Origin of the sequence: Ruegeria sp. HKCCA5763, from assembly GCF_013034545.1 — a bacterium.
Lineage (GTDB): Bacteria > Pseudomonadota > Alphaproteobacteria > Rhodobacterales > Rhodobacteraceae > Ruegeria.
The window spans coordinates 112,660-169,919 of sequence record NZ_WQGF01000009.1 but is presented as its reverse complement, the minus strand read 5'-3'; the positions used below and the strand labels follow the sequence as shown (position 1 = coordinate 169,919).

The window sequence follows — 57,260 nt, the reverse complement described above, 5'->3', positions numbered from 1 at the left end:
TTGCTTTCTCCTTTTCGTCGTAAGTCTCAAGCAATCTCGAAAGCAACTCTTCTTCATCACTCGGTGCTTCAGTCTTGTTTTCGGTTTCGCTGGGAAGTTCACCGGCCCAGATGCGGTAGTACGAGGCGACCCGGTGAGTGGCGTAAGGCTCGGCCACTTCTAGCTTGAAGCTCTCGCCGTCGATCACCTCCCACATTAAGTCAATTACATACGGCGCTGGATATTGGTTTCCGGGCTCGGTTAGCCAGTGGGTCATAATTGGCCGCACGATCATGTCCGACTGCACCCACATACCGGGTTTGATGTCGTTGGGTATGGCGTCGGCGGGACGGTCCTGACCCCAAGTGATCGGTTCGCTCCAGCCGAGCGCTTTATTCAAGTCTGTCATAGTTGATTTCCTTTTCATCGATTGATGCGCATCCCGTCAGATCGATTGATCTACCGGCGACCACCCGTGGAGGCGGGTTGGTGGTCAGGCGGGTTGCCTGACGCTCAGGATGCATTGGGTTGGCAAGACCGGACTTCCTAACAGGGTCTCCGAAATAGGGCAAACGGATCGTTCTAGGCTCTGGACCTACAAACAGGTCACAGCGTCAACGGCTGCTTTGACCCAGGAGCAGACACTTGCAGAAAACACGACTATGACCGGGTCGCGGACAAAGCCGACATTACGAAAATCATTCAAATGCCTCTCAGTGGTCCAAAGTGGATCACCAAACCACAGTCTAGAAATCTCCGCTTAAAGTGTTTGTTTAAGCCAAGTAGCAAGTAAGCTTCGCAACTATTGAACTTCTAAATGTCCGGGCGGATGTAGTTCAAGATTGAGTTCATCCGAATGATGACCTTACGAATAACATGTGTGGCGGACGCGCTTTCTGTGTAAATCGCCGCGATTCCGGCGGCACCAGGCGGGATCTCATCTAGGATGTTTGGATCGTCGAGAACTATCCTTACAATGAACGGTTCGCTCGCGATCTGACCTGCCTGATACACCGTACCGGTCACCTGCGCTTGCCCTTGCGAGGCAATGTCGAGCACGGTTTCGACGGTACCTGTTATCAACACACCTGGCATTGTTTTGAAAGCCACTTCGACAGGCTGACCCACTTCGATGTGGCGGAGATAAATCTGATGGACTTCGGCGATCACAACTTTTTCGGCTGTGTCGACAAACACTCCCGCTGGAGCAAAGGGAAACGTAACCACGCGCTGACCTTCAGTAATCGCGAGATTGGTCAGGTATCCCTCTGATGGCGCACGGATAATCGTCTGTTCAAGATTCCATTCAGCCTGGTTAAGGGACGCTCTGGCCTCAGCCAGTTTCGCGACTTCACCGTCATCTGTGAGGGCACTGATTTCCACCTCGGCACGTGACACGGCAGATCGAGCTTGATCTACAGCGCCTTCCGCAGCTTCCAGGCTGGCTTCTGTTGATTCGAGTCGGCTTTGAGAGATCGTACCGCTGACGGCCAACCTGCTGTCATCTTCAAAACGTAGTTTTGCGAGGTCCCGTTGCGCAAGAGCCTGACGTAATTGGGCTTGTGCTGAGGCAAGCGCATCTTGGTCCTGACGAACCTGTGCCTCAACCCGCGCCAGGGTGGCTTCCGCCTGTCGAGCGGCTATCTCGAAGGGCTCCGGATCGAGGCGAAAAAGTACTTCACCTTCTTCCAGCGGAACGTTTGGTTTCGCTGCAACTTCGATCACCTGTCCCGCAACATTCGGAACAATCTGGGTGGCGCGTGTTAGGACCTTTATCGGTCCTGAAGGAGCGCCCCACTGCATTGGAATGAAAAGAAAGATCAACAGCACGACCATCCACACAATCGTTGAAAGCCATGTGGCCTTGGTGTTGGGTAGAACCTTCATCTTTACGAGAACGAACAAAACCGCGACATAAGCTAGGGTTAGAAAGACAATCATGCGGTCTCTCCTGAATCCGCACGTCTGCCCCCGCTCGATTCAATCTGTTTTGACAATGGCGACCTTGTGAAAGCCCATATCAAAGCGAGCGGCCAGAAAACCCCAAAAGTCAGAGCTCCGACCCAACCTGCGACATTGATCGCGTCCCGTTGTGGATGACTGCGCTCTGTGGCGATTTTGCCTGGCAACATGGCCAGGTAAATGAACCCGACCAGAAATGTGAGGATCAACACAATCAGCACGATCCACGCAAAAATATCCAATCCACTCATTTCGATTTTCTCCAGCAGCCCCAACCTCTTGTGTCGACCACCGGACCTTCAGCAAAGTATGGCGGACAGTTCGAGCGGTTACAGATTTTATGCGGATCAGTGTGGCCGATCCGCACGATCGACGGTCAATTAGCCTATGGCTAGGCTTGCGTACTCAATGCGGCGCGCAGCTCTTTTTCATCACTGACCGATAAGGATGTTTCGATCACTTCGCCCTTGAGGCCCTCGAGTTCGTTGAGCAGCTTTGTCGGACGGCTGGTCCAGCCGATCATTGCAAGCGCAGAGGTATCTGGCTTCAGTTTGGAACCGAGCATAGCCGCCAGACGGTCTTCGTCATCGGCCTGATCGAGGGCTCCGGCCAGTGTTCCCATCCCGGTTCCAGCAGCCGCCCCAAGTAGCAGGCCAGCCGCCGGATTGCCTGCCAGCGCACCAATCATTACGCCTGTCAGGCTACCCATCGCACCTCCGCCGAGCATACCAGTCGCGGTGAGCGTGTCAGAGTTCTTGATCCGGATGTCGCCAGCTTCATTCCGCGTAATCACTATGAACTCATTAATGTCGGCCTCCCATTCCTTCGACATTTTCGCGACGCGAAGTAGCGCCTCGTCCGCGGCATGACGGCCTTCAAAAAGTATGATGACAAGGTTGGACATTGGTTCTCTCCCTTTGAAATTTTGAAGCCAGTGAACGCGACGTCTTTGATAAACTTACCGTTTGCGTTGTGATCGGGAGTAAATCGAACGCCCCAATCGTATCCAAGCCGGGTTCATTTCACGGAGACATCGACGGTCTCGACACGGTGAATACTCGGCAACCGATAGGATCCATCATTGAACTCAGCATGCGCCCCTTAGGCTCGGACTTAAAGAAAACAGCTGCGACTTTGAGTGACGGCATGGTTGATTGACTAACATCAGAGTTGACCTTGCATGTTAAAAGAGCAGCAGGGGCGCAGGACGCCGCCCCCGCCTGACGGCGATCAGTCGCCGCTTACCAGCTCGAACTCACCGGGCCGCCAGGACTTGTCGAAGAACGCCTTCTCGGGGAAGTAGAGGCGCAAGAAGGTGAACCAGCCCTTTTTCGGATCGGTCTCGATCCAGTTGCCCCGCTCCACACCTTCCGGCTGTTCCGGCGCGAACCAAATGGTTGTCGAACCGTCCTCGTTTTCCACGGCTGCCGGGCTCGGGTAGGTCTGACTGCCCGCACGCGGATAGCGCTGCGATGTCTGCAGCATCCCGCGTGATTGGTTGTCGTAGACCGTCATCGACCAGAAGCGCGCCGCGGGAATGTCCGGCGGTAGATCCAGCTTGTAGGTCTTGGCGCCGTCGAACGGGTTACCATCGGAATCGACATTGGCAATCAGGTACTGCGAGCCGATGTTTTCGAGCCGCATGATCATCGCCGGTGTCACGCCAGTAGCGGTGTAGAACCACGACGTCCGCGAATGATACTTGCGCGCGCCTTTGTCCTCCAACGGCTTGATCTCTCCGTCTTCGACCACACCCGGCGGGTTCATGAAGTCATAGCCACCTGCCCAAAGACTTGCCCACCAGGCCGAGTCCTCATCGTAGTATCGGAAATGGTCCCTGGGATGTGCGCCCATGCCAAGGGTACGGGCCCCGGCGTTGCCGACCGCGACTGCCTCATCAAGGATCCGTCTCATCCGCTCATCCGGATTGAACTCTTCACCCTTCACGATGCCAATTGCAGCTGCTTGCCCTGCAAGCTCGACATCAAACGAAGAGGCAGGTTCCATCTGGATCACTTCGTGAAGCCACTCGTAATGGGTGAAATCGTTCGGTGGGATGGTGTTGAACGACACGCCAGTGCCGTTGACGAACCGAGGAGAAGGATGTTCCGTGGTTACACCGGCGATTGGCGCTTCGCCCAACAGAAATGACCCGATGCTCGTGCCCGTTCCACCCGGAACATAGGGGTAGATCTTGGTGTATTCTTTGACCGTGTCCATCGGTGGCTTTGGGTCATTGTCCTCAAGGAACGCACGCCCCAGCATGAAGACCCGGTTCGTGCGGGAATGGGCCACATAGTAGCCGCCTTCGGGCAGTACGCCGTCATATCCCGGGGGCACCAGCAAATACCGGCCGCCTTCACCGCGGTCAGGGCCGGGGAAGCCGAAATCGATGACCCAACGGAACCACATGTCATCGAAGATGCCCAGCACATTAGGCGGGGTCTCGACAACCATGGGGCCATCGTTCAGGTCGATGAATGACAGGAAATAGGGTGTGTCGGCATTCGCCGTGAGAAAGAGCGAATGCGCGTCCATCAGTTCTTCGAACAGCAGCACTTCGTTGTGCTGCACGCCGATGTCGAGAAAGCCTTTGTAGAAGCCGTGCATCGATACGACCTGGATCGTGTTCATGAAGGTCTCAATCCCGTGAAGGTAGTCGAGCTCATCCTGCACCTTCTGGGCTGTGTCTCCCGTCGGATAGCCGTCTTTGAACGTCAGAGTTCCGAGACGCGTCGATTCTACCTCGTCAGGCGTTGTGAGAAATTCTGGAATGGGTTCGTATTCGACCTCAGCGTAAGCCGGGCTCAATCCCGATACCGACAATGCCAGAATTATCGCGATGGATATGGTGGTTCTTCTTGTCATGAAGAGTGTTCTCCAGATTCGATTTGAGGGATAGCTGTTGATGTCTTCGTTGCGCAGACAGGGGCTGATGCCCCTGTCCACACCTGAACACCTCGGTTACCGCAACTTGACCTCGACCTTCTCCAGCGTGCCGGGGAAGTCGAAGGGCACGTGGTAGCTTTCGCTCACGGGTTCGCCCGCGTCGGAGCCGATGTCGAATGTCTCATCGAGCGAGATTCGGAAGCCCATGGTGCGCTCGACCCGACCCTCGCCAACGAGTTCATCGTTAACGAAAAGCTTGCCCATGCCGCCCTTGCCGACGCCGCCGCCATCATACTCGAACTCGTAGCGGATCGTGTGCTTGCCAGCCGACAGAGGGTCGCCCTCAATGTTGTAACGTTCAAGATTGGCAACATTGTAGGTGTAGACCGGCTTGCCATCGAGCACGTAGAGCGCCCAGCCGCCGAACCGGCCGCCCTGGGTGACGAGCATCCCGTCATTGTCCCCGTCAGCGATCTCGATATGCGCCGTGATGGTGTGCGACTTGTTTTTGAAGTCGGGCGCGGTGCCTTCGGGAATGCGTGTCATGTTGTCGTAGTAGGTGAACTCTGTACGACCCGCCGTCAGGCTGGGGCGCAGCGAGACATCCATGCGCTCCACCTTGCTGCTGACAATCGGCAGCACGTCATATTTTGCTGCCTCGCCGTAGAACAGAAGCTGCAACTCTGCCAGTTTCTCGGGGTTCTCCGCGGCAAGGTTGTTGGCCTGGGTGAAGTCCTCGGCAACGTTATAGAGTTCCCAATCCCACTCGGTGATTACATCGGTCGGCTTTACCACGCTGACCCAGGGGGCTTCCGGCGGTGTGGTGGTCGCCATCCAGCCGTCACTGTAGATCGCGCGGTTGCCCAGCATTTCGAAATACTGGGTCCGGCGGGTTGAGGGTGCCTCCGCGTTATCGAAGGCATACATCATGCTGGTGCCCTCGATCTCGGACTGGGCCACCCCGTTGATCGAGGTCGGTGCTGGCAGGCCAGCCGCTTCGAGGATTGTCGGCATGATATCGATAACGTGGTGGAACTGATCACGGACCTCCCCCCGCGCTTCAATGCCAGCGGGCCAGCGGATGATCATGCCGTTGCGGGTCCCGCCAAAATGGCTGGCCACCTGCTTTGTCCATTGGAACGGCGTGTTCATCGCGTGCGCCCAGGCCGAGGGAAAGTGGCCGAACGTATTCGGTCCGCCCAGCTCATCGATGCGCGCATACGTGTCCTCGAAGGGCACGGGGATGTTGTTGAAGAACGTCATCTCGTTTAGCAATCCATCCGGGCTGCCCTCAGCCGACGCGCCGTTGTCACCCATCAGGTAGATAATCAACGTGTTGTCGAGTTCGCCGGTTTCCTCGACCGCGTCGATGATGCGGTTGATCTGGTAGTCCATGTGCGACAGCGCCCCGGCATAGACCTCCATCATGCGGGCATAGAGCTCTTTCTGCTGATCATTCAGCGAATCCCAGGCACGAAGCTGTTCCGGACGCGGCGTAAGCACAGCATCCTGTGGAATGATGCCGCGCTCTTTCTGACGCGCGAAGGACTCTTCGCGTACGGCGTCCCAGCCCTGATCAAACTGGCCTTTGAACCTGTCGATCCACTCTTGCGGGGCGTGGTGCGGCGCGTGACTTGTGCCCGGCGCGTAGTAGACGAAGAAGGGCTTTTCCGGTGCGAGCGCGTGCTGTTCCCGGATGTAGTTGATGGCCCGGTCGGCCATGTCCTCATCCAGGTGGTAATCATCGGTGTTCGGCGGCTCAATCGGCTTGGTGCCGTCAAAGATCGCGGGCGTGAACTGGCTTGTGTCGCCACCGATGAAGCCAAAGAACTGCTCGAAACCAAGCCCCGTCGGCCACAGGTCGAACGGCCCGGCCTGGCTCGACTGCCAGTCCGGCACGTTGTGGTTCTTGCCATACCAAGCGGTGTTGTACCCGTTGCCTTTCAGGATCTCGGCAATGGTGCCGTTCTCTTTTGGCATCAGCGAGTTGTAGCCCGGGAAACCAGTGCCCAGCTCCATAATGACGCCGGTTGAGTTGGAATGGTGATTGCGCCCGGAAATCAGCGCCGATCGGGTCGGAGAGCAAAGTGCCGTCGTGTGCATCCGGGTGAACAGGAGGCCATCCTCGGCAAGCCGATCATAGGCTTCGGTTGGCACGGGACCACCAAAGGCAGTCGGCGCGCCAAAGCCCACATCGTCCGGCATGATCAAGAGAACATTGGGCGCACCCTCGGGTGCGGACACCTGCCGCGGAAAATCGAGACTCGAGTCCGAGGTGCGGAGCGCGATATGGCCACCAAACTCAGTCATTGGGACCGGCAAGACCGAGCGATCCCAGTCATCTTGGGCCACAGCTGGCGCGGCAGTCAGGGCGAGCGTTCCTGCCAAGAGCGCCATGGGCAACCTGGTCAGTTCAAAAAGTTTCACGGCTGTCTCCTCCTTTTGATTTGAACTGCGCGACGCACCTCGTTTTGTCAGACTGCTTCCATGTCGCGCGGCATGAAGCGCGAGCCAGAATGAAACCGCTACCTTTTGGCAGCGCTCTTCGTAGGACATGTCCGGGAGGCGCCGCGTCGAGTTCTTTTTGCTGCAGTGTTGTAGGCACAAATCGCTTAGTCTAAGAATCAACACTAGCGCCCAAGGAACCAGCTATTGTCTTCAAACACACGGGAAGATCGATCGTTTTGCCGTCCCGACGACTCGAGACAGGTCCGTGCGGGCCTGTTGCTGGGTTTGTTTAAGTGCCTGTCTGATCCCATGTTTGGTCTGGGGAAAGGTCTCTCCGCAGAGGTAGCGGGGCTCGATGTTCCGAATCAGGCGGAGCGTTGGATGCCCGACGGCACCTACCTAGAGGGCCTCGCCCGCATCGACCACCTCGATGATCTTGGCGGGATCATGCTGAGGGCAGGTATGGACCAAGAGTTCGCGGATATGGGGCTTTTCGGCAAAGCCGTCATTCATTCTGAGACTATCTGGGCCGCCCTCTGCATTCTGCGCGACACGGTTCCCTATATCGTTCCCGGGGTCAGTGTTGGCCTCCGAGTGCGAAGGGATCGTTGTCGGTTCACGTACGTTCACCCCTTCGGCGTGGGCCCGGAAGCCTCGCTCGATGTGCAATACACAATCGGACTGATCTGCAACCTTCTCGCCCAGCGCACGGGCACACGCAGCGCGCATATCCGGGTGAGCTATCCCGGAGCGCGCGCTCACCACACAACATTTCTCAGTGGCGTGAGCCAGGTTTCGGAGGGTGATATCGGAACAGTTGAGTTCGATGATCACCTCTTGCGGACGCCGCTCAAACACTCCAGGCCCGACCTGTCCGATCTCCTTCTTTTGGCCATGGCAGAGGCGCCCGAAGTGCCCAATGCGTCCTGTGAGATGTCCGACCTCGTAACTCATTTGCAATACGCGTCATTGCGCACCAACCAGCGCCCTCTTGCGCAAACCGAAGTCGCTAACCTTCTCGACAAACCGCTCAGAACCCTCCAGGATGCCCTAAAAAAAGAGGGCAGCCGTTTTGATCGCCTCCGCGATGGCCCGCGCCATGCCATCGCGCGAGAGGCTTTACGGCAAGGCCGCGAAATTGACGAGGTCGCTCAAAGCATTGGTTTTTCGCACCGGCAGAACTTTTCTACGGCCTTCTCAAAGTGGGAGGGGTGCTCTCCATCAGAGTTCCGGTCGCGCGGAGGCACCTGACCCTCTTCTCTGGCTAGCAAAAGGCATTGAGCAGTGGAGTTTATAGCCACGAGACAACCGACCAGAAGCATTCAACGTGTACGCGAAAGGCTTACTTTGAGACACCATTACTGCTAGATAGCAGTGGAGCGATTTCCGTTTCGCGCTTAGTTCTGCCTGTTGCCGCGTCGAGTTCGAAGGTCCGCTTTGGGCTCTGAGCAGTCGGTCAGCCAGGATTGCCCCAACGACAGCTTCCGAAATCCGAACGGCGGCTTTACTGCCCCGCCACGCCCAACAAAAGTTCGTCTGACAAGACCAGACGGAGGGCCCAAAAGTTGTTACGAATGGGAAACTCACATAGCTTTGGCCCGAGGGTAACTCAGTCAGGCTTTCCCCTGTCTATGGAATGGGCGATGAAATGCTCGGCACGGTTTTGATTATTGCACTCATCGCGTCAGAGGTCATTGCGATTGTTTTCGCGTGGCGCGCTATCCAGACGGCGCGTACTCCTCAAGGCGCGATCGGTTGGGCAATCTTTCTTGTAACAGCACCTTACCTTGGTGTGCCGCTTTATCTGTTTCTTGGACACCACAAATATCGTGGCTATGAAATAAGTCGTGCCTCAAGCGAACAGGTTCTTGAAGGTGTGGCGACTTATCGCGAACAACATAGGCCTAAGTCCAAACCCAAGAACGACACAACACTTTTTGAAAAGATCGCAGAACTACCCGGAGTAGACGGAAATGGTTTTCAGCTTCTCATAGATGGTGAGGAGACGTTCTCAGCGATTTTCAAGGCGATTGATACTGCAAAATCATACGTGCTTGTCCAATCCTATATCGTCAACGATGATGGCGTTGGCCGAGCCCTTTGCGATCACATGATCAATGCCGCTGAACGAGGGGTGTCGGTCCGCTTCATGGTCGATGCTGTAGGAAGCAAAAAGCTTCCTCCCACCTATTTTCAGCGCTTAAAGTCAGCAGGGGTAGAGTTCGTCGATCCGAAGTCGACAAGGGGGCCGAAGTACCGTTTTCAGCTCAATTTTCGCAATCACCGCAAAACAGTAGTTGTCGACGGTCATGTGGGCTTCACGGGTGGTTTGAATTTCGGAGACGAGTACAAAGGACTCGATCCACGTTTTGGTAATTGGCGCGACACACATGTTCAGATGACTGGCCCAGTAGTTTCCCAGCTTCAGTTGATTTTCGTGGAAGACTGGCACTGGGCAACAGACGAAATACTGATCGATGACCTGAATTGGAATGCCGATCGAGATAAAGCTGACATGACATCACTTTTGGTCGCTACTGGTCCGGGTGACGAACTGGAAACAGGGGCCATGTTCTTCGTATCCTGCATCGCGGAAGCTAAGAAACGAGTGTGGATTGCATCTCCTTATTTTGTGCCAGATATCGATATTCTGACCGCGCTTAAACTAGCGGCGCTACGCGGCCTAGATGTGCGTATATTGGTCCCGGAGGTCATAGACCATACCGTTCCTTGGTTGGCTGCCTTCGCATACTTTGACGAGATCCGCGACGTAGGAGTCAAAGTGATGCGCTATGATGCGGGTTTCATGCATCAAAAGGTCGTACTTGTTGACGATACGCTTGCAGTTGTCGGAACCATGAACATGGATAACCGGTCGTTTCGATTGAACTTTGAAGCCATGGCGGTTTACTTTGATGATAGTGCTGCATCACAACTAGAAGCGATGTTTGAAGCTGATTTCGAACGTTCCTTCGAACTTTCGAAAAGGCTGTCGCAGCAACCAAAACGTATCAGAATTGGTGCTCCCTTGTCCCGACTAGTTTCGCCTTTGTTGTGATTGGTAGTTTGCACCTTCTTGTAGAGAGACTTCGCCGTCGTTGAAAAAAGCGGGCCAAGCAGAGTCGATTCCACAGCGCCAAACGGATAGGAGGCAATACGCCGCACATTTTCTTCCAGATGCTTTGCCTCACCCAGCCATTCCGACTATGCCGCCTTGATATCGTCCATTGCGAGATCGCGAAATTCAATGACAGGTTCCGGTTCTCGTTCAGCGCTCATTCGAGGCGCGACAAGCACCGGGACGACAGCAAGATCCAGGCTCAAACAGCAAGGATTCCGCCGCCCAGCGCTTTCCCGTAGTTATCGCCCAGACAGAAGAACAGGCAACGTTCCCAAAAAATAGGCCAATCACTGCAACAAGCATAGCAAAACCACTAAGCCAGATTGATAGCGTGCCACCGCAAGACGACGGCGCGCGATCTGATCGCCTGTCCCTTGCGGTTAAGAAATGAACAATCGTCGAGATGGCAATTTTGCAAGGACACTACGCGATTGAGACTATCTCGCTCAGAACACCTCAATTAAAATGACGTAGCCACGCCATACGTTTGAGTTTTTCAAAACTTTTCGCGTTTAGTGATCCTCGCTTGTTTCCGCAGACTAAACTGCTTTCTTCATACGTTCGTAGGCGGCCTTCATCTTCAGACCCAGCTCGCGGGCCGCTTCTCCGACTTCATCTTCGGACTTTTCGAACTGAGACTTACTCAAGAACGAGTCCCAGTCACGCATAAGGCTTTCCCATTCATCCTCTGCTTCTTTCGCACCAAGATGAAGTTGCAAACGAAGCTCGTCACGTGTTTGCTTGAGATCATCCATCCATTTCGCAATATCAGCCATGTCAATCTCTCCTATCGCTGCGGGCCAGAACTTATTTAATGATGTAAGTATTAGTTTAAATTCAAAGTTCTGTATACTCTCGCAGCGCTACAGTTTTGCTAATTTGGGATTGGAATTGAGATCCGAACCAAAAGCCAAACGCTTGACTGCGATACCCTCCAAACACTTTGCATGCACGGTTCAACCACTGTTTGCTGATCCATTACTCGCCGTCATCGCTGCAGCCACGTTCAATCGATTACAGGGGCAAATAATGGTGGCTTAAAAAATTTGACAACCTGGCCGCCGTTTTGACACTGGTAGAGAACTTCATCGATATAGTCGCGCCCCTGTTAAGCGTAGACTATTTATCTCTACTGTCGAAGTCTGCGCGAAGTTGCTCAATTTCCTCTTCAAACTCTTGGCGTTTTTTGGATTGGCCTATATGCGACAACACCGATTGATTATTCTTTTTTGAAGCAACAGTCTGCTCTTCCAGTAATTGACCATCCGCTGACAGAACTATTGCGATCCACCGTGTTGCGGGGATTTCTGCACAAAAAACCATAACGATTACCGTCATCGGTATCGCTAAAAACGCGCCGATCCCGCCCCAGACAGTGGCCCAGAAAGTAAGAGCGACCATTACCATGAACGTGCTGAGGTTCAGAGAGCGACCTTGCATTTTCGGCTGTATGACATTGGCGATGAACTGATCCGCAAGGCCATAGCCAATCAACACGATTAAAAACGGCCTCATAGTATCGAATTGGATCAGAGCAACGAGAGAGGGCAGCGCAATTGCGATGAACGCCCCAATGTTTGGAATGAAGCCGGCTACAAACACGGTCAGTGCAAGTAGTGGCGCAAAGTCCAAGCCAACCCACGAAAAAATGGCGAATGCAACAACGCCGCTCATGGCACTTGTTACTGCATTCACCCACATATACTGCTTCACGCCATTGGAAATTCTCGAAAGCACTTTCTTGGCGCGATGTGCCTCTTCCTCCCCAGAAGCCAAAAGTGGCAATTTAGTAGCCCAAGCTAGTCGTTCAGCAGTCAAGAAGATCAAATAGAGCGTTATAAGGCCAAGCATTGAAAGTGCTCCGCCCACTCCGCTCATTGCTGCAGTAAACCAACGCCCTACATCGGCTTGCTCCATGGCTTGTTGGATTGCGATCACGATCTTGGGTCCGAGAAAACCTTCCAGTTGTTCCGACAAAATTGAGAAGCGCTCCCGGTATCTTGGCAACGCGTCTTGAACATCATCCGCTGATGAAGCGGCAACAAGACCCAGAAGAACGACCGCTCCGACTATCAAAACCGTGCTCAGAAGTTGAGCTAACCAGCCGGGTGGCGACCAGCCAATCAAACTGGTGTGCTGAATCTTATCAACAAGCGCAGAGGTGAGAATATAAAGAAGACCCGTTACCGCAAGAGGAATGAGAAACCCGCGCCCGAACCACAGAGCGCAAATCACGAGAGCGATAGTGACCATCGTGAGGAACCAAATCGGCACTTTTGTATTGTCTTCGCGAGTTGGGTCCAAACAATTGAGTCCTATTGGTAAACTTGTCTCAAATTGAACACGTTATGCATACAAAATACAACATCGCTTAATCGGCTGGGGCACTTCGCGCAGTTTGGGGGCCACTGTCCGACCAGTCTGGCAACTCCGACGTCCAGACGCCAACAAATTCGGACGCGGATGAAATGACTGAAATAAGCACCCGTGCATTTTTGGAGGATGAGGTAGCGAAAGAACTAAATGAACCAAAGAGCGCAGAGACGAAGGTGTTCTGCAAAATGAAAATGGCTCGTTAGCCACCAGTTCGTTTGGCTTCAGCTTTTTCCTGCGTGCTCTGCCATATGTATCGTTTGGGTGGGGTAGGCTAGCGCGGTGCCTGCCCTTGCGACAGTCTCTAAAACTTCTAGGGCAAGGCGTTCACTTGTTTCCAGATAGTCTGAATAAGTACCAGACTTCGTCCAGGCATAGAACTGAATGTCGATGGAACTGTTGCTGATACCCGATACGTTAACGTACTTGGGAGCATCATCATCGAGTGAGAAGGCCCCACTGTTCTTCAAGAACTCACTCAAATCACGTCTAACTTTTTCAATTTGGTCACGGGACGACGAAAGAACAAGTGGAATTGAAATCAGGATACGCCTGTGCTGCATTCTTGAGTAATTTTTAACAACAGAATTTGACAGATCAGCATTCGGAACATGGCGGGGCACTTGGTCGAAGCCAACCACGAGTGTGGAACGCAGATCGATCTTTTTAACCGTCCCCAGAAACTTGCCATCAACTTCTATGGCGTCTCCGGTGACAAATCGAGCCTCGCTTTGGTTGGTCATTCCCGCGATCAAATTCCGTACTAAGTCCTGTGCAGCGATCGCAAGCCCTGCGCCCAAAACACCGACGCCAGTAAGAGCTCCACTAATGTCGACGTTCCAGACCTTCAATATCGCAGTAAGTCCAAAGATAAAAATGGCGAAGCGAGTAACTCTAGTGGTCCAGTCGGCCTCAAGGGTTACATCCTGAAACTCACCTGTTTTTAAGATTGAAACAAAGTTACCCGCTAGTTCATACCAAGTTGCAAACACAGCCACTATGGCAGCGGTCGCTAGAACGCTCCTAAAGAGGCCACCTGTAAACTCGGGAAGTTCCAGAGCTTCAGAGACAAGGAAAATCGATAGGGCTACAAGAAGTACTTGAGTAGCCGAAACGAGGCGTTCACGCGTCGCTTCACCAATCTCGGAAGATAAGTTTGACAGCAATGCATTGAGCGCTGAAACCACCACCATGGCCAGTGCACGACGAAAAACCAAAACCGCCGCACAAAACACGATCGCGGCAAGGGCCGCGGGATGATCTACTGAGCTCCACCACCGTGACAGAGCATCACCGTAAGTGGAAAGTGGCTCTCGAAAACTGTTTTCTTCCATAAATTCGATTTGTAACTCCAGCAAACGGCTGTGTCGAACCCGCTTTAGAATTTGGCGGGTTCGTTGGCCCGTTAGCCGAGTGCCTCACCTGCCAGCTTGGCTGCTTTGCTCAAAAGAGCTTTTCTGTGAGAGTATTCCTCTTGTATCTCTGCTTTTCTCTTTTGGAACCGAGCTTTCGAATTTTCTGTCGCCGAGTCGATTTGCTGGTCAATTGCATCCAACCTAGCATCGAACTCCGCGTCGATCTCCTCTAGCCGAGCGTCAATGCGGTCTATTTGCTTCTTTGACCTTTGATTTGGTCTTGTCGATACTTTCTTGGATGTCTGTCGCCATTTCTTCAGCGGCTTCGTCCAGTTCGTCTTCCATGGCAGTCAGCTCTTTGTCCAATGCAACCATTTCCGCCATCCTCAACTACATCCGTCCCGGCTTATAGCGATTGAAATGGCGCTGGACCGGAAGCTGAAGAGCCCTCCGTAACCTATTCGGCAGTCCTGTCAGAGACTTGAGCCGAAAACGTACTGGCAAGAGCTTTTTCCTGCAGCCGTGGTGTCGTTGTATGATGGCTAAACGATCATCGTTTTGATGAACACACCTGCGGATTATACTGACTTAAGAGCATCGTTGATCTGTTGCACGACATCGTCAGAGAAATCCGATATCAGCACCTCACCCTCAAAAGCAGACAGCTTTTCAAGAACCATTTCTGGGTTCTCGGTTCCACCCAATAGGAAAAGTATGGCACGACCATCTTCCAATGATCGTGCTGTTTTCTTCATAAAATCATCCGGAATGCCACGATCAGCGACCGATCCTCCAACGGCACCTGTGAGTGACCCAAACACACCGCTTGCAGCCAATAGCGCTGGATTCCCGCTCATCAGACCAATAGCGCCACCGATAACCACACCGACCCAAAGACCGCCCAGAGCCCCGAATTTCGTCATGTTGACGGTCTGATCAAGTTTGATTTCGCCATCTTCAGTGTAGACGACAACCGCGTCTTCTAACTGAACAAGCGCCATTCTGGTTAATCCCGCAATTTTGCCACGCGCGGAGCGCGCCGCTTCAACATCTTTCATGAGAATTGCGACCAGGTTCATCGTTCGGTCTCCTTTGGTTCGGCCGCGGATCCTTCTGCGAGACCCATCGCATTATTGTTGGGCCCAAAGTTATGAAACTTCTGGCGGGCTGGCAGCCGGGTTTGAGGCCGCACTGAATCACCCAATAGCCTGCTTGATCAGGTTGCCTTTTTCATCTTGTCATACGCGGCCTTCATTTTGAGGCCGAGATCGCGTGCCGCTTCTCCAACTTCCTCAGCGGACTTTTCGAACTCGGCTTTTGTAAGAAACTTGTCCCATTCGGCCTGAAGCTCTGTCCATTCATCCTCAGCTTCTTTCGACGCAAGGTGCAGTTGCAGTTTCAACTCGTCGCGTCGTTGCTGCAGGTCTTTCATGAGTACAGTCAAGTCCATATGAATTGCCTTTATTTTGATTGAGAGCAGACGAATGTTGCCAGTGTCCGTCGTCAGGGGTTTTGGTACAGAAGGCGGCCATAGCTAAGAGAGGATCTGGCCCATCTGGTTTTTCCGATTATGCGGCGGATTTTCGGTGAAGCAAGCGCCTTGTTTCGATTGTCTTCCGTTTGATCCTTTCGCGTTGTTTCAGAATGGTCTGCCCGCGCCCGAAGTAGACATCAGCCGGCGTGAGGTTTTGTAGGCTTTCGTGGTAGCGACGGTGATTGTAATGCTCGACGAAGGCGTCGATCTGTTGTTGGAGGTCGCCGGGCAGATAATAGTTTTGCGATAAGATGCGGTTCTTGAGAGTTTGATGCCAGCGCTCGATCTTGCCTTGGGTCTGTGGGTGATATGGCGCACCTCGGATATGATCCATTTGTTGATCTTCCAGCCAGTCTGCAAGCTCACCAGAGATGTAACTGGACCCGTTGTCGCTGAGCAGACGCGGCTTGTGCAGCCCGGTTGCCTGATCACAACCTGAGGCCTGCAAAGCGAGGGCCAACGTATCGGTCACATCCTCGGTTTTCATCGTCGCGCAAAGCTTCCAGGCGATGATGTAACGGCTGTAATCATCCAGGATCGTACTGAGATAGAACCATCCTCAGCTGATCACTTTCAGATAGGTAAAGTCGGTCTGCCAGAGCTGGTTCGGTCGCGTCGTCTTGTCCTGGAACTCATCCGCTGCGGACAAAACCACATAAGCCGGACTAGTGATCAGGTCGTACGACTTGAGGATGCGATAGACGGAAGCCCCTGGCACAAAATACTTTTCCGTGTCGGTGAAGCGTACCGCCAACTCACGCGGGGAAAGCTCACTTTCCTTGAGGGCCAGATCCCTGATCTTCTCGCGTACTGGCGTGGGAATGCGGTTCCAGACCCGCGATGGCCTGGGGCAGCGGTCTTCAAGCGCGTCGGGACCACCGGCACGATATCGGTCGTACCAGCGATAGAAGGTGGTCTTCGGGATGCCCAGCTATTCCAAAGTCGAATTGCGTCGCTTTCGCTGCTATGAACACACCGCGATCATTTCCTATGCCCGACCGTTCTCTGACGGGAAAAGCAAGGTACCACGTCTTTCACTCAAGCAAATCCGCGCCGACCTGACCCAGGATCAAAAACAGCTTCACAACCGTGTTCTGCGACTTCGAAACAAACTCGTCGCCCATTCGGATGCCGAGATGATGAACTTTACTGCGGAAGCGAGACCAATAGACGTAAACCATGATCAACCATTCTACGCTATTTTCGCTCAGCACGATGAAGGTTTACAGTTCTAAAGATGGCGCGATCAACCGGATTTTATTGAGCAAATTAGAAAGGTCAGCTTCTGTCTCTATGAGAAGATGACCGAGATCGTGCAGTCGGAACCCGAAGCCTTCAATTTGACTGTCCACTTTCCGGACAACTAGACGCTGGCCCAGAACAATTCCGCATGATCTCCGATGCAGGCTAGAGCAACTGCAGGAATTCCGCAGAAAGCCGTCGATCCAAACGCAGTGGGGGGAGGTACTCGAATGGTTAGAGAAGCATGGCGTAGAGCCTCCGGACCATGGATTGCCTATTGAGCCTGAACTGGGAGGTCCGGACGGCCATCGGTGACCACTCCCCAATAGTAGCCTTAGAAACCCCAAGGGCTTAGGTATGTTCACTTACCGTACTTCTGTGATCGGCTCAGGGGATAACCACCATTCGCCAGAGCAGCACTGGTATCTCTTAACTTCTTCAGACCAGAGGTGCCTTGAGCGGCTTTTCTGTTGGTAAGCTTAGCGCCCCGCTTCATCGATCCTTTCATTGGAAACAAAGGTAACTGGCCGTTGCGCCTGCGAAGCTCGTTGTGTTTGGACAGGTAATCAGTCTTTCTTGGCATCAGCTTCCTCCTTTGCCAATTGAGCCTTGGCCTCGGCAATCATGCGCGCAGTTTCGGCCTCACCGTAGGCTTTCACCAACAGGTGTCTGCCGCGCCGGTTCCCTCCTGCTATCGACCGCGCCATTGTGGCAGCGGCCTTCGGTAATACACGTTTCAACCGTGCCCGCACGTCATCCATTCCGACTACCTCCAAAGGCCAGTTCTTTGCTGAACTCGGAGGGAGGCCTCTTGCGTTTTCGGTTGTGAAAATCACCACTGTGGTTATGCCGTCCGTTCTTTCGGACATATCGCCAATATTGGTGAGACGCTGACCGGCAGGTGTTGCTGCAGAAGAAGTGAGCACGACGCACTGGTTCAAACTGCTGGTGGCAATGGCGACAAATTCGATACTCACCAACATCGTTATGATCCCGATGTCCCTCGCGCAGGGGCGGTTGGCCGAAGACACCACGTCATAGTGGCCCGCAGGCATGTTGGCCTGCATCCGAACCCACTTGGTCTCTGCCATTTCAGCCGCTTTGCGCGCCGTTGTGCCCCATGCAGTATCGCGTCGGCCCATCAATTCATCCGGCATCGGCAACGGCCACATGTACAGCGTGCCCGCGCGGGTCAGGCAGGGCACCAGTTTGACCAGCTTGGTTTCGCCGGGGATCGCAGGCCAGATGGATCGGGTTACAAGGTAGCTCTCCCGCTCCGCATCAAGCTTGATGATCCGAGCGTCCATCCGGAATTCCGGGTCGGGGTGGACCCGAAAAAAATCCTGCCGCCCCGGTTTATCGACCGGAATGTGCAGGATGGGCTTTTCGATCCCGAGGTCTTCGGCGGAGGTGCCCGACACGCTAATGTTGTCGAGGTCAAAAGGATCGTCACCCCCGCCCACCGGAGTTGACCCTCCCTCCACAGCATATCCGTTTCCGGCTTCGGGGGAGGTGCCCCCATTCATCTGAGTTGCAGCAACAGGGGGCTCAGTATTGCCACTCTCCACGGCATCACCTGTTTCCGACTTTTCCTTTGCCATTTACTGTCTCCTATGACTTTTCCGCGCGGAGTTGTTCCACGCTGAGTTTCTCCGGACTGGTGATCCCCATCACCGCTTACCCCTTGCGAGCCAATCCGCTGTCGCCTTCACTTCGATAAGGTCTCTTTCCAAACGCTCAAGGTCACCGACCAGCGATGCGATGTCTGACCGGCTCGCCAGCTTGGCGGCTTTGTCCTTTGCCGCTAGGATCGCCACACCAGCACCGTGAAGACTGCTGGCAACGTCCTTGCCAACTTGCTGCGATAAGGATGTTCGAGGGGTTGCGGCACCGGCTGTTGTGCGGGCCAAAGGCGAGCGTCTCATGCGCGCACCTCCCGATCCCCGGCCACCGCGTCCAGTTGCTTCTGACGACCGTGTGTAAGCAGAAGCGGCATGATCAAATCGTGAACGTGATCTTCTCGCTCCTCGGCATTCCCACAAATCGCGGCGACAAACATATCCACGATGCAGTCAGGGAGTTGCCGGGGGTTCGCGAGCGCGGCACGGAGAGCTTCTTCGACCGCTGGACCGTTGCTGTTTTCGGCGGTTTTGGGTAATGATATGACCATCTAGAGTTCTCCTACTTTGGTCGGTTGGGGACCTTTATTGGCAAAAAAGAACCCCGATCCCTGCAAAGGGGTCGGGGTTTGTCATTCCGCATTTTCCCGATTTTGACCGGCGACCCACTTCAACAGGTCTTCGTATTTGTACCGAACAACTGAACTAGCTAGCTTTGTCGTTGTCGGTCCTGCACCATTCGACCGCCACGCTTCCAGTGTCCGAACTGAGACACTCAGCAAAGCAGCTACCTGCTGCGTCGTGAGCATTTGATCCGGCGATGGGCGCTCTGGCATAAATGCCAATGCCTCGTCGATTTCGCCCTGCAAACGAGCTACTGCGGCCATGAGGTAATTGGGCTGGGCTGGTGCGTTCATAGTGCCGAAACTCCATAAAAGGTTCGGCTACCTATTAATCACACAGAAAGCTGACCCCCCAAATTTGCAAAGGGGTCAGGTTTGTTTCAGGTGTTGATCTTCCGCATACGCGTGGCCAATTCTTCCACGCTATTTCGCAGGTGGGCCTCTACGTTTTCAGGCTCCAAGCGATCAGTCTTTGCGCAAATATCCTCAACCATTTTGGACCGGGCGCGGTCACGGTCGGGTCGGTCAGGGATTTTCATCTGCTTCCCGCCCGCCATCCAATTCTTGATTGTGTGTTTGGACAGGCCTACCTTCCTACCGTTTACGGCTATGTCACCGCCCTTTGTCGCCCAGTCCGATACACGAAGCGCTGATTTCGCCAGAGACAACCCAGTGGCTTTGTGCAGCGCATCAGCGTTTGCCCCCAAGAACATCATCAGTGTTTCGGAGGAGGTTTTAGCGTCGTTCCCGCCGTGGACGTCAGTCGTATCAACATCCACAGCGTTGCCAAACCTCAGGAAGTAAGGGTCTAGCTCATGGCTCATATACAGATCAGGGAACAACCCCTTCAACAGAGGCATGACCTCGCTCGCAATCGCCAACCCTTTCTCCTCGGGAGAAAGGTTGCCCATACGCCTGACCTTATTGCGAAACTCTTCAAGCAAACGCGGATCGATCAGATTGCCGGGGCCGAATTTGTTCATCGGATCGCCTCCTGCCATGCCTGCTCCAGTTGGCGCTGCGCGTCACGGCGGAGGTCTTCCAACTCAGACTTGTCATACAAGGCGTCGAGCCCCTTGCGGGAATGGCCCAGTGCAAGATCACGAACATCTTGCGCTACACGCAATTCCGACAATGCTGTTTTGACACCGCGACGTAGACCGTGAAGGGCGATCTGCTCACCGTAGATCGTACTGAACTTGGCCACCCGCTGTGTCCAGCCTGACATGACAACGCCGCCACGACCTGCGAACACAAGGTCCCCCGTTCGAGGCAACTGCTCCAACACGCTGACCAACAAGTCGTCCATGTAGACGACACGAGCAGCAGCAGTTTTGGTGTTCCAAGCAGGGATGGTCCAAACACGATTGACTAGATCGACATCCGACCAAAGAGCCTGTGCCGCTTCGTTACGGCGCAGACCGGTCAATGCCAATGCTCGCAGGTACCCGGCGAATACCTCATCGCCAAGTTTACTCGCGGCTTCCCAGAAGCTAGCCCAGTCCTTTTGACGAAGGGTCCAGCGATTGCCTTTACGTGCTTCTGTTTCAATCATTTCCGCACGGGTCGGTTCGATCACGGGGATCAGCAGGAATTCCGAGTTGCGAACAAGGCCCGCACCATTGGCCCAGTTCATCATCGACCTACCGAACTTCCGAGCATCCACGGCAGCGCTGAGGCCATACTTGCGGTGGATGCGGTTCAACGCAGTATTCCATTGGTACTGGGTCACGTGCTGGGCAGGCGTTTGCAGCAGCCCTTGGGTCAGCCGAACAAGACAACGTTCCTGATTGTCGATACGCGAAATGCCACGCTCTCGCTGACGTTCCAGAAATCTCTCGACCAAGTCAGATACGGATATCTCTTTGCTCGCAGTCTGTCGGGGGTCGATCCCCAGACGGGCCTGAGCGAGTATTTCTTTCGCACGACCGCGCGCCTCCGCCAAAGAGACAACGTCTGTCTTGCCGATTGTCACATCGATCACTGCACCTCGGCCTTTGCCGATCCGCGTTCTGACCAGAAAGCTCTTCGCGCCGGTCGGCGAGATCGTGAGGTGCAAACCCACGACATCTTTGTCGGCGACGCGCTGGCGCTTGCCGTTAGCTTTGAGGCTTTTGATGCGAGAAGTTGTAAGGTTGACCCTGTCCGAGGCGGGTCGGGGTTCTTTTTCCCTACGATCCGCAAGGCGAACCACGTTCGTTTGGTCGGTCATTCCATTCTCCATTGGCAGTTTGAATACAGTATCACGGGACCAGAGGCTGTCACACCCCATTCCCACACAAATGCCGCGTAGCTCAGCGTAGGCTAAGCGTAGGGAATTCGCGCAAAGTTCTTTATTTTATGCTTATTGATAGGGGTAGATCGGATCTAGTCGTATTCCGACCACTCCCTTGGTAAGGGAGAGGTCGAGAGTTCAATTCTCTCCAGCAGCACCATCCATACATCTCCAATATCGTGACCACCCTTGTTTCTATGACTTCGCTCCGCCGAGTTCTAAGCAGGGAAGCATTGGATAGAAGCGCGTATAGAACAAACTCCTTGCCATCTCATGGGGCCGCCAAACCTGAAACTATGGAGCTGCGACCTGCCCGGCGGACACTCGGACCGGATATATTCAAGTGTTAATCCGCCGTTCTCAAAACGACCTTGTCGCTGAAAAATGCAGTTAGTTTGATCACCCGATTGGCTTTCTGGCAATCTGACTGACATAGGACATGAAACCAAAAAACGTGTTACTTGAAACGCGACTGCGTGCTTCTGCTTTCAGCGCTTCTGCTGTCTGAGGGAAAAGGACACCTGTTTCGACCATTCGGTCCGCCCCGCGATCTATCACTGTCAGGAAATACCCGGCTTCGCCTTCGGCCACATAGCCATGTCCACAGCGTCGGCCAAGTTCGAACCCTGCGGTACCCAGCAACTCTCCGATCTGACGCATGACCCAAAGATTGGTGACATTCTGGTTGATCATAAAGCGGACAAGCTGATCCAACGGGTCGAAATCTGCAATCTGGGCCGTCGCCGTATCATAGTCGCCATCGCAGACGGCAACCAAACCGCCCGGTTTGAGTATCCTGTGTGCCTCGCGAACGGCGTCTTGCGGATCGGGAACATGGCACAACAGTGTGTGCATCAACACCAGGTCAACAGATGAGGATGGAAGCCCTGTATTCCTTGCATCACCAACCTCAAACCTCAAAGATGGTTTTCCGTCAAAACGTTGCCGCGCTCTTTCAACCATTATTGGTGATGGCTCGATGCCCAGCGCCTTGGTCGCACCGGCCATCTCGATCAAGTCGTTGGTAACGTGCCCAGTGCCAGAACCGAACTCAACTGCATACGCTCCCTCAGGCAGATCAAGATCTCTGAGATAGGCTTTTCTGATCTCAACCTGAGCAGGCTCCAAACAACGGGCATCCATTGCGTCGGCAATACGCGCCTGCAACGCATCGTCTTCGTTGGCCAGATTTGAATATGGGTCAGACATACCTTTCTCCCTTGAATTTTTGGTCTCCACAACACCGCATCAATCAGGGGAAATTCTAACACATCCGGCTTTTTCAACAACGTCAGCGCCTGGCTACAAAGCTTGCCAACCTAGTTCATCTTGCGAAAATTGGCTCGGATGAGGAACACAAGAGCAAGTTGTTCGACTCGCCCTATCGAAAACGACTACTCTTTGGAAACCGTCGATTGTCCGACGAAACCGATGCCCACAATTAAGGCAAAGGTTAAGAAATGTAGGCACAAGAATCTCATGGATGACAAGTTCTCGCAATAGTTATGCCTACATCGCAATCTATTGGTAAATAATCCTGCCGATCTGTTGACTAGTCCGGTTTTAATGAGGGGGTATCTCGGCAGGGTTAGGGGGATGCCCGCTCAGGTCCGATTTGGACCGATGAAGCACGGCATCCCCTGCCGTTTTAATAGTCCTCTTTCCCGCTCAGACGCTTCTCAGTCGATCTTGTTGCGCTGTGCGTGCGGTGTGACACCAAAGCTGGATCGGAACACGCGCGAGAAATGGCCCGGGTTTTCGAAACCACAAGCAATTGCGATCTCGGTGACTGAAGCCTCGGTTTGCAGCAGCAACTTTTGGGCACGTTCCAGGCGCAGTTCCATAAAGTACTTCTTGGGCGATGTGTTCAGATACTTGCCGAACAGCCGCTCTAGCTGCCGGGTGGAAATGCCAAGTTCTTCGGCAATAAAGGACGGCGAGATTGGGGTCTCGATGCTGTCCTGCATGATGTTGATGGCCTTGGCCAGGTGCGCATTGCGCATCCCGTTGCGTGACTGCAGCGAAACCCGCTGTTTCGCCGTTGCATTGCGCACCGCGTTGTAAACCATTTGATCTGCCACATCGATTGCCAACTCTTCGCCATGGTCGCGCTCGATCAGATGCAGCATCAAATCTGCCGTCGCGGTTCCGCCCGACGCGGTGATGTGTTTTTCGTCAGCAACAAAAACACTGCGAACCAGATTAACCTCGGGAAACGCCTCCATGAAGGCATCATGGTATTCCCAATGGATCGCCGCCTGCATCCCGTCCAGAAAGCCGGCTTCGGCCAACACCCAGGCACCCGAACATAGGGCACCGATTGGGGTGCCGCGGGCGCGCGCTCGCCGCAGGGTGGCCAACAGGCGGCGGGTGACGTGCTTACGCATATGAATGCCCGACAGCACAAAAAGCTGGTCGCATTTGGCCAGGTTTTCCAGCCCGGAGTGAACCAGCGTAACTGACCCATTTGAGCACACCGCCTGTTCGCCATGCTCAGACACGAAGTTCCAGCTATAAAGTTCTTCCCCGCTCACAAGGTTCGCAATCCTCAGCGGTTCCACCGCGCAAGAGAACGCAAGGTGCGAGAATTCCTCGACCAGAAGAAATGTGATGCGCCGCGTCTTAGGCATGAGTTGATCCGTTTGAACTTGGGACAGCGCCCGAAAGTGAGTCTATTTTGCAGGAGCCTATGCTGCACGAATTTTTTTTGTATACAAGTTGTATTTTCTTAGCATACATAACCGTGACAGCACGATTCGACCGCTTTATGAAAGATGGATGAGCTAAGGGATGAAAGACGAAGCCAAGTCGCGAAAAGGCGCGTTACAAGAGCACCTGAAAACATCCATTCTGACTCTGCGCTTGCAACCAGGCACAGATCTGGACGAGGCGCATTTGTCAGATGAATTCGGCCTGTCACGCACACCGCTGCGCGAGGTATTCCGGCAACTGGCGGGGGAAGGCTATCTCGACCTGCGTACAAACCGCAGCGCGCGGGTGTCCGAGATGTCTTACACGACCCTGCGCGATTTCTTCCTTGCCGCACCAATGGTGTATGGCGCGATCCTGCGTCTGGCTGCGGGAAACGCGCGCCCTGCGCAGATCGACGCCCTAAAAGACGCGCAGCAAGCGTTCAAAGCCGCGTTACGTACAGGTTCGGCCGAGGATCGGGCGCTGGCCAACAATCGCTTTCACGATGTGACTGGCGAGATGTCGGGCAATGTCTATCTGCTGCCCTCGTTCAACCGGCTGCTGATCGATCACGCGAGGATCGGCATGACGTTCTATCGCCCACAGTCCGATGAAATGTCGGAAAACCTGTCACGCGCCAGCGAACAGCATGATGCCATCATCGCAGCCATCGAGGCGCGGGACGAAGCAGCAGCGGCAAAGCTAGCCGAAGATCACTGGAACCTGTCACGCGATCAGATTGAGATGTTCGTGATGCCAGACGCGCTGGATGTCCCGATGGGCGTCCCACTCCTTTCGAAACCTGCATGAGGACGGAATGAACCCGATTTTCAAGTTTGAGGGGATTTATACCCCTGTGGTCACGCCCTATCACAACGATGGAAGCGTTAATTGGGACGCCTTGTCCAATGTGATCGAATACCTGATCCAGAGTGGCGTGCATGGTCTGATTTCGGGCGGATCGACAGGTGAAAACTATGCCCAGACTGTGGAAGAACGGCTGGAACTGGCCAAATTCACACATCAGCAATTGAAAGGCCGTCTGCCTCTGGTCGTAGGGACCGGGGCCATGCTGACGCCGGATTCCATTGCGCTGGCCTCGGGCGCGCGCGAAATTGGTGCAGATGCGATCCTGCTGGCCAGCCCGCCCTATTCGGTGCCGACCGACCGCGAAAACGCACTGAACGCGCTGGCTATCGACAAGGCCGCGGACCTGCCCGTAATGCTGTACAACTACCCGCACCGCACCGGCACGATGATGGGTGAGGAATTTCTTGACCGTGTAGGCCGCAGCCGGAACTTCTGCGGCATCAAGGAAAGCTCGGGCGATATCAACAGGGTGCACCTGCTGGCGCGGGACTATCCACACATCCAGCTTGGCTGCGGTATGGACGACCAGGCGTTGGAATTCTTCGCCTGGGGTGCGCCGTTCTGGGTCTGTGGCGGGTCGAACTTTCTGCCCACCGAGCATGTGGCGCTTTACGATGCCTGCGTGATCGAGGGGAATTTCTCTAAAGGTCGGCGGATCATGTCGGCCATGATGCCGCTGATGCGAGTGTTGGAACAGGGTGGCAAGTTCATCCAGACCATCAAGCATGGCGTGACCATGAACGGGATCGATGCGGGCGCGATGCGGCCTCCGCTGAAGGGTCTGAACAAAGACGACAAGCGCGCGTTGGAACAGGTGACGCGTGTGCTCAAGAAGACAATCGCTGACATTGTGGCTGAGGGGTAAGAGACATGGATCTGCTGACACAGGACGAATACAAATCCATCGCCGCAGGCCTGACGCTGCCTACAGGCGCTTTCATCGACGGCGCCTTCCGCCCCGCGATTTCGGGTGAGACCTTTGAGACAGTGAACCCAGCCACTGGCGACAAACTGGCGGACATCGCGTCTTGCGGCGCAGCGGATGTGGACTTTGCCGTCGAAAAGGCGCGTGAGGCGTTTGACGATGGCCGTTGGTCCAAGCTGCATCCGAGCGAACGCAAGGATGTGCTGATCCGGTTGTGCAAGTTACTGACCCGCAATACGCGCGAACTGGCGGTGATGGAAAGCATCGACAGCGGCAAGACCATCCTTGATTGCGAATCCGTGGATGTGCCCGAGACGATCCACTGCCTGAAATGGCACGCCGAGGCGATTGACAAGATTTACGATCAAGTCTCGCCCGCCAGCGACGATCACATCGCCATGGTGGTGCGCGAACCGATTGGCGTCGTCGGCCTGGTGCTGCCCTGGAACTTCCCGCTGCTGATGCTGGCGTGGAAAATCGGGCCTGCTTTGGCGGCGGGCTGTTCGGTCGTGGTGAAACCCGCGACTGAGACCACGCTGACCGCTCTGCGTATGGCTGAGCTGGCGATGGAGGCTGGCCTGCCCCGCGGCGTTCTGAACATCGTTCCGGGCGGCGGCGCAGAGGTCGGTGAACCCATCGGGCGGCATATGGATATTGACATGGTCTCTTTCACCGGCTCGACCGTAACCGGCAAACGGTTCCTGACCTATTCCGCCGAAAGTAACGCCAAAGAAGTGGTGCTGGAGATGGGCGGCAAAAACCCGGCCATCGTTATGGATGACGCTGAAAACCTTGACCGTGTGGCCGCGCATGTGGTGAACGGCGCGTTCTGGAACATGGGCGAGAACTGCTCGGCCTCGTCGCGCCTGATCGTGCACAAGGATGTAAAGGCAGAGTTGCTGGAGCGCATTGCACATCACGCCAAACAGTGGAATATCGGTGACCCTCTGGACCCGGAAACCCGTATGGGCGCGCTGGTGAGCGAAGGGCATTACAATAAGGTCTGCGGTTATCTGGATCAGGCCGAGAACGTGGTGATCGGTGGCAAAGCTGACAAAGGCTTTGTCGAGGCTACGGTGGTCGAAGTACCCGGCAATGACGCCACCCTGGCGCGAGAAGAGATCTTTGGCCCGGTCCTGTCAGTGGTCGAAGTGTCGGGCTTTGACGAAGCCATCAAGATCGCCAATGACACCGACTATGGCCTATGTGCCTCGATCTTCACTGCCAACGCCAAGCGCGCCATTCGCGGGGCTCGGGCGATCCGGGCGGGCACCGTGACAGTCAACAGCTTTGGCGAAGGCGACATCACCACGCCATTTGGCGGCTACAAGCAGTCTGGCTTTGGCGGTCGCGACAATTCGGTCCACGCCCACGATCAGTACACCCAGTTGAAAACCATCTGGATCGATCTGGCCGATGACGCAGACGAGGCGGTGGATTGACGCGGTTCGAGGCCAAAAGACTTCCCCGGCAGACGGGCCCGGCCGGATGGAATGCCATCCTGCCACCCCAGACGCCCCTGCCGGAACTGGACAAGGACCTGATTGCCGACATCACTATCGTTGGCGGTGGGTTTGCTGGGCTCAGCACGGCGCGGCGGCTGCATCAACTGGATCCATCACTGAAGGTTGTTCTGCTGGAAGCAGGCCGATTTGCCGATGGTTCTGCGGGGCGGAACTCGGGATTTATGATCGACCTGCCTCATGATTTGGCCTCGGACAATTATGCAGGCGAAGGATTGGAAGAGGATCGCGCCGCAATTGCACTGAATCGCAAGGCCATTGCTTTTGCGAGCGACGTGGCCGGGGAATGCGAGTTAAATCAGGAAATGTTCGACCCCTGCGGCAAGTACAATGCCGCCGCCACCAAGGCGGGCGACGCGCACAACCGCGCGTTTGCGGAACACCTGAGGAAACTGGGTGAGCCTCACACGCTCTATGACCAGCAACAGATGCACGAAATCACGGGCAGCCCACATTACACCTCGGGACTTTACGCGCCAGGAACAGTGATGATCCAACCCGCAGCCTATGTGCGGGCGCTTTCGGCCCAATTGGCTGATCAGATTGACGTGTTCGAAAACTCACCAGTCACCAGTTTCGAAAAGCAAGGCACAAGCTGGGTGGTCAAAACCACCAAAGCCAAGGTCAAGACCGGGCGGATTATCCTCGCCAATAACGGCCATCTCGAAAGCTTTGGGTTCTACCAAAGACAATTGATGCATATCTGCCTCTACGCGTCGATCTCAGCACCTTTGACTGTGGCACAGATCAAAACGCTTGGCGGGCAATCGCGCTGGTCGGTGACACCTGCCGATCCGATGGGCACATCGGTGCGGCGCATTTCCGGCAGCTACGGCGATCGCATCCTGATCCGCAACGGTACCAGCTTTCACCCGACAATCGAGACCAGCCCAATGCGGCTGCGCAATGTCGGCTGGGTTCAGGACCGCAAGTTCATGGAACGTTTCCCGCACCTGTCAGACGTAACGATGGAGCACCGCTGGGCCGGGATGCTTTGCCTAAGCCGCAATGGGTCTGCGGCCTTTGGTGAACTTGAGGACGGTGTGTTCTCGGCCTGCTGTCAGAATGGCCTGGGCATCGCCCGAGGAACCTTGCAAGGCATGGGCATCGCAGAATTGGTGATGCAAGGCGGATCAGAGATCGCCAGTCACTTTCTGGAACAGCCGGATCTTCCGCGATTGCCGCCCGAGCCATTCGCCTCGCTTGGGGCAAACAGCTATTTGATTTGGAAAGAATGGCGATCCGGTAAGGAGTGATGCGTTGGCGTCAGGGAAGGCTAAGCTTGGCCATGCGCCCACCATCTACGGTGTAGACCTGCCCGGTGATAAAGCCCGCCTCCTCTGACGCCAGAAACGCGACGAGGGCTGCAACCTCTTCCGGCCGACCGGTCCGTGCAACAGGGTGGATTTTGGCTATATCATCACGGAATGCAGCAGGGTCAGGCATGGAATCGATGAAATCTTCGTTCAGTTCGGTATCGATCCATCCGGGTGCCACGGCGTTGCAACGGACACCTTCAACCCCGTGATCCACGGCAACGGCGCGGGTCAGACCATGCAGCCCTGCCTTGGACGCGCAATAAGCCGCGTGACCGGGATTGCTGCTCAAACCTTCAATGGATCCGGTATTGACGATATTACCGCGGGTTTGACGCAGATGCGGCAGCGCGGCTTTGATCATCAGGAACGGAGCGGTCAGATTGACCGTCAGATTGCGGTGCCAATCCTCAAGGCTCATGTCTTCGACCAAAACTTCCTGCATCATACCCGCGTTGTTGACCAACACATCCAGGCGCCCAGCATCAGATACCACTTCGCTGACCGCCTGTGCCGGGCTGTCGGGATCGGTGAAATCCGCTGCAATGCCTTGAAACTCGCTGTCTTCTCCACGTTGCGCGGTAAAGACCTGCGCGCCCTCATCCCGCAACCGACGGGCAATGGCCTGACCGATGCCGCTGCGCCCGCCTGTGACCAATGCCACCTTTCCCTCGAACCGCTTCATGAAACTGGCTTCCCTCCGTTGACCTCGACCAGCGTACCGCAAACATAACGCGACGCGTCCGAGACGAGGAACATGATGACGTCTGCAATATCCTCGGGCTCGGCGATGCGGCCCAGCGGCACGGTTTGGCCCAGCTCGGCCACGGCAGTATCGGGATCAAAACCGCGCTTTTCAAAACCCGAGCGCAGCATAGGCGTATTCACCTCATTCGGGCATACAGCGTTGACGCGGATACCCTGATGGGCATGGTCCATACCCATACATTGGGTCAGGGACGCAATGGCCGCTTTTGTCATACAATAAACGGCGTGATTGGGGCCGGGGCGCAGCCCCCAACAAGACGCGGTGTTGACGATAGCGCCCCCTCCCGTTTCAGCCATGATCGGGATCGCCGCGCGACAGATACGAAACGGGGCTTCGACATTGACGCCCAGTGACAAAGACCAATCCGCATCCGACGTTTCGGTGACGGACCCGCGTGGGATGACACCTGCGTTGTTGATCACGATATCGAGCCCGCCCAGCGCAGCCGCCGCGGCCCGGGGCAATTGGTCGGCATAGTCTGGATCAAGCAGATCGCCGGGCAGATACGCCTCGGCCTCAATACCATCGACCGACCGGTCCGCAACCGCGACCCGCGCCCCAGCTTGGCGCAAACGCTCAACGATTGACGCCCCGATACCTCCGGCTGCGCCAGTGACCAAAGCCGATTTTCCATTCAGGGTCATGAGATCATCCACGGTTAAAACGACGCAACAGGGGTGCCAAATTGGCTTTCATCAGGCACCACGCCCAGCCCCGGCCCTGACGGAAGCGCGATATGCCCGCCTTTGATCTGGATACCATTGTCGGGATCATAGTTACCTTCGATATAAGGTGCGGTAAGCCAGACGCCTTCCAGCAGATCGGGCCGAACCGTTGCACCGACATGAGTACAGGCAGCGGCGATGATATCCCCACCCCAGCTGTCGTCGCAGGTGTGCGGAAGGTTTCGGGCTTCGCAAATGTCGCGGAAAGCGCGCATCGGGTGCAACCCACCGATCCGAGTGACTTTCATCCCGAACCCATCGACCAGACCAGTCCCTGCTGCTGAGATCACAGTGTTCAGACTGGTGCTGTTTTCGTCCATATAAATGCCGTGCGTGACCTGAGACCGGATCTTATGTAAATCCTCAATGGTGTTGCAGGGCTGTTCCATTATGAACGGAATTTCCGGACATTCGCGGCTGACGCGCAAAGCGTCGCGCGTGGTCCAGCCCCGATTGCCATCCACAGCCAGACGCGTACCCGACCCTTTGACAACGTCCCAGACCTTGCGGATGGTTTCGATGTCGATCTCGACCGGGCGGCCCCCGACCTTGATCTGCAATCGCGGGTAGCCTTCGGCCATTTTCTCGGCTGCCAGTCGGGCAATATCGTCAGGCGCACCAACGCCAGTGGCATAGTAGGATGGGACTTTGTCAGTTGCTGCACCACCCAGCAGGTCGCTGACAGGCACGCCCAAGTGTTTACCCAGCACATCGTGAACCGCAATATCGACAGCCGCTTTGGCATATGTGTGCCCGTTCAGCAGCCCATCCATCCGGCGATGCAGTGTCAGCGGCAGTGCTTCGGTGCCGATCAAGCCCGGGGCCATTTCGATCAAAGCTGCACGGGCGCCTTTTGCGTGCGCCTCAGCATATGTCGGGCCAACTGGGCAGGTCTCGCCCCAGCCGATCAATCCGTTATCGGCAACGACTTTGACCAGAGTGGTATCAAGCGACCAGACCTGTGCATTGGCCATGGTGTAGGGTCCGTTTTTGACCGGCAGGTCGTGGCTGTAGATATGGAGTTCGGCGATCTTCATGCTGCTCTGCTTGTCCTGAACGAAAAAAGGGCCCACCCGGATTGCGGGCGGGCCAGTACGGGGAGATTGTATCAGTAGGTCTGGTTCAACTCATCCGCCGCCGGGATTTCCCTTTCGCGGCGCGCGATGTAGTCGAGAAGCGCTTCGTTTTTGGCTTCGTCCAGTTTTGGCTCTTGGTACTCGGCCAGCAGTTTTCGCGCGTGCTTCAAGGCGCGTTCCGTGATTTCCACTTCGCCCTCAGCCACCCATTGTTCGATCGAGTTGTTGTCAAAGAGTTCAGGCATAAAGAACGCCGTCTGGAAATTGTCCTGCGTGTGCGGATGGCCAAGGTAGTGACCACCAGGGCCAACATCCGGAACCGCCGCAAGCGCCTGATCAAAATCGTGCCATTTGGGGCCTTCCGCCATGCGGTAAGCCATTGCGCATTGTTCCGCATCCACCACGAACTTGGCGACCGAACAGTGCATTCCAGCCTCATTCCAGCCTGCCGAATGCCAGATATAGTTGGCTCCGGCATGGATCACGGCGCTGAGTGTTGTTGCGGATTCGTATCCCGCTTGCGCGTCAAACGTTTTGGCGCCGCCCAGCGTGTTCGAAGTGCGCCATGGCACGTCGTAATACCGCGCCATCTGGCCGATCATGAAATTCATCAGGCTGATTTCAGGCGTGCCCGCCATGGGCGCACCGGATTTCATCGACACGGTCGACAGGTAGTGCCCCCAGATCGCAGGTGCGCCCTTGCGGATCACCTGTGTGTAGGCCAGCGCCGACAACGCCTCGGCTGTCAGCTGCGCTACGGTCGCGGGGACCGAAGCGGGTGTGTTCGCGCCACCCAAAACGAAGGGCGAGCACAAAACTGGCTGGTTGCGTCGGCTAAAGGCGCGCATCGCGCCCAGCATGGTTTCATCCCACACCAAAGGGCTGTTGCCGTTGCAGTTGCCGGTGGTGACAGGATGGTCGTCGATAAAGCCTTCGCCGAACAGGATATCGCACATATCCATCACATCCTCGGCGTTCTTAGGCGATGTCGTCATGCCCATGAAAGTCTTGTCCGAGTATTTCATCGAAGAATATGTGATGCGCAGGTGCCGCTGGCTGATCGGGTGATCATAAGGCTCGACAATATGGTGGGCCGAGCTGTGTAGTGCAGGCATCATGTGCGACAGCTTGTGGAACATCGCCAGATCATCCAGCGTCGGATTCCGCCGCACGTCATCCAGATCGCGCAGGAAAGGCGCGCCGGTCATTGGCACAAAGATCGAATGTTTGCCGCCCAGTGCAAGGTTCTTTTGCGGGTCACGCGCATGATAGGTGAACTGCGATGGAATGGTCGAGATCAGCTCGCGTACCATGTTGCGGTCCAGATAGACCAACTCTCCGACAACCTTGGCTCCGGCTGTCTTCCAGTCTTCCAGCGCGATGGGGTCGCGGAATTGAACACCGACATTTTCCAGAATATCCATTGCCGCGTTGTCGATACGTTCGACCTGGCTTCCGTCCATGACTTCGCAAACGGGAATGCCTCGGGTCAAACCCGGCAGCATGGCAAAGTTTGGAGCAGTACGTTGGGCGCGACGGGCAGAGCGTCCACCGGACCGCGCGGCAGTGCGAGTAGTCAAAGGGCAATCCTCCAATTTTCAATCATACTGGCGGATTCGCGGAGCGATCACCTCTCTGATTGCGATATGTGCTTGCAGGAAGCGACACGGGCCACATCGCGGGATTTTCGCGCTTGCACTGCGCAAGTGAACCCTTGGTTACCTTTCGTTAAGTAACCTGCTTCACTGTCAATCAGGTGCATACATCTGCAACACGTACCCGTATGGTTGTTTCAGGAGGGGCGCAGAAATGCACCACAAAACAGAGATGCTCATCATTGGCGCCGGGTTTTCAGGGCTGACCATGGCGCTTGAGGCGCGCAAACGTGGGCTCTCTGATATTGCGATTCTGGAAAAGGCAGATGATATCGGTGGCACGTGGCGCGAAAACACATATCCCGGCGTGGCCTGCGATGTGCCTTCGCATCTTTATTCTATGGCGACCCACCTTAACCCGCATTGGAGCCGCGCCTATGCCGGAGGCGCTGAAATTCAGGCTTACCTGAAGGGTGTCGCGCAGCGCGAGGGATTGTATGACCTCTGCCATTTCGGCCAGGAACTGAAAGCGGCCAAGTGGGACGGCGCGCGCTGGCAAGTGGAAACCATGGACGGGCAAAGCTGGTCGGCGCGGTTTCTGGTCTCGGCCATTGGGGCGTTGCATCACCCCAGCATTCCCGATCTTCCCGGCGCGGACGGTTTTCCTGGGCCATGCTTCCATTCGGCCCAATGGGATCACGACGTTGATCTGACCGGCAAACGAGTGGCCGTTGTGGGCACCGGGGCGTCGGCGGTTCAGTTCGTGCCAGAGATTGCCAAACTTGCCCGCCACGTGACTATCTTTCAGCGCAGTGCGCCTTATGTCATGCCGCGCCCGGACGGCCCAATTGCGCCCTGGGTGCGCAAGCTATATGCCCACCTTCCCTTACTGCCGCGTATCCGGCGCAAACTGATTTTCATGTTTTTCGAGTTCCGACACCGGGTGTTCAGGGGCGAGGAACGGGCGATGAACTTTGCCCTTAAGATGTGGCGTAAATCGCTGGAAGGGGCGATAATCGACCCCGAAGAACGGCGCATTCTGACACCCGACTATCAGATTGGTTGCAAACGTATCCTTAGCTCGAACGACTGGTACCCAACCCTGGCCCGCGACAATGTCAGTGTCGTGCCACAGGGCGTTGCCCGTATCGATAGGGATACGCTCATCACGTCAGACGGCACCAAAGTCCAAGCTGATGCCCTGATCTGGGGCACCGGATTTCATGTGACCAATGTTGTCGAGCGATTGGACATCATAGGTTCCGGTGGCCTGACACTGCGAACGGCCTGGGCTGACGGCATGAATGCAAATCTGGGCACAGCGATTGCGGGCTTTCCAAATTTCTTTATCCTTCTGGGCCCGCATACCGGTCTTGGCCACAACTCGGTCGTGCTGATGATCGAGGCGCAGGTTGGACATATCGGTCGCGTCCTAAGCGAGATGCAGCGCAAAGGGCTTTCCGCGATCACACCTGATGCAACGAAACAAGCGGATTTCACCCAAGAGATGCAGGACCGTCACGCCGACAGTGTCTGGCAGACGGGGGGGTGTACATCCTGGTACATTGATGAAGACGGCAGGAACACGACGTTATGGCCCGGGACTGTTGGTGAATATCAAGCGCGTATGGCACAGTCGGGATTGGAACAATACACTACCGTCGGACAGGAGACAGCTAGATGACACTTATTCTAAGCCTGATTGCAGCCTGTGTCGTCTTTCTTCTGGCCATGGCCGTGTGGACCCGGCGGTTGACCCGTCAGGGGCTGAGCACCGTACCACAAATGGGCCAGATCGTGCCCGTGCAGGGCGGCAGTATCCATTATGTTGAAAAGGGCGATCCTGACGCGCAAACGCTGGTCCTTATCCATGGTCTGGCGGGGCAATTACAGCATTTTACCTACGCCTTGGCCGATCAACTGGCCGAAGAATACCATGTCATTGCGCTGGATCGGCCAGGCTGCGGATATTCTACCCGCGAAACGGCAGAACTGGGGCAATTGCCGCAACAAGCCGCAATGATTGCCGAGTTTCTGGAGATCAAAGGCGTCGATCAAGCGGTTCTGGTCGGGCATTCACTGGGCGGCGCAGTGTCACTGGCGCTGGCACTGGACCACCCCGAACGCGTATCAGGTCTTGCATTGCTGGCGCCTCTGACGCACAGGCTGCCTGAAACGCCGGTGATCTTTAAGCCGCTCGATATCCGATCCGGATGGCTGCGCAGCCTGATTGCAAATACGGTTGCGGTGCCTATGGCCGCGAAAACTGCACCCTACAGCCTGGGCGTAGCGTTTGGCCCTGAAACCGCACCAGATGACTTTCTGGATCGTGCGGGCGGCGCGCTTGGGTTGCGCCCCTCGGCGTTTGTTACGGCCTCGCAAGACGTTGCCGGGCTGGACGCAAGTTGCGACGCGCAGGTGTCCAGATACCCCGAGCTATCCGTGCCGGGCGGTATCTTGTATGGCCGCCAGGACGCGCTCTTGTCGCCTGCCCTTCACGGCCCTCCTATGATCAAATTTGGTCTAAGCTATGAAGAGCTGGACGGGTTGGGACACATGATCCTGATCACCGAGCCGGAAATCTGTGCCGCGTTTATTCGCCGGATGGTGGCGGAAACCAAATCACCGCAGACACCCCTGCAGGAACCAACCGCCGCGCCTGTGAAAGAAATCCTTGGTTAGGTTGATTTCCCTCTTGACCCTCCCCGGCCCCTCGCTTACATCGCCTCTCACTCAAGGCGGAGTAGCTCAGTTGGTTAGAGCAGCGGAATCATAATCCGCGTGTCGGGGGTTCAAGTCCCTCCTCCGCTACCACCAAACCCCCCACCTTTTTGGAACGGTTTGAAACCAAGGCGCTAAGGCGGCCCTTCACCTCGACAGGCACGCCGTCTTCCTCGGTCGGAGACACAACGATCTCCGAAATCAAGCCGCGCACCGCATCACGTGCTTTTGGATTCGGATTGCCGTTATGCGCCTGCATAGAAGAGATCATTTCATCCAGTGCCGTGACATACTTGGAAGCTGTCGCTGGATTGAACTCGAACGCCCGCTCCTTCTCGTCAAAGCTGGCCAACACATCCATGGCAACCGAAGCGCGTTCTTTGGCCTCAGTCAACTTTGCCTCTCCTTCGACTCCTTCAAGAATACCCATCTCGAAAAGTTCGATACGACGCGATAGCAGCTTGTTGGCTTCTGCTACCGTGCGTTCAAGTTTCTTCCTGTCTGGTTTGCCGGCTGCGTTGAGTTCGCGACGTTCTTCATTGTAGGCACGGATGAATTCATTGATGTAGGTTGGCGTCGACAGCTCTTTTCTTAGTTCGGCCAGCAGGGCGCTTTCGATCTTGTCGAGGCGAACCTTCCCATTATTGTTGCATGAGCCACTCTCTTTATGTTTTCACGCAAGGGGAGCGAAGTCAGGATCCAGGCCGCATTTCCTGTTCGACCAACTCAATCAATGGAGAACGATATGGCGGACCTGGATCAACAAATCGAACATGCGCGCGCGAGACTCAGGGACCTTCAGGCCAGGGCGGGCAAACAACGACGACGTAATGAAACGCGCAAAAAGATTATCTATGGCGCTGCTGTTTTGAAGCTTCTCGAGGAAATTGAGAGAGACAAAGCTGATCGGTTGCTCAAGCTTCTGCACGAACGTATCTCACGCGACTCAGATCGAGAGCTGTTAGGGCTGTAAACCCAGTTAGATCTTCTTGCGGCACCGAAGGCTCTCAGAAGGGTTGGCTGACTTGGGCCTATTGAAAGTAAAAGACTGGCGCGGCTTACCGCGCTCAGTATCGTCAGGTCGCGACGTGAGAAACATCCTTGTCCGGCGAATAAATGTCCAGGATGTTCCAATGACCGGTAGTTGGTGTCGGGTTGTTGATCATTGGCACATCCAGCACGGTTGGCTTGCCACTGGCGATTGCCACTTCCAATGCGGGCAACAGTTCGTCGGCAGCGCTGAGTCTGTGCCCTTCCGCGCCGTAGGCTCGCGCTATGTCGGCATAGCCCGGTCCGTTTGCGGGTGCGGCAGCTGATCCGGGGAACGTGGTTCCATAGGTCAATCCGTAATGCGCCTTTTGAAGGCCCGCGATAGTGCCGAAGGCGTTGTTGTTCATAACCAGCCAGATGATGCCCAGATCAAGCTCGACCGCGGTTGCCAGCATCGACGGATTCTGACCGAACCCCCCATCGCCAACAAGACTTATCACCACACGGTCAGGGGTTGCCAGTTTTGCGCCGATCGCTCCCGGAGGGCCAAAGCCCATCGTCGCGAACCCACCCGGAGTCAGGATCGAACCAGGTGTCAGGATATCGAACTGTTGCCCAACACCGTTCTTGTTCCAGCCAACGTCCGTGGTGATGATGGCATCCTCAGGCAGTGCCTTGCGGGTATCTGCCAGAATACGCTCGGGCATCATCGGAAAGGCCGATGAGGTCGCCATTTCCTCGTTGCGCGCTTTGAAGTCCGTCCGGAAGCCAGCGATCTTCTGCTCCAGCGTGGGGCGCTTGAAGCCGTCCGGATACATCTCGCGGGCGACCCGGTTGAGGACGCGCAATGCGGCCTTGGCGTCAGCAACGGCTCCGATCTCAGTGGGATAGTTCCGACCGATCTCCTGCGGCTCAATGTCGATATGAATGACCTTCGATCCGGGAATATTGAACGTGTAGCCAGGGTACCAACTTGAACAATCAGCCTCTTTGAACCGAGTGCCCACGGCAAAGATGTAGTCCGCATTCAAGCAGGACTGGTTGACCAACTCGGTGCCCCAAAACCCGGTCATTCCCAGCACAAGCGGGTGGTCGTCTCGCAACGCGCCTTTACCCATCAGGGAATGCGCGACGGGCAGGCCCATATGCTCAACAAATTCTCGCAACTCCTCGCTGGCCTGTGCCAGAAGAATACCGCCTCCGACATAAGCGACTGGGCTTTCGGCTTTAGCCAACGCTTCGACAATCTCGCCCGCTGTCTCGTCGTCAATCGACGGTTTCTTGAGAGCGCGCGTGTTGTCGCGAATACGGTCGAAACTGTCCGAGGGGATCACCTCTGAAAAGATGTCCATGGGAACATTGACCAGTACCGGCCCGGGCTGACCGCTTTCAGCCAGATGGAACGCCTTTTCAAGAATCTCGGCCATTAAATCTGCACGGTCGACCCGCCAAGCGCGTTTTACGAAGGGTCGATAGATCTCCCACTGGGCGGCGTCGGCATGGAGGTTCACTTCCTGATGTGGATGTTTGCCGTAGTAGTGCGTAGGAATATCGCCCGCGATCACGACCATCGGGATACAGTCCAGTGCGGCGTTGGCGACCCCGGTGGCGCAATTGGTCAGACCCGGGGAGAGATGGGACAACACCACCGAGGCCTTGCCCGTCACGCGGGCATAAGCGTCCGCCGCGTGGCTGGCTATTTGTTCGTGCCGTACGGTGACGAAATCGATGGGGCTTTCCGCCAGCGCGGCCAGAACCGCTATATTCGTGTGACCGCATAGACCGAACACATGTTTGACCTCACGACGCTCAAGGAAATCGACGATGTGCTCAGCAACGGTTTTGCCTTCTAATTTAGCTCCGTCCATCACGCGACCTCCTGTCCGTAGAACTCACCGAACAAGTCCGGCTCCGAGGGGCGATCCTCGGGGATGGGACGGCTGACCCAGGTGTAGTTCATCATGTGTTTCATGGTGACGTTTTCATTGGTGATGTTGCCGCCCCAGATGCCGCAGCCCAGGCTGCTGGTCATAGGCATGCCGTTGGTCCAGGCACCTGCGTTGGCCTTCGATTGTGGCTGTCGCACCATCATGCGGCTAACCGGGGCCAAGCGCGCTAACCGATCGATGTGATCGTCGTTGTGGCTGTAGATGCCGCAGGAGTGACCTTTGCCCCCGGTGTTGTAGATCTGGCTGACCGTTTCCAGCGCGTCATCGAACGTGTCGAAGTGATAAAGCGCCATCAGAGTGGTCAGTTTTTCCTTGGAGAACTTGTGCTGCGGGCCGATTTGCCCCTGATTTTCAACCATCAGAAACTTGCGATCTTCGGGGATGCTAAAACCGGCGACCTTGGCCGTTTGCTGCGGCGGACAAGCGATGGTCGGAAACGTACGGTTGCCCTTTTCGTCCCACATGGCCGCTTCGAGCATGGCCTTCTCTTCATCCGAACACAGGTAGCCGCCCTCGGCTTGAAGTGCCTTGACCATATCATCGTAAACTGAGCGCTGGATGATGATGTTGCCATCGGCTGAGCAACCGGACCCAAAATCAGAGGTCTTTGAAATACGCGTATTGTGCGCGGCGATGTCCAGATCGGCGGTTTCATCGATGACGATGGACGAATTGCCCGCGCCGACGCCATAGGCCGGGCGCCCAGAACTGTACGCCGCTTTGACCATGGGTTTGCCACCCGTCGCCAAAGTCAGGTCGCAGATCTCCATCAGATGTTGCGTCAATGGGATCGACGGTTTGCGAATGGATTGGAACAAGTCCTCGGGGGCACCGGCAGCACGACAAGCTGCTCGCATAACCTCGACCATTTCGAAGGTGGTATGGGCGGTTCGCGGGTGCGGGCTGAAGATGACCGCATTCCGGGCGTTTGCGGCGGACACGCCGGTCACCGGTGGCGTCATCGCCGGGTTGGTCATCGGGATCAGGGAGGCGATCACACCGGCAGGTTTGGCATATTTCACGAGCCCCTTTTCTTCGTCGACTTCGACGATCCCCGTCGAGGGCGTACGCAAGACGTCTCGCAGCACCATGTGAATCTTGAATCGCTTCGCAGGGCGCCCTGCGCGATCTCCGATGCCGCTCTCGTCCACGCCTTGTTGAGCCAAACGCGTGAAGGTTTTCTCATTACCCGCATACCACGCAATGGCCTGAGAAAGGCGGTCCAACCTGTCCTGATCCCAATCCTCGATCTCGGCCATGGCAGCGCGAGCGCGTGCCAGCATATCGGCGGCCATGTTGCGGTCGTTTTCAGTGAGCTCTTTGCCCATGATGATCCTCTTGGTGTTTTAGAATTGCAGCATCGGGCACACGACGCTGTGACCGCGCCTCGCCAAATGTTCGCTTGGCGTGGCTGAGACAGCGACGCGCGTGTTCTTCATATCCCAACTCGGCAACGCGGCTTTGGTTGGGCAGTTCGATGGAATAGTCGACGGGCGGCATCCGTTCGATGATGCCGGTGAAGTCAATCCAGCCTTCGCCGGGATAGAGCCGCGCATCGCGCGCCAGCTGGATCATGCCCTCGCGCGTATCGGCGATGCCGGGCAGGCAATCAGAGATATGCAGGAAGTGAAACAGGTCCGAGGGGACGTGTAGCAACTCTCCCAAATCCACGCGGCTGAGATGCAGATAAAGCGTATCAACCAGAATACCGCCATTCGGCTGATCGGAGGCGCGGACAATGTCAAGCGCCTCATCCAGAGTACGAAGGCGGGAAAAGCTTGGGAACTCCAGGTCCACTGTTAGCCCGTAGGGTGCCGCCAGTTCGCAGGTTTCCGAATAGACGTCGATCAGGAAGTCACGATCATCGCGGGTATTGGTCCACGCGCTCATGATCATGCGCTTGGCACCCAATTCCCCACCGATCTCAAGAGAAGGCTCAAAACTGCGCGGATCGACATCTTCTGTGATGCGCGCAAGTTCGACATCGAGGACTTTCAAGCCAGTGGTAGAGAGAGCAGTTTTGGTGGCATGCACCTGTGCCTTGTCGATTGGAGATTGAGTGAATTCACCGGGCACATGCATCGGAATGAAGCGGGGGCTGACGGCATCGTAACCGGCCCGCGCTGCGATATAGACCAACTCGGGCGGCGTACAGCCAATCAGCGTCAGATGCGCCAAGGAATAGAGAGAGGGGCTTGCGCCAGCCTCTTCGGGTTTCACCATGAACGGCAGCTCCACGTGTCTGCGAATCTCAAATTCATCACACGTAGTAAAAAATATCTGATATTTTTTAAAATATCAACTTTTAATACTGAGCAGGAAATGAAAGCGCCCGGGCAACTGCCCGGGCGTGTTTTTCATTCTTGTTGGCAGAGCCTTAGAGAGTGACCCAGTCACCTCCGGACTGGTGAGAGCGCACGGAGGCTTCAATAAACCGGACGCCATCTGCACCTTGTTCGACACTGGGATAAGTAAGCCAATCATCCGGAACGGTAACGCCATCCCGACGCGCGGCTACGGCCATAGCAAATTCCGTATAGAGGTTGGCCCAGGCTTCGATAATCCCTTCTGGGAAGCCGCGCGCGGTCCGGATTAGACGTTCTGCGCCGGGGCCGATGCCATGCCCGTGACCTCGGCTGATGATACGATCCGGCTCACCGAACCGATTGAACTTCAGCTGTTCCGAATTCTCCAGGTCCCACTCGAGACCTCCTTCGTTCCCGAATATGCGCAACCGCAACCCTCCCCGATTCCCGGGGGCAAGGCGTGTCGCCATCAGGGTTCCCGGAACCTCGTTTTGATAGCGGGTGAACATGAATGCTGTGTCTTCCAAAGGCTTTGGCGCGCCGCAGACATGGAACTCGGCCCTCAGGTCGGTCAAGGGCAGGCCCGAGACAAAACTGGCGAGATGCGCGGCATGGGTGCCGATATCGCCGACACAGCTGGTCGGACCAGAAATCTTTGGGTCCAGCCGCCATTTGACGTGGGGCGCATCAGCCACATCATCGGGCGTCATCCAGTCTTGCATGAACTCGACGTGGATTTGGTTGATTTTACCGATGCCGCCTTCCGCCACTATTTGTTTGGCCTGACGGATTACTGGAAAACATGACATCGCATAGCCGACAGCAAAGATGTGTCCCGTGCGCGCGGTAATCTCCTCAATCCCTTCGGCCTCCGCGACTTCGTTGGTCAGGGGCTTATCGCACAGCACGTCAATGCCCGCCTCCAGAAAGGCTTTGGCCGCTTCGAAATGAACGTGGTTCGGGGTGGTGATCATGACGGCATCTACGCCATCCGGGCGTGCCGCCTCGGCCTTTGCCATCTCGTCGAAGGACGCATAGCACCGGTCGGCCGGCAGGAACCACTCGGCCCCGCGCGCCTTGCTTCGCATGGCGTCAGAACTAAGCGCGCCTGCGGTGACCTCCCACCGGTCGGTCATCCGCGCGGCCGTTGCCTGCGTGACAGAGATCCGTCCGCCGCCAATAACGCCCAGCCGCAAACGGCGAGACAATCGGGGGAAAGGTCCGTCAAAGTTCAGGTCTTCGGGTAAAAGTCTCTCAGCCATTCTGCATCTCCATTTCCGGGACCCGTACGCCTTCCGGCAGCATTTCCACCGCCATGAAAATGCTGGGGGTAATCGTCTCGTACTGATGCCAGGGATAGTTGCCTTCAGCGTCATACATCGGTTTGTGCGTCGTGCCGGGGGCCATGAATTCTTCGAGGTAAAGGGTTTCAACATCCCGCTCACGGCATTGCTGCATTTTGCCAAAGCCTACGATTTGCGTATGCACTTCGCGAAACCCCGGTACCGGGCAGAACGGATGATCCTTGTGCAATCCGACATTCAATGGGACAGAACCGGAATGGTACATGGTCAGTCCAACGTTACCCACGAAAACCTTTGGCGACATGTAGTGGCTGACACCGCGCAAACGCTCCTCTTGGCGAACATCAAAAGCAGATGGCCATGTATCTTTCACCCATGCGAACAACTCGTTGTCATCGGCATGGGCGTCGAAATCATGGACAATGACTGCACGTTCAACGCCGCTAAGCGTGCTGTCTTGCACGATCACAGAGGAAAGCGGTGCAATGGTCTGATCCTCGACAGAGAGATTTCGCCCCCCAAGGTTAAGGACGATGGCGCGACCCTCGATAGAAATTCTGCGCTCGTCAGTTATGTGCTGGATGCGAAAGAATGGCTGAGCAAAGTCGAGTGTCTCAATCGGCATGAACCATTTCCTTCCTCTCATCGTTAAGGAAATCGACCGGCAAAGGCTCTGGAGCCGCGCAACGGCTTTCTATCGTCTGATAGGCGCCAAATTTCGGCGCCCGTTCGATCGCGTCCATGACCTCGAAAACGTGGTAGGCGAGCGCTCCACTTGCACGGGGTTGGCGGCCTTCTTGCGCCGCCAGGGCCAGATCCAAAAGGCCGAGCCCGCGGCTGTCTTCATTGAATCCATGTTTGTTTTCGACCACTTGCCAGTCCTCGCGACCTGTTGGACGGGGCTGATGAGACCAGCGCGAGGTGTCCCGTGTCTTCAACCAGACATCCCCCTGAAAGATATTGGCACCATGAACCGGGTCAGGGTCAGGGATGCTGATGGTGCCGTTTTCACCGTAGATCTCGAACCGCGGAGTTTCGCTGTCCCAGACGTCAAAGCTCATGGTCATCGACCCTATAGCTCCGGAAGAGAACTGCAGCAGGCTTAGGGAGTGCGTGTCGACCTCGACGTCCATCCATTCGCCGTTGCGAGGGCCGTTTTCGATCATCCTTTTGTCGAAAGTGCATCGCGCCATTCCGGCGACCCGGTCAACGGGACCAAGGCAGCAAATCATTGCGGTCAGGTAGTATGGCCCAAGGTCCAGCAAGGGCCCGCCACCGGCCTGGTAGTAGAAATCCGGGTTGGGATGGTGGCGCTCCGTCCCGTGGGTCCCGACATGGGCAAAAACCCCTGTCGGTTTGCCAATGGCACCCTCGTCGATCAAGCGCCGAACGGTCTGCCAGCGACCGCCCAGAAATGTGTCGGGTGCGCAACCGACCAGTAACCCATTTTCAGAGGCCATGTGCAGGATCGCTTTACCATCCGTTCGATTCATAACCAGCGGCTTCTCGGAATAGACGTGCTTGCCCGCCTCCAACGCGCGCAGGCTGATTTCGGCATGCGCCGCCGGAATTGTCAGATTCAGAACGCAGTCAATCGTCGGAACGTCAAACACTTCATCTGGCGTGCAGGCCTTGGCGATGCCGTATTGATCCGCCTTGGCGCGGCTTTCCGAAGGATCAAGGCTTGCGCAAGCTACGACCTCAACGTTTGAGAATTTGGATAGTGTTTTTAGATAAATATCACTGATACGACCACAGCCGATAAGGCCGACCCGGAAGGATTTCGATGTCTCACGTGTCATCATTCCTGTCTTCGTAGAGGGGTAAATAATTCGGAGGCATCGGCCCTTTGTTCCGACCGCCCTGCCCCATTTGCTCCCAAGCGTGGGCGAGTACTCCGACCGAGCGGGACAGGCAGAACAGCCCTCGTGACAAGGGCGCAGGAAAGCCAAGTTCGCAGAAGATCACAGCCGTCGCTCCGTCAATATTCATGGCAATTGGCCGACCGCCTCGTTGACGACCGAGTTCGGCTTGAACCTCTTCTCCGATATCGGCAAACCGGCCAGAAACTGTGCCTTCTGCCGCCGCATCACGAACAAGTTGCATCAATCGTGGTGCGCGTGGGTCGACAGGCTTGTGAAACCTGTGACCAAAGCCCGATACGATCTTGCCGTAGGTCTCGCGCCAACTGTCCAAGCCATCCCGAACAGCGTCATTCAGCGAACCTCCCGCATTCATGCGGGCGGCGATATCATAATACAGCTCAGCACATTGCTCTCCTGCACCTCCATGCACGTCGCCCAGCATGTTCACCGCAGTCGCCATTGCATTATTGAGACCTACCCCGCAGGTGGCAGCCATACGCGCAGCCGCGATCGAGGGGGCCTGCGGACCGTGATCCACGCCTGCGACCAAAGCAGCCTCGAACAGGCGCGCCTGTGCGTCGCTCGGCAGATCGCCCCGAACCATCAGCCAGATCATCTGCGGGAAAGATACGTTCCCGATCAGGTCCTCTATGGCGTTGCCACGAAAAGCGATCTGACCGGGCTTCATGTCGATGATGGAGGTACGCCACCATTGGCGGATAGCTTGCTCGTCGTTTGTCATACCGTTGCACCTCTAAACTCGCGCATGCGCTGCTGACGAAGTGAATCGAAAACGCTTTGAAGACGACTGATTGAGGCGGTGCAGCCGGTGAAGATTTCAAAAGACGCTGCAGCCTGATGAACTGCCATTCCAGCACCATTCATCACTTTTAACCCAGTTGTGCGGGCGCTTCTCAGAAGGTGTGTCTCGAGCGGGAAATATACTATATCTGCCACCCAAGCATCCGGCCGCAACAATGATGGATCAATCACCGACCCGGGGTACTTATCCATCCCGAGCGGTGTTGCATTGACCACTCCGTCCACAAATTTGACCCGTTCCAACGAAATCGAGGGGGAACCCTGAAGCTTTGCAAAAGGGCGCAAGACCTTTAGTCGACTGACCAGCGCCTGCGCTCGGTGGAAGTCAGGATCGATGATCTCCAGGTTTCGAACACCTGAATCAAGCAAAGCCAAAGAGACTGCACTGCCCGCGCCTCCAGCACCAAACATGAGAACCGTTTCAGTCTTCGATGATCCCAAAAAATCTCCGAAGGCACTGTGGAAACCTATGTAGTCGGTGTTGTGGCCAACCATTCGGTCGTCACAAAAAACCACCGCGTTTACAGCTTGAAGCTCCTCAGCGGTTTTGGAAAGCTCATCGAGATGATCAATGACTGATGCTTTGTAGGGGTGTGTTACGTTGACCGCCGCACAGCCTAATTCAACTGAATAATGCAATAAATCAGCGACCGACATTCCACGAAATGGCTCTTTTGCCGTGTCGATCCTACCGTAGCTCAGATCGATACCCTGCGCCCGGCCCTCCGCCTCGTGCATCTCAGGCGTCATGGAGCCAGAAATCCCTTGTCCGATTAGTGCGGCCTTCATATTAGGTTGTTCCTTCCGCCACGTGGTGTCGCGTTTGCGCCGCTAATCGAAACGCAGCGTTACGCGCGCCATAGCCGGCGTAACCAGTTCGGCGCTCAACAATTTCAAAGAAAAAGCCGTTAAAGATGGGGCGACTGTAGATCTGAAAATACTCGGCACCCGCCGCCTGGTCGTAGAGTATGTTATCCCTGCGCATTTGGGCGATCAGGTCTTCACTTAACCCGAATGTCGCTTGCAGATCAGCGTAGTAGTTTTCTGGGATGGACAGACTGGGAAAGCCGGACTTCCGCAATTGGGCCGAGGTTTCAAATATGTCGTCCGACTGGAAGGCGATGTGCTGAACACCGGCGCCAAAACCGTCTTCAAGGAATGAAGCCGCCAGTGTTCGACGCCCAACTGCTCCATTCAGGTTTAATCGCACTTCGCCCTCGGGGCTTTCGATGGCTTGGCTTTGCACAACACCCGACGGGTCGGCAACGTTCACGATCGGGGATTTTGCCATCTCAAAAGTCGAAATGTAATAGAGCAGCCAGCTTTGCATCTCATCGTTACGCATCGTCTGTGCCAGATGGTCGATGCGGCGCAGACCGGCGGGCTGGATCGCTTTGGTCTTGGCGACTGGCTCGAACTCGATGTCCCAAACCCGATGCAGATCGGATTTCTCATCTATGAAATGGACAACATTGCCACCAACACCTCGGATGGCCGGGATGTCCAGTTCCCCGGTCCCTACCGGCTGTGAGAAATTCGGCGCGCCCAACGCGGTCGCTCGCTGAACCGTCTGATCCGCATCTTTGACACGCAACCCCATATCACAAACGGAGGGGCCGTGACCCAGAAACGCCGAATGGGCAAATCCTTCCTTTTCGGTATTCACGACGATGTTTATCGCGCCCTGCCGCCATAGCTCGACGGACTTGCTTACGTGTTTTCGCTCCATTCGAAAACACATTGCTGACAGCATATCTGCCAGCTGCGCACCGCTTGTTTCGTCGGCTGTAAATTCGACGAACTCGAAGCCTGACGCATAGACGCGTTCCGGCAGGTCCGGGGTGCCGAAATCGGTTCCCGGCTCGGTCCGTGATACCTCATCCAAGAGGTTCACCAGCGACCTGTAGCTGTCTCGGGCCAGTGTTCGGCCACCGGGTTGAGGAGCTGCTTCGTTGACGCGCGCAATGGACCAAGGCCCCTTGTACCCGGCGCGGGACAACACGCGTACAAAGCCCGCAAGGTTCAGCGACCCAAGCCCCGGCAGAAGCCCAAAGTGCCGCTTGAGCCGACGTATATCCATCTCGAACCGGGGTGCATCGGACAGTTGTACATGGAACAGCCGCTCGCCGGGAATGTCCCGAAGGCGGGCTGGTTTGGACCGGTCGGCAAGCGAGAAGAAGGAGTTCAAGGCTAACCCGAAATGAGGGCTGTCAATCGCTTCAACGACGCCTAACGCCTGCTCATCCGAGTGAATAAGATCCGACCAAGGCAAGCCCATGTAGGCCAGACGCATCCCCATCTCTTTCGCGATCTCGGTCGCCTCGCCAAGATCTGCGATTACCTGTTCTTCGGTCGCGGCGACATCGACCTCGAAGGCAGACCCGATAAGCAGCAATTCCGTTCCCAACTCGCTCATCAGGTCGAGTTTGCGTTTCAGTCGATCAAAGGCGCGCTCCCGTCCGGCATCGGGCTGGCCTTCAAGGTTATGGAAGGGTTGTAGCAGGCAAATCTTCAGGCCGAGGTCCGATGCAATCTCGCGGACTTGTGACGGCGGTCCGTCAAAAGCGGTCAAATCCGGTTCGTGTAATTCGACACCCCCGAATCCCGCGTCAGCGATGGCGCTCAGTTTTTCGGCCAGATCACCGGGGATCGACGTTGTCGAAACCGACAGGCACATTATCCCTGATATCCAAACATACGCGGCAACCACAGGACCAGATCCGGCATCAGCATCATTATCACCAAGGCGAAGATGAGAACCGCGAGGAAGGCCCAGATTTCGGAGATGATTTCGCGCAGCGGAATGTCCGTCACGGCGTTGATCACAAAGAGTAGAATGCCATAGGGCGGCGTGATCAAACCGATCATTGAGTTCACGACGACCAGCACTCCGAAATGCACCAGATCAATCCCGAGCGCTTCGCAGGTTGGAATGAACAGGGGCACGATCACCAGGATGATCGTTGTTGCGTCTAACACGCATCCCAGCGCGAGGATCAGCAGGTTTACGAGGATCAGGAACACAATCGGGCTGACATCAGAACCCTCCAGCAGCGCCGAGATAGACTGCGGTATTTGCTCCTGAATAACGATGAAGTTCAGAATGAACGCGCCCCCAATGACCACCCCGACGGCTGCGGAAGAGCGCGCGCTGTCGACGAACACTTGATAAAGGCCACGGAAGGTCAGCGCGCGGTAGAACAACGCTGCCAGAAGCAGGGCGTAGAATGCAGCCACTGCTGCGGCCTCGGTTGGAGTGGTGACGCCGCCATATATGCCGTATAGCAGGATTGCGGGCATCAGCAGTGCCGGAAACGCGTTTGCGGTTTTAGCCGGCAATTCGCGCAGTGGAACAGGTTCTTCCAATGCAAAGTTCCGCTTTCCGGCCAGATAATAGTTCATCGCCATGAGGACGACGCCCATGATCAGGCCCGGAAGAATACCGGCCAGGAACAGCGACCCGATAGAGGCCTTGGAAACGAGCGCGTACAAAACCATCGGGATCGAGGGCGGAATGATCGGGCCAATCGTCGCCGACGCCGCCGTGATCGCGGCTGCGTAACCTCGGCTGTAGCGGCCATCTTTAGTCATCATTTCAATGATAATCTTGCCGATCCCCGCGGCATCCGCGACGGCCGAGCCGGACATACCCGAAAAGATCAGAGACGCTACCACGTTGACGTGCCCGAGACCGCCCTTGAACCGACCAACAGCGGCGACGCAGAAGTTCAGCAGACGGTCCGTGATCGAGCCCGCGTTCATGATATTGGCGGCGACGATGAACAAAGGCACGGCAAGCAGGATCGTGCTTTTGTAGAAGCCCTGCAGGATCTTCTCGCCTGCGAGTGCTACGTCCAGTCCGGCTGTGCCCAGATACACCAATGAGGCCAAGAGGATGGAATAGCCGATAGGTGTCCCGATGCCTGCCAGAAGAAAGAGAGCGAGCAGGCAGGAAAGAAGTTCAAAACTCATTTCTTAACTTCCTCGTCCTCTTCGACGTCGACACGGGGATGGTCGTCAACCACGTTGTACCCAACAACCAGTTCCAACTCTGTCTTTGGGGGGCCATTGCGCATGACGTCGAAGAATAGCCACGCGTAGCGCGCTGCGACGACCAGCATGAATACCGCGTAAATCGAGAATACTGTGCGCAAAGGTATCTTCTCGCCGGAAAACGGATTGCGGACAGTCGATGTCTTGCGGATTTTCATCCAATCGATGTAGTCCCACGTCGGAAGGAAGCTGTAGAGCATACCGACCACGATCGCTGCGGCCGCCAGCATCGCAAAGACCTGCCGCACGCGCATCGGCACGGAAAGGTAGATGATGTCGAACTTCACGTGATCCCGTTCGCGCACTATGAAAGCGCAACTGAAGAAGATCACCCAAACCCACAGAATGCCGATGAGTTCAAGCGTCCATCCGGCGGGGGTAAAGAAGTAGCGCAAGAGTATTTGCAATAGGAAAATCAGGAAGATTGCCGCCAGCATCCCGCCGGCAATCGCTTCGGTCAGTCGGGAGAACCCCTTTATGAAGGCTTTCATTATGGTTCTCCCTCCCTTGTCTTACTGGGCTCAGTTGCCCAAAGCGTTGATCTGATCCAGAACGCCTTCGGGCCATGAGCCAGCGAATTCGCTGTCCAGATACATAGACTGTACCTGATCGCGGAACGCGGCGAGATCGGGTTCGTAGATCTCCATTCCTTGCTCTTTCAGAAAACTGACAAGATCCTCTTCTTTCTGAAGTTGCTTCTGACGGCCTGATTCAGCTGCTGCGTCCGCAGCTTCCTGAACCTTGGCTTGCTGTTCCGGCGTCAACCCGTCCCAAACTTCTTTGCCAATGGCGATATAGTTCAAGTCGACCAAGTGAGATGTCAGGATGATCTGATTGGTCACTTCGTAAAACTTGGCATCAACCACGGTCGGCAATGGGTTGTCCTGACCGTCAACGGCACCGGTCGACAGAGCTGTGTAAACCTCTGAGAACGCCATTGGTGTCGGGGCGGCACCCAGCGCTTTTCCAAGGAACTGCCACGCATCTGTGCCCGGCATCCGCAGGTTCACACCCTCCAGATCAGCCGGAGTGCTGACGGTTAGTTCATCCTTGGGTTGGCGCAGGTTCACCTGTCGACGGCCCAGATACATGACCGACAGCAGTTTGACGCCCAGTTCTTCTTCGGCCTTTTGCTTGAAGGCATCCATCAAGGGATCGTTGAAGACAGCCACCTGATGCGCGGCGTCCTGGTGGACATAGCCTGCTGTAAAGATCGAAAACTCGGGGAAGAACTGTGCCAGTTCCTGCGCCGAGGTGATCGACATTTCCAGGTTACCCCGACTGATGGCGTCCAGCTCAGTACCCTGAGCGAAAATGGTGCCGTTATAGCTGGGCTCATAACTTGCGAAATCAGCGACCATGGGCGCGAAAACCTCGGCCATGGCGACCGAGCGCTGATCGGTCTCCGATCCTGATGTTGCGAGGCGAAGTTGCACTTTGTCTTCCGCCAGCGCACCACTTGTTGCGCTAAACAGAACACCGGTTGCGACCAGGGCTGATACAGCAGCCCGGCGGGTAAGTTTGGTAATCACTTTGCTCCTCCCTGAGACATCATGATGCTTCTTTTTTGCGATTCAGAGTTTTGACCTATTTTGGACATTTTGCAAGATGTTTTGCAAAATATCTGATATTTTAGACTGCCGTCATACCTGCCATTGGTGTTTTTTGTAAGTTTTTGATCTTGACCGTATCACCTGTTCTGCAGGAATTCTGAATAGCTTCAATAACTTGAAGCGTTCTGAAACCTTCCCATCCAGACACAATCGGTTCTGCTTCGTTCCGAGCTACTTCAACAAAGTGCCTGAGTTGATTGACCAGAGGGTCAGACGCACCCTTCTTCAGCGCGGTTGATGAGATTGGCGTCCACCAATCCCTTTGCTCTCTCTGGTAACTCCACAGGCGAAGATCGGGAACGGACAACGAACCATGAGAACCACCTATCATGTAGCTACTCTCAGTGGTTGAAGGATAGATTGGATATTCCTGAGACGTCATCTCCCAGCTCCATGGGGCAACGATGCTGTCGGACACACTTATGGTTCCTATCGCCCCGCTTTCGAACGTCAACAGAGCACCGGCAACATCTTCGTTGTCGTAACCCCGCTGCGAAGCAGCCGACTGAGCCTGTACAGTCATAACTTCTCCGGCCAAGTACCGCAGCAGATCAACATCGTGGACAAGATTGACCGAGATGGGCCCTGCACCGGGTTTCTTTCTCCAAGGCGCAGCATCAAAATACTCGTCTGGCTTATAGAACCAGCAATTCGCATGGACAGCGCGCACATCTCCAATCTTCCCATCGACAATGGCTTCCTTAGCCGACCGGATCAGAGGATTGTGTCGACGATGATGTCCGACCATCAGTGGCACATTGGCCTTCTCCGCTGCTTGAACAAGCTCAAGTGCAGCGGTGGCTTCCACGGCGATCGGCTTTTCGACAAGAACGGGACAACCATGTCGAACACACGTGAGGCCTTGTTCGACATGAAGCGTGGTCGGGGTCGCCAGAACAGCTCCGTCTGGCGTCTGATTTGCAAACATTTCCTCGAGGGTTTCGTAACATGCAACCGCATGCTCAACGGCGTAAGCACGGCCTTCATCGCTGGGGTCGACCACCGCGACGAGATCAACATGGCGCAACGCTCGGATAGCATCTGCGTGGCGGCGTCCAACAAGGCCGATGCCGACAATGGCAATGCGAAAGTTCTTAGACACTTTGCTTCCTTCCGGAGGGTCCGGAAAATCCCGAAACCGATGATTGCGATCGGGCTGCTTTGCCCAACTTGGCCACGACCGTATTGGGGTTTTCGCGATTCCGCAATAATGTATGGTATTTTTATTTTTACCATACATCAGTTTGGATTGCTGATGTCTCTGAAAAATGCTAATTGAACGAGGAAACTGATAATATCGGGTGAAACGCATGGCGAAACAGCCGTCTACGATAGGTGCAAGCACCTATCAGCGCATCAAGCGGGACATCATCTTCGGGGAGTTGCAGCCCGGCTCCAAACTGAAGCTGGACGCCTTGAAGGAACGCTACTCTGCAAGCCTTTCGACACTTCGTGAAACGCTGAACAGGCTCGCCAGCGACGGATTTGTCGAAGCTCCTGAGCAACGGGGGTTCCTGGTTACACCGGTCTCCCGTGAAGACCTGATCGAGATATCAGAGCTGCGTGTCCTGTTGGAATGCCACGCGTTGGAGTTATCCATCGAGAATGGTGACACGGATTGGGAGGGGAACCTCGTCGCCGCGCATCATAAGCTGCATTTGATGGAGCAACGGCTTCTCAAAGGAGATGACTCTGAGAAAGAAACCTGGAAGAGGTACGACTCGGAGTTTCATCAAGCAATGATAGCAGCCTGCAACTCCAAGAATCTTCTATCCCTTCACTCAATCATCTATGACAAATATCTTCGCTACCAGATGCTCGTACTGACCTATCGAGGTGAGGTAGCAGCCAAAGAACACAAACACATGTTCGATGCCGCATTGGCCAGAGACGCGAATATGGCCAAGAAACTGTTGGAAGATCACATCCGAAACGGCCTCGCCCACACGTTGGAGGCTATGTAGGCCATTCCGCCGTGCCGCAATTGCGGCGGCCTCCAACTCGGAGCAACGCGGTGATGTCCAATATCTTTTGATCGAATTCGCCAGTCAGGGTACCGCCACGACAATTGAGCTTTCAGCTTACCCCTCGAAGGTCGCGGCACCCGTATTTTACAGAGTGTTAATGTGTGGGGTTTGTGTCCAAGACGGACCTCCGCTACCATCATCCAGAAAATTTTTTTTTGAATGAACCCTTCGTGGGCGAACTGGACCTTGGCCTAGAATAAACCTCTTTCAAATCTGTCTTTGGACGACGATCAAATCTGAGCTCGTCAGTTAGCAGCCGTGACTGGGAAGCCCGCCGAGATTTCGAAAGCCGCCGCTTTGAGTTTGTGAGGCTAGAAACCGCTAATACGCTCGATAAGCCAATACATCGACACGGAACCGATGCCATAGGCGGCGACAACTGTTGCCCTTTGGTTGATCGGAAACGCAATCACACGCCAGATCATCAAAGAAAGCGCCAAGGCTGTGATGAAAAACAGCTGACCGGCTTCAACGCCCAGATTGAACGCAAGCAATGCTGCGGGGATGTCGTTTGGCGGCAGACCAATATCGGCCAATGCCCCAGCAAAACCAAGACCGTGTAAAAGCCCGAATCCGAAACAGACGATCCAGGGTTTTTGACTTGAAAGCCGGAACCGTCCTTCACCGCCTTTGACAATCTCCATCGCCAGAAAAACGATCGACAAGGCGATGACGGCCTCAACTGGTGGGCCGGGAACGTTCAGAACGCCAAAGGTTGCAAGCGCCAATGTTATCGAATGCGCAAGCGTGAATGCTGTTACAGCTCCGACCAACCTCCACGGATCGCGAACCAAAATGAACAGCGCTAAGACAAAAAGCAGATGGTCCCAGCCTTCCAGTATGTGCTCGAACCCCAACTGGAAATAGGCGACAAATACTGACGATGTCGTCTGTTCAGATGGAATGTCCTGAACCGCGGCATCTGGCGTGAAACGAAGCGTCGCGGGCTCGGATTCTAGTGGGTGCAAACGGACCAAAACATCGTTTTGCTGAGCCTCAAGGCCCTCGATGGCGATGGGTTGGCCCGCGATCGTTGCGTCGCACTCGGCAACCCAGGATGAAACCCATGCTCGCCCGTCGAAAGCCGGGTCAGGCCCACGTGCAGGAGCGCATCCATCCGGCAAAACAGCATCAATCGCCATTGGCTGACCACTCACATCTGGCTTCCGCCAATGAACGCTCCACGTACCTGGCCCGATTTGACGCATGTCCAGGTATCCCGGATCAAGCGCATGCGCTGCCACGTTACCTACGGGCCAAGCGAACAGAAGCGCAAGCACTATGCAGATCAAAGCCCTCATTCGGTCGCGCCTGACAGGTCGGGCACCACAATCTTGTACGTACCCGCAAGAGCTTCATACTGCGCTTGCGCCAGATCTTCACTCATGGCGCGACGCCAATCCCGTAAAACCGCATCGTGAATGTCTGACAAAGCCGGCGTTTGGCTGGGCTCAATGGCGGTCACCTGAACAAGGTGAACCCCGTAACCTGACCGGATCGGACCGACCCACTGGCCAGCTTCGAGCTCTAACAGAGCGTCGGAAAATCCACCTCCAAAGACCGAGTCCACCACTCTGGTCACGGTCAGGGGCATTGAGGTCGGCAAGAGTGTCGAAGCCCCGTATGCAGACATGTCTTGCCCCTCGTCTAGCGCAACCAGGGCCGCCTCAAGTTCTGCATCACTTGGCCGTTCGCCCAAAAAGACCTGATTGAACGCCACCTTGTCGGGGGTAGCATAGCGTTCAGGACTTTCTTCAAGAAACGCCTCTAGATCCTCATCTTCTGGAACCAATGATGTGGCGATCGCTTCTGTAAGAAAATCCATCTTCTGACTTAGACGAGACCTGATCACGCTATCCCCACGATCAAGGCCAAGTTTTCGTGCCTCCCGCACAAGTACCTCTTCGCGAATTGACGCGTTGACCAAGGCTTGCAGCTCAGCATTGTCGGGCGGGCGTTTCCACCGCGCTTCAAACTGAGTAGACAAAAGCGCGATATCGTCTTGGTCGAATGTTATCGTTTCAAGGTTTTCGACAGTCTGGTCGTTCGGCGCAACGATATGGAACCAAATGAAAATTGCTGCCCCAATCAAGAAAAAGTGGAACAGGGGTTCTTTCAAAAATCGCATGAAGTCTCCTGCGTAAAACGTGCTCTGGTTCTACGTACTGATGCTGGCATCAGCTGATCGGGTTTTGCAAGAAAATGAATGCTATGAGCATTGCAGAAGTTTCAAACGACCACCGAGGTAGCGGCGGCTACCTCGGCTTCGAAATCCGTGAAGCATGCAATTCACTCGGACGGCGTATACCAAATCGGCGAGGAATAAGCGCGTTCTTGATGCGTAAGAACCGCATCTTCGGGCAGGTCGATGCCATATCTCAGCTTGTCATACAGGATCCAACGCGGGGTTGGGATTTCCAGAGCGCGAACGTAATAAAATGCCCGGGCATTCGGATCGAAATCCGGGTCTGACCAAACGGTGACAAGTTCGGCGGTTCCGATTGTGTTGGTCCAACTGGCGGTGTCTACATCCACGGTGTTTCCAACGGCGGGGATTTTGCCGTTTTCGTCAGCTTCGCGGTTATCCGACCAGGCAACGTCATAAACCTTCTCTTGCAGCGTGCCTTCGGAATCCAGCCACCCTTTGATCACCTGCACGCGATCCAGATTGGCACCAACCGGGTCGCGCAATGCGGCGATCAGGAAGCTGGGTGCACCATCGCCCTCTCGCGGGCGCAAGTCCGAACCCATTGGCACACCTTTGGTGTAGCCCACATTCGCAAGGAAGCGGGTTTCAACATCGGCATCGCTGAAGTCCCAACCACCAAAGAACCGCAGGCCAATCCGCGGTCCCGTGGTTGCGTAAGTCTCGCGTCGCTTGAACGCATCGAAGATCGCGGAACGCGTATTCTCGGTCGCCCAAACAGCCGTATATCCGGACGCCACAAGAAGGTCGCCGGGAATTTCGCCTAGATCATTTGCAATGAAAGGATGTTTGATCCGAGATGCAGAAGGCTCGACACTGACGGACTTTCCAAAAAAGTTGTCTTCCTCGGCAGTGGCCAAAGACGTATGACTGTCCGTCGCCCCGCCCATACCGAACTTATAGGGGTTCACTCCGAACTTTTCTTCCAGCATCAAACCGCGCTTCAGGGCTTCGCGGGCGTATTCTCCGGCTAGCATATCATCGGTCTTCAACTCGGTAATATCGAGATTGCCAACGTCCCAGTTTTCATAGTCTGCAAATTCGTCATCCGGGCTCAGGAATGGGTGCGCTTCGCCATCACCTTTGATTTGAGTGACCTCATAGTGGGGTTCCCATTTTGCGCGGGCCGCAACGTATTCTTCGTCAACCTTGCCGCCGTGATACGTGTCTTCGGTAGGGAACATCCATCCGTTCGACAAGTTACCGTTATGGGCAAAGGCAACGGCGCGTCCCCCTGTTTTCTCCTGATACTCTTCAAGCCAAGCATAAAGCGACTTTGGGTCTGTGTCGCCGTAGGGTGGTTGCGTGACCGGAGGCACCATTTGCAAGGCCCGGATCGGCCCGTCACGCAGCATGACGTTTCGGTGCAGGTTGAATCCCTTGGGGACCGAGGTCCACTCGAACCCGATGAACGCCGTAAAATTACCCGGATCATTATGACGCTCGGCCGCCAAAACGATATGCTCCCAAGTGAAGGCAAAAGCGTCGGCGCCCGGGCTGTACGACTCAAGAAGAACTTCCGGCAGGGTCATTTGCGAAAAGTTTGTGATGATATCAAAGGCAGTTTTCCCCGCCTCTTCGCCGCCCGCTTTGTAACCTTCGTACCATTCCAGACCTTTTGGGTCAGCAAGAACACCGGGCTTGCCGGCTTGTAGATCCGGGGCAAACCCCATCAGGTCCGTGTGGTCAGTCAGAACCATCCAATCCAATGGTCGGGCCAGCCGTACAGCTTGGCCTGTCGAGGAAATGACCTGTTCGCCTTTTGCGAACCGCCACGCTTCGTCAGGCAACAAGGTGTTTCCAAAGGCACCGGCATCAAGGGACAATCCGGTGTGCAAGTGTGTGTCGCCCCAGAGGGGACGTTCCGGAAAGGTACGCTGCGCATAAGGGGAATACGGTTGATCAGAAAACAGGCCTTCAGCTGCCTGTTCGCTCGGAACGGCGTCAGCCAGACCGTTTGTTGGTGCCAAAAGCAACGATAGAATACAGATGGAAATTCGATTCATAGTGCCCCCCTAATGCAATAATTCATGGCGAAATCGCAGAGCTTTCAGTAGCTCTTTTTATATTCGATTTTGTTTATAACATACCTGGCCAACCCGTGTTAATTGATTTGTTCGTAAGGTCATTTTCGGTGCCGGCCATCAAGGTCGGAGGGCGTAGATCCAACGCTGGTCAGAAGCCCCAGAAGTGCAATCAGGCAGTCCGTTCCGGGCTTGGGTCTGCCAGCGGAGGGATTGGACAAACAAAGTTCCCTCCCGATACTGATCGGCAATTCCAAAACCAACCTACTCAGTTGACAATTCAGTTCCCAAAACGAAGTTGATCATAAACTGAGTTGCAGGGTCTGTTTCTTCCTCAGCAGCCAAAGCCTCAAACTGTTGATGTAAAACCGTTCGCCCCCAATCCCGCGTTCCAACAGCAATTTGGACGGCCAAGTCACTATTCCCGGTTAACGCCTCAGACAGGGTTCGTAAGGCTTCTGGTCTTAACC

53 protein-coding genes, 1 tRNA gene and 1 pseudogene (2 of these 55 only partly in view) are annotated in these 57,260 nt (G+C 55.4%); 12 read left to right on the top strand and 43 right to left on the bottom strand.

All coding sequences use genetic code 11. The annotated features are described in order from the left end of the window. The 6 genes from GOV89_RS16120 to GOV89_RS16095 form a co-directional block, all read right to left on the bottom strand. Positions 1 to 388, bottom strand: partial view of a hypothetical protein gene (locus tag GOV89_RS16120; RefSeq protein ID WP_170567911.1) — the 5' portion only. It extends 14 nt beyond the left edge of the window; 388 of the gene's 402 nt are visible here — the first part of the coding sequence; it begins with the start codon at positions 386 to 388; its stop codon lies beyond the left edge, outside the window. 404 nt (positions 389 to 792) lie between these two features. After that, positions 793 to 1,920: an HlyD family secretion protein gene (locus GOV89_RS16115; RefSeq protein ID WP_170422152.1), complete on the bottom strand. Its 1,128-nt coding sequence runs from the start codon at positions 1,918 to 1,920 to the stop codon at positions 793 to 795. Beyond that, positions 1,917 to 2,192, bottom strand: a complete 276-nt coding sequence (locus tag GOV89_RS23090; RefSeq protein WP_170422179.1) for a DUF3302 domain-containing protein — start codon at positions 2,190 to 2,192, stop codon at positions 1,917 to 1,919. Before GOV89_RS23090 ends, GOV89_RS16115 begins: the two co-directional genes overlap by 4 nt. Before the next feature lie 140 nt (positions 2,193 to 2,332). Then, complete coding sequence (locus GOV89_RS16105; RefSeq protein ID WP_170422155.1) at positions 2,333 to 2,845, bottom strand: DUF1269 domain-containing protein; 513 nt, start codon at positions 2,843 to 2,845, stop codon at positions 2,333 to 2,335. 326 nt (positions 2,846 to 3,171) lie between these two features. Beyond that, a complete protein-coding gene (locus GOV89_RS16100) occupies positions 3,172 to 4,809 on the bottom strand; it encodes a DUF1254 domain-containing protein (protein ID WP_170612385.1) in 1,638 nt (545 codons plus the stop codon). Between the two features lie 96 nt (positions 4,810 to 4,905). After that, on the bottom strand, positions 4,906 to 7,257 hold the full coding sequence (locus GOV89_RS16095; RefSeq protein ID WP_348540085.1) for an arylsulfatase: 2,352 nt from the start codon (positions 7,255 to 7,257) through the stop codon (positions 4,906 to 4,908). Positions 7,258 to 7,659: 402 nt separating this feature from the next. On the opposite strand from GOV89_RS16095, the gene GOV89_RS16090 reads away from it, so the two are divergent. Continuing rightward, positions 7,660 to 8,529 carry an AraC family transcriptional regulator gene (locus GOV89_RS16090; RefSeq protein ID WP_170422160.1) on the top strand — a complete coding sequence of 290 codons (870 nt, stop codon included), beginning with the start codon at positions 7,660 to 7,662 and terminating at the stop codon, positions 8,527 to 8,529. Positions 8,530 to 8,914: 385 nt separating this feature from the next. Next, positions 8,915 to 10,336: a cardiolipin synthase gene (cls, locus tag GOV89_RS16085; RefSeq protein WP_254451539.1), complete on the top strand. Its 1,422-nt coding sequence runs from the start codon at positions 8,915 to 8,917 to the stop codon at positions 10,334 to 10,336. Between the two features lie 602 nt (positions 10,337 to 10,938). Here the strand turns inward: cls and GOV89_RS16080 are convergent. From GOV89_RS16080 to GOV89_RS16055, 7 genes and pseudogenes are all read right to left on the bottom strand, one after another. Continuing rightward, positions 10,939 to 11,175 carry a hypothetical protein gene (locus GOV89_RS16080; RefSeq protein WP_170422163.1) on the bottom strand — a complete coding sequence of 79 codons (237 nt, stop codon included), beginning with the start codon at positions 11,173 to 11,175 and terminating at the stop codon, positions 10,939 to 10,941. Between the two features lie 343 nt (positions 11,176 to 11,518). Continuing rightward, on the bottom strand, positions 11,519 to 12,703 hold the full coding sequence (locus GOV89_RS16075) for an AI-2E family transporter (RefSeq protein WP_170567910.1): 1,185 nt from the start codon (positions 12,701 to 12,703) through the stop codon (positions 11,519 to 11,521). Positions 12,704 to 12,996: 293 nt separating this feature from the next. Further along, positions 12,997 to 14,106, bottom strand: coding sequence for a mechanosensitive ion channel family protein (locus tag GOV89_RS16070; protein WP_170422168.1), 1,110 nt, complete (start codon positions 14,104 to 14,106; stop codon positions 12,997 to 12,999). Positions 14,107 to 14,367: 261 nt separating this feature from the next. Then, the gene (locus GOV89_RS22995) at positions 14,368 to 14,502 is read right to left on the bottom strand and encodes a hypothetical protein (RefSeq protein ID WP_256368552.1); all 135 of its coding nucleotides are present in this window, start codon (positions 14,500 to 14,502) and stop codon (positions 14,368 to 14,370) included. Positions 14,503 to 14,705: 203 nt separating this feature from the next. Then, positions 14,706 to 15,206 carry a DUF1269 domain-containing protein gene (locus tag GOV89_RS16065; protein WP_171238617.1) on the bottom strand — a complete coding sequence of 167 codons (501 nt, stop codon included), beginning with the start codon at positions 15,204 to 15,206 and terminating at the stop codon, positions 14,706 to 14,708. 137 nt (positions 15,207 to 15,343) lie between these two features. Next, positions 15,344 to 15,577, bottom strand: a complete 234-nt coding sequence (locus GOV89_RS16060) for a hypothetical protein (RefSeq protein ID WP_170567908.1) — start codon at positions 15,575 to 15,577, stop codon at positions 15,344 to 15,346. Between the two features lie 118 nt (positions 15,578 to 15,695). Then, positions 15,696 to 16,592 (bottom strand): annotated as a pseudogene (locus tag GOV89_RS16055) (IS3 family transposase); the annotation flags it as partial. Here GOV89_RS16055 and GOV89_RS16050 point away from each other — a divergent pair. After that, positions 16,585 to 16,896 (top strand): hypothetical protein, encoded by a 312-nt coding sequence (locus GOV89_RS16050; RefSeq protein ID WP_170611859.1) that lies wholly within the window; start codon positions 16,585 to 16,587, stop codon positions 16,894 to 16,896. The pseudogene GOV89_RS16055 and the gene GOV89_RS16050 overlap by 8 nt on opposite strands. 368 nt (positions 16,897 to 17,264) lie before the next feature. Here GOV89_RS16050 and GOV89_RS16045 read toward each other — a convergent pair whose 3' ends face one another. The 9 genes from GOV89_RS16045 to GOV89_RS16005 all read right to left on the bottom strand — a co-directional run bounded on the left by GOV89_RS16045 (position 17,265) and on the right by GOV89_RS16005 (position 24,050). After that, complete coding sequence (locus GOV89_RS16045) at positions 17,265 to 17,486, bottom strand: hypothetical protein (protein WP_170619892.1); 222 nt, start codon at positions 17,484 to 17,486, stop codon at positions 17,265 to 17,267. Beyond that, a complete protein-coding gene (locus GOV89_RS16040; protein WP_171238616.1) occupies positions 17,470 to 18,504 on the bottom strand; it encodes a hypothetical protein in 1,035 nt (344 codons plus the stop codon). The genes GOV89_RS16045 and GOV89_RS16040 overlap by 17 nt, the downstream gene beginning before the upstream one ends. A 69-nt stretch (positions 18,505 to 18,573) precedes the next feature. Continuing rightward, complete coding sequence (locus GOV89_RS16035; protein WP_171238615.1) at positions 18,574 to 18,828, bottom strand: hypothetical protein; 255 nt, start codon at positions 18,826 to 18,828, stop codon at positions 18,574 to 18,576. After that, positions 18,825 to 19,073: a hypothetical protein gene (locus GOV89_RS16030; protein WP_171238614.1), complete on the bottom strand. Its 249-nt coding sequence runs from the start codon at positions 19,071 to 19,073 to the stop codon at positions 18,825 to 18,827. Before GOV89_RS16030 ends, GOV89_RS16035 begins: the two co-directional genes overlap by 4 nt. An 81-nt stretch (positions 19,074 to 19,154) precedes the next feature. Further along, complete coding sequence (locus GOV89_RS16025) at positions 19,155 to 19,439, bottom strand: AlpA family transcriptional regulator (RefSeq protein WP_217352170.1); 285 nt, start codon at positions 19,437 to 19,439, stop codon at positions 19,155 to 19,157. A gap of 86 nt (positions 19,440 to 19,525) precedes the next feature. Further along, on the bottom strand, positions 19,526 to 20,128 hold the full coding sequence (locus tag GOV89_RS16020; protein WP_170623256.1) for a hypothetical protein: 603 nt from the start codon (positions 20,126 to 20,128) through the stop codon (positions 19,526 to 19,528). Then, complete coding sequence (locus tag GOV89_RS16015; RefSeq protein ID WP_171238613.1) at positions 20,125 to 21,357, bottom strand: integrase family protein; 1,233 nt, start codon at positions 21,355 to 21,357, stop codon at positions 20,125 to 20,127. The genes GOV89_RS16020 and GOV89_RS16015 overlap by 4 nt, the downstream gene beginning before the upstream one ends. Positions 21,358 to 21,819: 462 nt before the next feature. Continuing rightward, positions 21,820 to 22,629: a methyltransferase domain-containing protein gene (locus tag GOV89_RS16010; protein ID WP_171175895.1), complete on the bottom strand. Its 810-nt coding sequence runs from the start codon at positions 22,627 to 22,629 to the stop codon at positions 21,820 to 21,822. A 470-nt stretch (positions 22,630 to 23,099) separates the two neighbouring features. Beyond that, positions 23,100 to 24,050 (bottom strand): GlxA family transcriptional regulator, encoded by a 951-nt coding sequence (locus GOV89_RS16005; protein ID WP_171175897.1) that lies wholly within the window; start codon positions 24,048 to 24,050, stop codon positions 23,100 to 23,102. 160 nt (positions 24,051 to 24,210) lie between these two features. Here GOV89_RS16005 and GOV89_RS16000 point away from each other — a divergent pair, with 160 nt between their 5' ends. The 4 genes from GOV89_RS16000 to GOV89_RS15985 are packed head-to-tail and all read left to right on the top strand — an operon-like array spanning position 24,211 to position 28,685. After that, on the top strand, positions 24,211 to 24,921 hold the full coding sequence (locus GOV89_RS16000; RefSeq protein WP_171175899.1) for a GntR family transcriptional regulator: 711 nt from the start codon (positions 24,211 to 24,213) through the stop codon (positions 24,919 to 24,921). Between the two features lie 7 nt (positions 24,922 to 24,928). After that, the gene (locus tag GOV89_RS15995; RefSeq protein ID WP_171238612.1) at positions 24,929 to 25,846 is read left to right on the top strand and encodes a dihydrodipicolinate synthase family protein; all 918 of its coding nucleotides are present in this window, start codon (positions 24,929 to 24,931) and stop codon (positions 25,844 to 25,846) included. 5 nt (positions 25,847 to 25,851) lie between these two features. Next, positions 25,852 to 27,348 carry an aldehyde dehydrogenase gene (locus GOV89_RS15990; RefSeq protein WP_171238611.1) on the top strand — a complete coding sequence of 499 codons (1,497 nt, stop codon included), beginning with the start codon at positions 25,852 to 25,854 and terminating at the stop codon, positions 27,346 to 27,348. After that, complete coding sequence (locus GOV89_RS15985) at positions 27,345 to 28,685, top strand: FAD-binding oxidoreductase (RefSeq protein ID WP_171238610.1); 1,341 nt, start codon at positions 27,345 to 27,347, stop codon at positions 28,683 to 28,685. Before GOV89_RS15990 ends, GOV89_RS15985 begins: the two co-directional genes overlap by 4 nt. Positions 28,686 to 28,695: 10 nt before the next feature. Here the strand turns inward: GOV89_RS15985 and GOV89_RS15980 are convergent, their stop codons facing one another. From GOV89_RS15980 to GOV89_RS15965, 4 genes are all read right to left on the bottom strand, one after another. Beyond that, a complete protein-coding gene (locus GOV89_RS15980) occupies positions 28,696 to 29,430 on the bottom strand; it encodes an SDR family NAD(P)-dependent oxidoreductase (RefSeq protein ID WP_171175907.1) in 735 nt (244 codons plus the stop codon). Next, positions 29,427 to 30,158 (bottom strand): SDR family NAD(P)-dependent oxidoreductase, encoded by a 732-nt coding sequence (locus GOV89_RS15975; protein ID WP_171238609.1) that lies wholly within the window; start codon positions 30,156 to 30,158, stop codon positions 29,427 to 29,429. Before GOV89_RS15975 ends, GOV89_RS15980 begins: the two co-directional genes overlap by 4 nt. A gap of 14 nt (positions 30,159 to 30,172) precedes the next feature. Continuing rightward, the gene (locus GOV89_RS15970; protein WP_171238608.1) at positions 30,173 to 31,276 is read right to left on the bottom strand and encodes a mandelate racemase/muconate lactonizing enzyme family protein; all 1,104 of its coding nucleotides are present in this window, start codon (positions 31,274 to 31,276) and stop codon (positions 30,173 to 30,175) included. Positions 31,277 to 31,347: 71 nt separating this feature from the next. After that, complete coding sequence (locus GOV89_RS15965; protein ID WP_171238607.1) at positions 31,348 to 32,895, bottom strand: trimethylamine methyltransferase family protein; 1,548 nt, start codon at positions 32,893 to 32,895, stop codon at positions 31,348 to 31,350. A 229-nt stretch (positions 32,896 to 33,124) separates the two neighbouring features. Here GOV89_RS15965 and GOV89_RS15960 point away from each other — a divergent pair, with 229 nt between their 5' ends. From GOV89_RS15960 to GOV89_RS15945, 4 genes are all read left to right on the top strand, one after another. Continuing rightward, the gene (locus GOV89_RS15960; RefSeq protein WP_171238606.1) at positions 33,125 to 34,594 is read left to right on the top strand and encodes an NAD(P)/FAD-dependent oxidoreductase; all 1,470 of its coding nucleotides are present in this window, start codon (positions 33,125 to 33,127) and stop codon (positions 34,592 to 34,594) included. Beyond that, entirely contained in the window at positions 34,591 to 35,592 is a 1,002-nt protein-coding gene (locus GOV89_RS15955) for an alpha/beta fold hydrolase (protein WP_171238605.1), read from the top strand. The genes GOV89_RS15960 and GOV89_RS15955 overlap by 4 nt, the downstream gene beginning before the upstream one ends. 55 nt (positions 35,593 to 35,647) lie before the next feature. Next, positions 35,648 to 35,724 (top strand) — tRNA-Met (locus GOV89_RS15950). A 652-nt stretch (positions 35,725 to 36,376) separates the two neighbouring features. Next, positions 36,377 to 36,604 (top strand): hypothetical protein, encoded by a 228-nt coding sequence (locus tag GOV89_RS15945; RefSeq protein WP_170612081.1) that lies wholly within the window; start codon positions 36,377 to 36,379, stop codon positions 36,602 to 36,604. A 103-nt stretch (positions 36,605 to 36,707) separates the two neighbouring features. Here GOV89_RS15945 and GOV89_RS15940 read toward each other — a convergent pair whose 3' ends face one another. The 13 genes from GOV89_RS15940 to GOV89_RS15880 all read right to left on the bottom strand — a co-directional run bounded on the left by GOV89_RS15940 (position 36,708) and on the right by GOV89_RS15880 (position 51,845). Next, a complete protein-coding gene (locus GOV89_RS15940) occupies positions 36,708 to 38,489 on the bottom strand; it encodes a thiamine pyrophosphate-binding protein (protein WP_171238604.1) in 1,782 nt (593 codons plus the stop codon). Continuing rightward, entirely contained in the window at positions 38,489 to 39,898 is a 1,410-nt protein-coding gene (locus GOV89_RS15935) for an aldehyde dehydrogenase family protein (RefSeq protein WP_171238603.1), read from the bottom strand. Before GOV89_RS15935 ends, GOV89_RS15940 begins: the two co-directional genes overlap by 1 nt. Continuing rightward, positions 39,879 to 40,793: a sugar phosphate isomerase/epimerase gene (locus tag GOV89_RS15930; protein ID WP_171126280.1), complete on the bottom strand. Its 915-nt coding sequence runs from the start codon at positions 40,791 to 40,793 to the stop codon at positions 39,879 to 39,881. The genes GOV89_RS15935 and GOV89_RS15930 overlap by 20 nt, the downstream gene beginning before the upstream one ends. 154 nt (positions 40,794 to 40,947) lie before the next feature. Further along, on the bottom strand, positions 40,948 to 42,138 hold the full coding sequence (locus GOV89_RS15925) for a Gfo/Idh/MocA family protein (protein WP_171238602.1): 1,191 nt from the start codon (positions 42,136 to 42,138) through the stop codon (positions 40,948 to 40,950). Beyond that, positions 42,131 to 42,805, bottom strand: coding sequence for a hypothetical protein (locus tag GOV89_RS15920; protein ID WP_170492504.1), 675 nt, complete (start codon positions 42,803 to 42,805; stop codon positions 42,131 to 42,133). Before GOV89_RS15920 ends, GOV89_RS15925 begins: the two co-directional genes overlap by 8 nt. After that, positions 42,795 to 43,985, bottom strand: coding sequence for a Gfo/Idh/MocA family protein (locus tag GOV89_RS15915; RefSeq protein WP_171238601.1), 1,191 nt, complete (start codon positions 43,983 to 43,985; stop codon positions 42,795 to 42,797). Before GOV89_RS15915 ends, GOV89_RS15920 begins: the two co-directional genes overlap by 11 nt. Beyond that, complete coding sequence (locus tag GOV89_RS15910; RefSeq protein WP_171238600.1) at positions 43,972 to 44,787, bottom strand: citryl-CoA lyase; 816 nt, start codon at positions 44,785 to 44,787, stop codon at positions 43,972 to 43,974. Before GOV89_RS15910 ends, GOV89_RS15915 begins: the two co-directional genes overlap by 14 nt. Next, entirely contained in the window at positions 44,784 to 45,656 is an 873-nt protein-coding gene (locus GOV89_RS15905) for a shikimate dehydrogenase (RefSeq protein ID WP_171238599.1), read from the bottom strand. The genes GOV89_RS15910 and GOV89_RS15905 overlap by 4 nt, the downstream gene beginning before the upstream one ends. Before the next feature lies 1 nt (position 45,657). Next, entirely contained in the window at positions 45,658 to 47,544 is a 1,887-nt protein-coding gene (locus GOV89_RS15900) for a bifunctional sugar phosphate isomerase/epimerase/4-hydroxyphenylpyruvate dioxygenase family protein (protein ID WP_171238598.1), read from the bottom strand. Continuing rightward, positions 47,544 to 48,839 carry a TRAP transporter large permease gene (locus GOV89_RS15895; protein WP_170328647.1) on the bottom strand — a complete coding sequence of 432 codons (1,296 nt, stop codon included), beginning with the start codon at positions 48,837 to 48,839 and terminating at the stop codon, positions 47,544 to 47,546. Before GOV89_RS15895 ends, GOV89_RS15900 begins: the two co-directional genes overlap by 1 nt. Continuing rightward, on the bottom strand, positions 48,836 to 49,411 hold the full coding sequence (locus GOV89_RS15890; protein ID WP_170460347.1) for a TRAP transporter small permease: 576 nt from the start codon (positions 49,409 to 49,411) through the stop codon (positions 48,836 to 48,838). Before GOV89_RS15890 ends, GOV89_RS15895 begins: the two co-directional genes overlap by 4 nt. Positions 49,412 to 49,441: 30 nt before the next feature. After that, positions 49,442 to 50,452, bottom strand: coding sequence for a TRAP transporter substrate-binding protein DctP (gene dctP, locus GOV89_RS15885; RefSeq protein ID WP_170429695.1), 1,011 nt, complete (start codon positions 50,450 to 50,452; stop codon positions 49,442 to 49,444). A 100-nt stretch (positions 50,453 to 50,552) separates the two neighbouring features. Further along, positions 50,553 to 51,845, bottom strand: coding sequence for a Gfo/Idh/MocA family protein (locus GOV89_RS15880; RefSeq protein WP_254451538.1), 1,293 nt, complete (start codon positions 51,843 to 51,845; stop codon positions 50,553 to 50,555). Here GOV89_RS15880 and GOV89_RS15875 point away from each other — a divergent pair. After that, complete coding sequence (locus tag GOV89_RS15875; RefSeq protein ID WP_170612103.1) at positions 51,844 to 52,497, top strand: GntR family transcriptional regulator; 654 nt, start codon at positions 51,844 to 51,846, stop codon at positions 52,495 to 52,497. The genes GOV89_RS15880 and GOV89_RS15875 overlap by 2 nt on opposite strands. A gap of 374 nt (positions 52,498 to 52,871) precedes the next feature. Here the strand turns inward: GOV89_RS15875 and GOV89_RS15870 are convergent, their stop codons facing one another. The 4 genes from GOV89_RS15870 to GOV89_RS15855 all read right to left on the bottom strand — a co-directional run. Next, positions 52,872 to 53,861 (bottom strand): HupE/UreJ family protein, encoded by a 990-nt coding sequence (locus GOV89_RS15870; protein ID WP_171238597.1) that lies wholly within the window; start codon positions 53,859 to 53,861, stop codon positions 52,872 to 52,874. Continuing rightward, positions 53,858 to 54,688: a peptidyl-prolyl cis-trans isomerase gene (locus tag GOV89_RS15865; protein ID WP_171238596.1), complete on the bottom strand. Its 831-nt coding sequence runs from the start codon at positions 54,686 to 54,688 to the stop codon at positions 53,858 to 53,860. The genes GOV89_RS15870 and GOV89_RS15865 overlap by 4 nt, the downstream gene beginning before the upstream one ends. A gap of 161 nt (positions 54,689 to 54,849) precedes the next feature. Further along, positions 54,850 to 56,772: a DUF3604 domain-containing protein gene (locus GOV89_RS15860; RefSeq protein WP_171235684.1), complete on the bottom strand. Its 1,923-nt coding sequence runs from the start codon at positions 56,770 to 56,772 to the stop codon at positions 54,850 to 54,852. A gap of 282 nt (positions 56,773 to 57,054) precedes the next feature. Then, positions 57,055 to 57,260, bottom strand: partial view of a hypothetical protein gene (locus GOV89_RS15855; RefSeq protein ID WP_171238595.1) — the 3' end only. The gene runs 502 nt beyond the window's last position; 206 of the gene's 708 nt are visible here — the last part of the coding sequence; its start codon lies off the right edge, out of view; its stop codon occupies positions 57,055 to 57,057.

Bases quoted from the DNA above. Each gene is read 5' to 3' on its own strand.
- GOV89_RS16045 (WP_170619892.1), bottom strand. From the start codon at position 17,486: ATGCCAAGAAAGACTGATTACCTGTCCAAACACAACGAGCTTCGCAGG.
- cls (WP_254451539.1), top strand. From the start codon at position 8,915: ATGGGCGATGAAATGCTCGGCACGGTTTTGATTATTGCACTCATCGCG.
- GOV89_RS15905 (WP_171238599.1), bottom strand. From the start codon at position 45,656: ATGAAGGCCGCACTAATCGGACAAGGGATTTCTGGCTCCATGACGCCT.
- GOV89_RS15910 (WP_171238600.1), bottom strand. From the start codon at position 44,787: ATGACAAACGACGAGCAAGCTATCCGCCAATGGTGGCGTACCTCCATC.
- GOV89_RS15970 (WP_171238608.1), bottom strand. From the start codon at position 31,276: ATGAAGATCGCCGAACTCCATATCTACAGCCACGACCTGCCGGTCAAA.
- GOV89_RS15990 (WP_171238611.1), top strand. From the start codon at position 25,852: ATGGATCTGCTGACACAGGACGAATACAAATCCATCGCCGCAGGCCTG.
- GOV89_RS15860 (WP_171235684.1), bottom strand. From the start codon at position 56,772: ATGAATCGAATTTCCATCTGTATTCTATCGTTGCTTTTGGCACCAACA.
- GOV89_RS16010 (WP_171175895.1), bottom strand. From the start codon at position 22,629: ATGTCTGACCCATATTCAAATCTGGCCAACGAAGACGATGCGTTGCAG.
- GOV89_RS16090 (WP_170422160.1), top strand. From the start codon at position 7,660: ATGCCCGACGGCACCTACCTAGAGGGCCTCGCCCGCATCGACCACCTC.
- GOV89_RS15900 (WP_171238598.1), bottom strand. From the start codon at position 47,544: ATGTGCCTGTCGGTTTCGACAACGTCGATCCCCGGTGATCTGGCCGAA.
- GOV89_RS16080 (WP_170422163.1), bottom strand. From the start codon at position 11,175: ATGGCTGATATTGCGAAATGGATGGATGATCTCAAGCAAACACGTGAC.
- GOV89_RS15890 (WP_170460347.1), bottom strand. From the start codon at position 49,411: ATGAAAGCCTTCATAAAGGGGTTCTCCCGACTGACCGAAGCGATTGCC.
- GOV89_RS16065 (WP_171238617.1), bottom strand. From the start codon at position 15,206: ATGAACCTGGTCGCAATTCTCATGAAAGATGTTGAAGCGGCGCGCTCC.
- GOV89_RS15995 (WP_171238612.1), top strand. From the start codon at position 24,929: ATGAACCCGATTTTCAAGTTTGAGGGGATTTATACCCCTGTGGTCACG.
- GOV89_RS16030 (WP_171238614.1), bottom strand. From the start codon at position 19,073: ATGGTCATATCATTACCCAAAACCGCCGAAAACAGCAACGGTCCAGCG.
- GOV89_RS16105 (WP_170422155.1), bottom strand. From the start codon at position 2,845: ATGTCCAACCTTGTCATCATACTTTTTGAAGGCCGTCATGCCGCGGAC.
- GOV89_RS16015 (WP_171238613.1), bottom strand. From the start codon at position 21,357: ATGACCGACCAAACGAACGTGGTTCGCCTTGCGGATCGTAGGGAAAAA.
- GOV89_RS16000 (WP_171175899.1), top strand. From the start codon at position 24,211: ATGAAAGACGAAGCCAAGTCGCGAAAAGGCGCGTTACAAGAGCACCTG.
- GOV89_RS16025 (WP_217352170.1), bottom strand. From the start codon at position 19,439: ATGAACGCACCAGCCCAGCCCAATTACCTCATGGCCGCAGTAGCTCGT.
- GOV89_RS15925 (WP_171238602.1), bottom strand. From the start codon at position 42,138: ATGGCTGAGAGACTTTTACCCGAAGACCTGAACTTTGACGGACCTTTC.
- GOV89_RS15930 (WP_171126280.1), bottom strand. From the start codon at position 40,793: ATGGTGAAACCCGAAGAGGCTGGCGCAAGCCCCTCTCTCTATTCCTTG.
- GOV89_RS15870 (WP_171238597.1), bottom strand. From the start codon at position 53,861: ATGAGGGCTTTGATCTGCATAGTGCTTGCGCTTCTGTTCGCTTGGCCC.
- GOV89_RS16060 (WP_170567908.1), bottom strand. From the start codon at position 15,577: ATGGACTTGACTGTACTCATGAAAGACCTGCAGCAACGACGCGACGAG.
- GOV89_RS16040 (WP_171238616.1), bottom strand. From the start codon at position 18,504: ATGGCAAAGGAAAAGTCGGAAACAGGTGATGCCGTGGAGAGTGGCAAT.
- GOV89_RS16115 (WP_170422152.1), bottom strand. From the start codon at position 1,920: ATGATTGTCTTTCTAACCCTAGCTTATGTCGCGGTTTTGTTCGTTCTC.
- GOV89_RS15880 (WP_254451538.1), bottom strand. From the start codon at position 51,845: ATGCGTTTCACCCGATATTATCAGTTTCCTCGTTCAATTAGCATTTTT.
- GOV89_RS16020 (WP_170623256.1), bottom strand. From the start codon at position 20,128: ATGAACAAATTCGGCCCCGGCAATCTGATCGATCCGCGTTTGCTTGAA.
- GOV89_RS15980 (WP_171175907.1), bottom strand. From the start codon at position 29,430: ATGAAGCGGTTCGAGGGAAAGGTGGCATTGGTCACAGGCGGGCGCAGC.
- GOV89_RS16035 (WP_171238615.1), bottom strand. From the start codon at position 18,828: ATGAGACGCTCGCCTTTGGCCCGCACAACAGCCGGTGCCGCAACCCCT.
- GOV89_RS15940 (WP_171238604.1), bottom strand. From the start codon at position 38,489: ATGGACGGAGCTAAATTAGAAGGCAAAACCGTTGCTGAGCACATCGTC.
- GOV89_RS22995 (WP_256368552.1), bottom strand. From the start codon at position 14,502: ATGGTTGCATTGGACAAAGAGCTGACTGCCATGGAAGACGAACTGGAC.
- GOV89_RS16070 (WP_170422168.1), bottom strand. From the start codon at position 14,106: ATGGAAGAAAACAGTTTTCGAGAGCCACTTTCCACTTACGGTGATGCT.
- GOV89_RS15920 (WP_170492504.1), bottom strand. From the start codon at position 42,805: ATGCCGATTGAGACACTCGACTTTGCTCAGCCATTCTTTCGCATCCAG.
- GOV89_RS16005 (WP_171175897.1), bottom strand. From the start codon at position 24,050: ATGCCTAAGACGCGGCGCATCACATTTCTTCTGGTCGAGGAATTCTCG.
- GOV89_RS15955 (WP_171238605.1), top strand. From the start codon at position 34,591: ATGACACTTATTCTAAGCCTGATTGCAGCCTGTGTCGTCTTTCTTCTG.
- GOV89_RS15935 (WP_171238603.1), bottom strand. From the start codon at position 39,898: ATGGGCAAAGAGCTCACTGAAAACGACCGCAACATGGCCGCCGATATG.
- GOV89_RS15875 (WP_170612103.1), top strand. From the start codon at position 51,844: ATGGCGAAACAGCCGTCTACGATAGGTGCAAGCACCTATCAGCGCATC.
- GOV89_RS15865 (WP_171238596.1), bottom strand. From the start codon at position 54,688: ATGCGATTTTTGAAAGAACCCCTGTTCCACTTTTTCTTGATTGGGGCA.
- GOV89_RS15915 (WP_171238601.1), bottom strand. From the start codon at position 43,985: ATGATGACACGTGAGACATCGAAATCCTTCCGGGTCGGCCTTATCGGC.
- GOV89_RS16100 (WP_170612385.1), bottom strand. From the start codon at position 4,809: ATGACAAGAAGAACCACCATATCCATCGCGATAATTCTGGCATTGTCG.
- GOV89_RS23090 (WP_170422179.1), bottom strand. From the start codon at position 2,192: ATGAGTGGATTGGATATTTTTGCGTGGATCGTGCTGATTGTGTTGATC.
- GOV89_RS15975 (WP_171238609.1), bottom strand. From the start codon at position 30,158: ATGACCCTGAATGGAAAATCGGCTTTGGTCACTGGCGCAGCCGGAGGT.
- GOV89_RS15960 (WP_171238606.1), top strand. From the start codon at position 33,125: ATGCACCACAAAACAGAGATGCTCATCATTGGCGCCGGGTTTTCAGGG.
- GOV89_RS15945 (WP_170612081.1), top strand. From the start codon at position 36,377: ATGGCGGACCTGGATCAACAAATCGAACATGCGCGCGCGAGACTCAGG.
- GOV89_RS16050 (WP_170611859.1), top strand. From the start codon at position 16,585: ATGCCCAGCTATTCCAAAGTCGAATTGCGTCGCTTTCGCTGCTATGAA.
- GOV89_RS15895 (WP_170328647.1), bottom strand. From the start codon at position 48,839: ATGAGTTTTGAACTTCTTTCCTGCCTGCTCGCTCTCTTTCTTCTGGCA.